This window comes from Hydrogenophaga sp. (genome assembly GCF_050250835.1).
In the GTDB taxonomy this organism is placed as follows: domain Bacteria; phylum Pseudomonadota; class Gammaproteobacteria; order Burkholderiales; family Burkholderiaceae_C; genus Hydrogenophaga.
Window position 1 is genome coordinate 56277 of sequence record NZ_JBFWNX010000016.1, and the last position, 48100, is coordinate 104376.

General features: G+C 66.1%; 46 protein-coding genes (1 of these 46 running past the window's edge). 24 read left to right on the plus strand and 22 right to left on the minus strand.

Annotated elements, in window-relative coordinates; all coding sequences use genetic code 11:
- From AB7F11_RS17740 to AB7F11_RS17755, 4 genes are all read right to left on the minus strand, one after another.
- Nucleotides 1-36, minus strand: the 5' end (the start) of a protein-coding gene (locus AB7F11_RS17740) for an amidohydrolase family protein (RefSeq protein ID WP_428289604.1). Its footprint begins 894 nt before the window's first position; the window shows 36 of its 930 coding nt (coding positions 1-36); its start codon is at nt 34-36; its stop codon lies beyond the left edge, outside the window.
- A 129-nt stretch (nt 37-165) separates the two neighbouring features.
- Entirely contained in the window at nt 166-849 is a 684-nt protein-coding gene (gene ligK / locus AB7F11_RS17745) for a 4-carboxy-4-hydroxy-2-oxoadipate aldolase/oxaloacetate decarboxylase (protein ID WP_428289603.1), read from the minus strand.
- A 1-nt stretch (nt 850) separates the two neighbouring features.
- Nucleotides 851-1885, minus strand: a complete 1035-nt coding sequence (locus AB7F11_RS17750; RefSeq protein ID WP_428289602.1) for an amidohydrolase family protein — start codon at nt 1883-1885, stop codon at nt 851-853.
- A gap of 20 nt (nt 1886-1905) precedes the next feature.
- Nucleotides 1906-2598, minus strand: coding sequence for a substrate-binding domain-containing protein (locus AB7F11_RS17755; protein ID WP_428289601.1), 693 nt, complete (start codon nt 2596-2598; stop codon nt 1906-1908).
- A gap of 127 nt (nt 2599-2725) precedes the next feature.
- Between AB7F11_RS17755 and AB7F11_RS17760 the strand changes: the two genes are divergently transcribed.
- Nucleotides 2726-3634 carry a LysR substrate-binding domain-containing protein gene (locus AB7F11_RS17760; protein WP_428289600.1) on the plus strand — a complete coding sequence of 303 codons (909 nt, stop codon included), beginning with the start codon at nt 2726-2728 and terminating at the stop codon, nt 3632-3634.
- Nucleotides 3635-3661: 27 nt separating this feature from the next.
- Here AB7F11_RS17760 and AB7F11_RS17765 read toward each other — a convergent pair whose 3' ends face one another.
- From AB7F11_RS17765 to AB7F11_RS17795, 7 genes are all read right to left on the minus strand, one after another.
- Complete coding sequence (locus tag AB7F11_RS17765; protein ID WP_428289599.1) at nt 3662-4645, minus strand: Bug family tripartite tricarboxylate transporter substrate binding protein; 984 nt, start codon at nt 4643-4645, stop codon at nt 3662-3664.
- Nucleotides 4642-5958 carry a TRAP transporter large permease gene (locus AB7F11_RS17770; RefSeq protein WP_428300163.1) on the minus strand — a complete coding sequence of 439 codons (1317 nt, stop codon included), beginning with the start codon at nt 5956-5958 and terminating at the stop codon, nt 4642-4644. Before AB7F11_RS17770 ends, AB7F11_RS17765 begins: the two co-directional genes overlap by 4 nt.
- On the minus strand, nt 5958-6482 hold the full coding sequence (locus tag AB7F11_RS17775; RefSeq protein ID WP_428289597.1) for a TRAP transporter small permease: 525 nt from the start codon (nt 6480-6482) through the stop codon (nt 5958-5960). The genes AB7F11_RS17770 and AB7F11_RS17775 overlap by 1 nt, the downstream gene beginning before the upstream one ends.
- A gap of 171 nt (nt 6483-6653) precedes the next feature.
- Nucleotides 6654-7694, minus strand: coding sequence for a TRAP transporter substrate-binding protein (locus AB7F11_RS17780; RefSeq protein WP_428289596.1), 1041 nt, complete (start codon nt 7692-7694; stop codon nt 6654-6656).
- A gap of 98 nt (nt 7695-7792) precedes the next feature.
- Nucleotides 7793-8776 carry a PDR/VanB family oxidoreductase gene (locus AB7F11_RS17785; RefSeq protein ID WP_428289595.1) on the minus strand — a complete coding sequence of 328 codons (984 nt, stop codon included), beginning with the start codon at nt 8774-8776 and terminating at the stop codon, nt 7793-7795.
- Nucleotides 8773-9540: a GntR family transcriptional regulator gene (locus AB7F11_RS17790; protein WP_428300796.1), complete on the minus strand. Its 768-nt coding sequence runs from the start codon at nt 9538-9540 to the stop codon at nt 8773-8775. Before AB7F11_RS17790 ends, AB7F11_RS17785 begins: the two co-directional genes overlap by 4 nt.
- Before the next feature lie 11 nt (nt 9541-9551).
- On the minus strand, nt 9552-10631 hold the full coding sequence (locus AB7F11_RS17795; protein ID WP_428300165.1) for a Rieske 2Fe-2S domain-containing protein: 1080 nt from the start codon (nt 10629-10631) through the stop codon (nt 9552-9554).
- A 143-nt stretch (nt 10632-10774) separates the two neighbouring features.
- Between AB7F11_RS17795 and AB7F11_RS17800 the strand changes: the two genes are divergently transcribed.
- Nucleotides 10775-11902: a 5-methyltetrahydropteroyltriglutamate--homocysteine S-methyltransferase gene (locus tag AB7F11_RS17800; protein ID WP_428290066.1), complete on the plus strand. Its 1128-nt coding sequence runs from the start codon at nt 10775-10777 to the stop codon at nt 11900-11902.
- 34 nt (nt 11903-11936) lie between these two features.
- Nucleotides 11937-12545, plus strand: coding sequence for a 2-hydroxychromene-2-carboxylate isomerase (locus AB7F11_RS17805; RefSeq protein WP_428290067.1), 609 nt, complete (start codon nt 11937-11939; stop codon nt 12543-12545).
- Nucleotides 12546-12551: 6 nt separating this feature from the next.
- Here AB7F11_RS17805 and AB7F11_RS17810 read toward each other — a convergent pair whose 3' ends face one another.
- Complete coding sequence (locus AB7F11_RS17810) at nt 12552-14390, minus strand: AMP-binding protein (protein ID WP_428290068.1); 1839 nt, start codon at nt 14388-14390, stop codon at nt 12552-12554.
- Between the two features lie 10 nt (nt 14391-14400).
- The gene (locus AB7F11_RS17815) at nt 14401-15270 is read right to left on the minus strand and encodes an amidohydrolase family protein (protein WP_428290069.1); all 870 of its coding nucleotides are present in this window, start codon (nt 15268-15270) and stop codon (nt 14401-14403) included.
- A 114-nt stretch (nt 15271-15384) separates the two neighbouring features.
- On the opposite strand from AB7F11_RS17815, the gene AB7F11_RS17820 reads away from it, so the two are divergent.
- From AB7F11_RS17820 to AB7F11_RS17875, 12 genes are all read left to right on the plus strand, one after another.
- Nucleotides 15385-16173 carry a crotonase/enoyl-CoA hydratase family protein gene (locus tag AB7F11_RS17820; protein WP_428290070.1) on the plus strand — a complete coding sequence of 263 codons (789 nt, stop codon included), beginning with the start codon at nt 15385-15387 and terminating at the stop codon, nt 16171-16173.
- A 4-nt stretch (nt 16174-16177) separates the two neighbouring features.
- Nucleotides 16178-18031, plus strand: coding sequence for a feruloyl-CoA synthase (locus AB7F11_RS17825; protein ID WP_428290071.1), 1854 nt, complete (start codon nt 16178-16180; stop codon nt 18029-18031).
- An 8-nt stretch (nt 18032-18039) separates the two neighbouring features.
- Complete coding sequence (locus AB7F11_RS17830) at nt 18040-19287, plus strand: thiolase family protein (protein ID WP_428290072.1); 1248 nt, start codon at nt 18040-18042, stop codon at nt 19285-19287.
- A gap of 16 nt (nt 19288-19303) precedes the next feature.
- Nucleotides 19304-20068 (plus strand): SDR family NAD(P)-dependent oxidoreductase, encoded by a 765-nt coding sequence (locus AB7F11_RS17835; protein ID WP_428290073.1) that lies wholly within the window; start codon nt 19304-19306, stop codon nt 20066-20068.
- Nucleotides 20065-20484, plus strand: a complete 420-nt coding sequence (locus tag AB7F11_RS17840) for an acyl-CoA thioesterase (RefSeq protein WP_428290074.1) — start codon at nt 20065-20067, stop codon at nt 20482-20484. The genes AB7F11_RS17835 and AB7F11_RS17840 overlap by 4 nt, the downstream gene beginning before the upstream one ends.
- A 55-nt stretch (nt 20485-20539) precedes the next feature.
- Nucleotides 20540-21673: an ABC transporter substrate-binding protein gene (locus AB7F11_RS17845; RefSeq protein WP_428290075.1), complete on the plus strand. Its 1134-nt coding sequence runs from the start codon at nt 20540-20542 to the stop codon at nt 21671-21673.
- Between the two features lie 165 nt (nt 21674-21838).
- On the plus strand, nt 21839-22879 hold the full coding sequence (locus tag AB7F11_RS17850; protein ID WP_428290076.1) for a branched-chain amino acid ABC transporter permease: 1041 nt from the start codon (nt 21839-21841) through the stop codon (nt 22877-22879).
- 1 nt (nt 22880) lies between these two features.
- Nucleotides 22881-24650 (plus strand): ABC transporter permease subunit, encoded by a 1770-nt coding sequence (locus AB7F11_RS17855; protein WP_428290077.1) that lies wholly within the window; start codon nt 22881-22883, stop codon nt 24648-24650.
- Between the two features lies 1 nt (nt 24651).
- Nucleotides 24652-25386: an ABC transporter ATP-binding protein gene (locus AB7F11_RS17860; protein WP_428290078.1), complete on the plus strand. Its 735-nt coding sequence runs from the start codon at nt 24652-24654 to the stop codon at nt 25384-25386.
- Nucleotides 25387-25417: 31 nt separating this feature from the next.
- Entirely contained in the window at nt 25418-27145 is a 1728-nt protein-coding gene (locus AB7F11_RS17865; RefSeq protein ID WP_428290079.1) for a tannase/feruloyl esterase family alpha/beta hydrolase, read from the plus strand.
- Nucleotides 27146-27149: 4 nt separating this feature from the next.
- Complete coding sequence (locus tag AB7F11_RS17870; RefSeq protein ID WP_428290080.1) at nt 27150-28850, plus strand: acyl-CoA dehydrogenase family protein; 1701 nt, start codon at nt 27150-27152, stop codon at nt 28848-28850.
- A 23-nt stretch (nt 28851-28873) separates the two neighbouring features.
- Nucleotides 28874-29425, plus strand: a complete 552-nt coding sequence (locus AB7F11_RS17875) for a MarR family winged helix-turn-helix transcriptional regulator (RefSeq protein ID WP_428290081.1) — start codon at nt 28874-28876, stop codon at nt 29423-29425.
- A gap of 13 nt (nt 29426-29438) precedes the next feature.
- On the opposite strand, the gene AB7F11_RS17880 is transcribed toward AB7F11_RS17875, so the two are convergent.
- Nucleotides 29439-30359, minus strand: coding sequence for a LysR family transcriptional regulator (locus tag AB7F11_RS17880; protein WP_428290082.1), 921 nt, complete (start codon nt 30357-30359; stop codon nt 29439-29441).
- Nucleotides 30360-30475: 116 nt separating this feature from the next.
- Between AB7F11_RS17880 and AB7F11_RS17885 the strand changes: the two genes are divergently transcribed.
- The 5 genes from AB7F11_RS17885 to dnaJ all read left to right on the plus strand — a co-directional run bounded on the left by AB7F11_RS17885 (nt 30476) and on the right by dnaJ (nt 35847).
- Nucleotides 30476-31402, plus strand: a complete 927-nt coding sequence (locus AB7F11_RS17885) for a sodium-dependent bicarbonate transport family permease (RefSeq protein WP_428290083.1) — start codon at nt 30476-30478, stop codon at nt 31400-31402.
- 132 nt (nt 31403-31534) lie between these two features.
- Nucleotides 31535-31876 (plus strand): winged helix-turn-helix transcriptional regulator, encoded by a 342-nt coding sequence (locus tag AB7F11_RS17890; protein WP_428290084.1) that lies wholly within the window; start codon nt 31535-31537, stop codon nt 31874-31876.
- Between the two features lie 178 nt (nt 31877-32054).
- Entirely contained in the window at nt 32055-32615 is a 561-nt protein-coding gene (gene grpE / locus AB7F11_RS17895; protein WP_428290085.1) for a nucleotide exchange factor GrpE, read from the plus strand.
- A gap of 89 nt (nt 32616-32704) precedes the next feature.
- Nucleotides 32705-34636 (plus strand): molecular chaperone DnaK, encoded by a 1932-nt coding sequence (gene dnaK / locus AB7F11_RS17900; protein WP_428290086.1) that lies wholly within the window; start codon nt 32705-32707, stop codon nt 34634-34636.
- Nucleotides 34637-34716: 80 nt separating this feature from the next.
- Nucleotides 34717-35847, plus strand: a complete 1131-nt coding sequence (dnaJ, locus tag AB7F11_RS17905; RefSeq protein WP_428290087.1) for a molecular chaperone DnaJ — start codon at nt 34717-34719, stop codon at nt 35845-35847.
- 40 nt (nt 35848-35887) lie between these two features.
- Here the strand turns inward: dnaJ and AB7F11_RS17910 are convergent, their stop codons facing one another.
- Nucleotides 35888-36400 carry a GrpB family protein gene (locus AB7F11_RS17910; RefSeq protein ID WP_428290088.1) on the minus strand — a complete coding sequence of 171 codons (513 nt, stop codon included), beginning with the start codon at nt 36398-36400 and terminating at the stop codon, nt 35888-35890.
- A gap of 68 nt (nt 36401-36468) precedes the next feature.
- Here AB7F11_RS17910 and AB7F11_RS17915 point away from each other — a divergent pair, with 68 nt between their 5' ends.
- The 3 genes from AB7F11_RS17915 (at nt 36469) to AB7F11_RS17925 (ending at nt 40395) form a co-directional block, all read left to right on the plus strand.
- Entirely contained in the window at nt 36469-37833 is a 1365-nt protein-coding gene (locus AB7F11_RS17915; protein WP_428290089.1) for an MBL fold metallo-hydrolase, read from the plus strand.
- 63 nt (nt 37834-37896) lie between these two features.
- The gene (locus tag AB7F11_RS17920; RefSeq protein ID WP_428300797.1) at nt 37897-39087 is read left to right on the plus strand and encodes a lytic murein transglycosylase; all 1191 of its coding nucleotides are present in this window, start codon (nt 37897-37899) and stop codon (nt 39085-39087) included.
- Between the two features lie 150 nt (nt 39088-39237).
- Nucleotides 39238-40395 carry an epoxide hydrolase family protein gene (locus tag AB7F11_RS17925; RefSeq protein WP_428290091.1) on the plus strand — a complete coding sequence of 386 codons (1158 nt, stop codon included), beginning with the start codon at nt 39238-39240 and terminating at the stop codon, nt 40393-40395.
- A 15-nt stretch (nt 40396-40410) separates the two neighbouring features.
- On the opposite strand, the gene AB7F11_RS17930 is transcribed toward AB7F11_RS17925, so the two are convergent.
- A complete protein-coding gene (locus tag AB7F11_RS17930) occupies nt 40411-40758 on the minus strand; it encodes a heavy metal-binding domain-containing protein (protein WP_428290092.1) in 348 nt (115 codons plus the stop codon).
- A gap of 79 nt (nt 40759-40837) precedes the next feature.
- Between AB7F11_RS17930 and AB7F11_RS17935 the strand changes: the two genes are divergently transcribed.
- The gene (locus tag AB7F11_RS17935) at nt 40838-41500 is read left to right on the plus strand and encodes a class I SAM-dependent methyltransferase (RefSeq protein ID WP_428290093.1); all 663 of its coding nucleotides are present in this window, start codon (nt 40838-40840) and stop codon (nt 41498-41500) included.
- 16 nt (nt 41501-41516) lie between these two features.
- On the opposite strand, the gene AB7F11_RS17940 is transcribed toward AB7F11_RS17935, so the two are convergent.
- The 6 genes from AB7F11_RS17940 to AB7F11_RS17965 all read right to left on the minus strand — a co-directional run bounded on the left by AB7F11_RS17940 (nt 41517) and on the right by AB7F11_RS17965 (nt 47744).
- Complete coding sequence (locus AB7F11_RS17940; protein ID WP_428290094.1) at nt 41517-43106, minus strand: DHA2 family efflux MFS transporter permease subunit; 1590 nt, start codon at nt 43104-43106, stop codon at nt 41517-41519.
- A gap of 19 nt (nt 43107-43125) precedes the next feature.
- Nucleotides 43126-44394, minus strand: coding sequence for an efflux RND transporter periplasmic adaptor subunit (locus tag AB7F11_RS17945; RefSeq protein WP_428290095.1), 1269 nt, complete (start codon nt 44392-44394; stop codon nt 43126-43128).
- Nucleotides 44395-44450: 56 nt separating this feature from the next.
- A complete protein-coding gene (locus AB7F11_RS17950; protein WP_428290096.1) occupies nt 44451-45857 on the minus strand; it encodes an efflux transporter outer membrane subunit in 1407 nt (468 codons plus the stop codon).
- Between the two features lie 105 nt (nt 45858-45962).
- Complete coding sequence (locus AB7F11_RS17955) at nt 45963-46445, minus strand: MarR family winged helix-turn-helix transcriptional regulator (RefSeq protein ID WP_428290097.1); 483 nt, start codon at nt 46443-46445, stop codon at nt 45963-45965.
- Between the two features lie 173 nt (nt 46446-46618).
- Complete coding sequence (locus AB7F11_RS17960; protein ID WP_428290098.1) at nt 46619-46789, minus strand: hypothetical protein; 171 nt, start codon at nt 46787-46789, stop codon at nt 46619-46621.
- 61 nt (nt 46790-46850) lie between these two features.
- Nucleotides 46851-47744 (minus strand): transglutaminase-like domain-containing protein, encoded by an 894-nt coding sequence (locus AB7F11_RS17965; protein WP_428290099.1) that lies wholly within the window; start codon nt 47742-47744, stop codon nt 46851-46853.
- Nucleotides 47745-48100 lie beyond the last annotated feature (356 nt).

The following is a 48100-nucleotide window of genomic DNA, read 5'->3' on the forward strand; positions in this document are numbered from 1 at the left end:
CCAGTCGAGCCAGCCAGGGGTCTTCTCGAATTTCATTCTTTGGTAGCTCCAGTTGCTCCGTTCGCCCTGAGCTTGTCGAAGGGCAGGCTCAGCTCGAACGGATGGTTGTTCTTCCGATCGTCCTGAGCTTGTCGAAGGGCAGGCTCAGCCGGAACAGGAATTGGATCAGTCGATGTATTTCAATCCAGCGGCCGCCAGCGGCTCTCGCATCTTGTACATGTCCAGCCCCAGCACGCCGCTGGCCAGCTTGGCGCGTTTCTCGCCTTCGAAGCTTTCACGCTTCTGCGCGGCTTCCAGCGTGGCGGCGGCGCGCGCGGCGGGCACGCACACCACGCCGTCGTCGTCGGCCACGATCACATCGCCGGGCGTGACCAGCATGCCGGCACACACGATGGGAATGTTCACCGAACCCAGCGTGGCCTTGATGGTGCCCTTGCTCGAGATGGCCTTGCTCCAAACCGGGAAGTTCATCTTCTGCAGTTCCTTGACGTCGCGCACGCCGCCGTCGATCACCAGGGCACGCGCACCGCGCGCCTGGAACGAGGTGGCCAGCAAGTCGCCAAAGAAACCGTCGGTGCATTCGGCGGTGACCGCGGCCACCACGATGTCGCCCGGCTGAATCTGCTCGGCCGCCACATGCATCATCCAGTTGTCGCCAGGCTGCAGCAGCACGGTGACGGCGGTGCCGCTAACCTGCTGGCCCGGATAGATCGGACGCATGTAAGGCTTGAGCAGACCCACGCGGCCCATGGCCTCGTGCACCGTGGCCGAGCCGAGCGCGGCCAGGCCGTCGGCGGCTGCGCGGTCGGCGCGGTTGATGTTGCGGTAGACAACGCCGAGTTCGTACATGTCAGATTCCTTTGGCTTTCAGGCGCGCATCGAGGCGCGGGAACACGCGGCGCACGTTGCCTTCATAGATCTGGTGCTTGTCGTCCGCACTCAGGATCTTCGAGGCTTCGATGTAGCGTCTGGTGTCGTCGTAGTAGTGGCCGGTGGTGGGGTCGATGCCGCGCACGGCACCAATCATCTCGCTGGCGAACAGCACGTTCTTCACCGGGATCACGGTATTGAGCAGGTCGATGCCAGGCTGGTGGTAGACGCAGGTGTCGAAGAAGATGTTGTTCATCACGTGATCGTCGAGCAACGGCTTTTTCATCTCCTGCGCCAGGCCCCGGAACCGCCCCCAGTGGTAGGGCACCGCGCCGCCGCCGTGCGGAATGAGGAACTTCAGCGTGGGGAAATCCTTGAACAGATCGCCCTGGATGCACTGCATGAAGGCGGTGGTGTCGGCGTTCAGGTAGTGCGCGCCGGTGGTGTGGAAGCAGGCGTTGCAGCTGGTGCTGACGTGAATCATGGCGGGCAGGTCGTGCTCCACCATCTTTTCGTAGATCGGGTACCAGTGCCGGTCGGTCAGCGGCGGGCTGTTCCAGTGACCGCCAGAAGGATCGGGGTTGAGGTTGATGCCGACAGCGCCATATTCCTTGACGCACTTCTCCAGCTCGGAAATGCAGGTCTTCGGGTCGACACCGGGCGACTGCGGCAGCATGGCCACGGGCACGAAGTTCTCGGGGAACAGGGTGGAGACGCGGTAGCAGAGTTCGTTGCAGATGGCGGCCCAGGTGCTGGAGACGCTGAAGTCGCCGATGTGGTGCGCCATGAAACTTGCGCGCGGCGAGAACAGCGTGAGGTCGCTGCCGCGCTCTTTCATCAGCTTGAGCTGGTTGGTCTCGATGGACTCGCGCAGTTCGTCGTCGCTGATCTTCAGGTCCGCCACTCTGGGCGCGCTGGCGGGGTCTTTGATGCCGGCGATCTGCTGGTTGCGCCAGTTCTCCAGTGCTTTGGGGGCCGTGGTGTAGTGACCGTGGCAATCAATGATGAGGCTCATGGGTGCTCCTGATGGATGTGTCAGCGCGCGGGTTCCATGCCCTGGCGCCGCTTGGCTTCGTCGGCGGCGGGCGAGACCATGAAGTCGAGCAGCGCCTGGACCTCATCGGCCCGGGCGGTGCCCACGGGAATGCCGGCTGAAAACGTGGTGACGATCTGGATGGCCGGTGGCAGCGCGCCAGCGACGGTGATGCCCTCGACGTGCAGCAGTTCGCTGAGCTGCTGGAATCCCAGCGCCACCTCGCCGCGCGCCACCAGCGTGCCTACCGGCACGCCCGGCGGCGCCTGCACCATGCGGCTGGCGATCTGATCGGCGATGCCCCAGCGCTCAAACAGCCGGGCCAATGCAACGCCGCTGGGGCCGGTGGAGCAGCTCAGGCTGCGAGCGGCCAGCACAGCGGCTCGAACCGATTCTTCCGAGGACAGGTCGGGCAGCGGATCGCCACTGCGCACCGCCACCGCCACGCCCGAACGCACGAGATCGACCCGGCTGCCTGCGCGCAGGTGTCCGGCGGCGATCAGCTTGTCGATCGCGTCCGAGGCCAGCACCACGAGGTCAAAGGCCTCACCGGCCTGCACCCGCCTGGCGGCATCCACCCCCCCGACCGACTCGATGGTGATCGGACCCTTCGAGCGCTGGCCATAGCCAGCCACCAGCTCGGCCAGCACCTGCCGGGTGGCCATGGACGAAATACCTTGGATGGGGAGGGACATGGCAAGAACTCTCGTAGCGACCGGCCATTGTGAACCGGCTAAGGTCACAAAAAAAGCCATTGCCGGGCTAGCAGCTAGAACAAATGAACATAACTATGATCCACTCAAACCGCCAACACGACATCCCATGGATCTCAAGCAACTCGAGTACTTCGTTCGCGTGGCCGAACTGGGCAGCTTCACGCGCGCAGCGATGGCTCTGCACGTGGCGCAACCAGCCCTGTCCCGGCAGGTGCGCCTGCTGGAAGTGGAGTTGCGCCAGAACCTGCTGGTGCGCAATGGCCGCGGCGCGGTGCCCACCGAGGCTGGCAAGCTGTTGCTGGCGCACGGCCGGGGCATCCTGCACCAGGTGGAGCGCGCACGCGAGGAGCTGGGCCGGGTGCGAGGTGCCCTGGCCGGGCGTGTGGCCATCGGTCTGCCGCCCAGTCTGGCCCGGGTGCTGGCGGTGCCGCTCACCCGCGCCTTCCGACATCAACTGCCGCAGGCCAGCCTGTCGATCACCGAAGGCCTGTCGGTGACCATGCAGGAGTGGCTGGTCACCGGTCGCCTGGACATTGCGGTGCTCTACAACGCACAGCCGGCGCCAGAGCTGGACATCCACCCGCTGTATGACGAGGACCTGATGCTGGTGGAGCCGCGCCCTCCCGGCCTGCCGGAGGACCCGCCGCCGCCGCCCGTTCCCCTGCGCGAGGTGGCCGCGCTTGCGCTGGTCATTCCCAGCCGACCCAACGCTGTCCGCATGCATGTGGAGGCCGAAATGGCCAACATCGGCTGTCGCCCCCGGGTGGCGCTGGAGATCGACGGGGTTTCAGCCATCCTGGATCTGGTGGCCGACGGCGCGGGCGCCGCCCTGCTCTCGCGCAACGCGGTGGCCAGCTCGATCCGGCCCTCGGCCTACCGCATGCGCCAGGTGACCGAGCCACCCTTGCGCACCCGCCTGTGCCTGGGCGTGAGCTCGCAGCGCCCGGCCACGCTGACGCAGAAGACCACCCTGGAACTCATCCGTCACACGCTGGAGAAGCTCAACACGCGCTGAACCGGCCGGCGGACAGCATGTTCCAGGTCACTGCTTCGGAATGCCTGCGCGCTCGATGACGCGGCTCCACCGCTGGATGTCGCTGGCCAACAGCGCCGACGCTTGCTCGGGCGTGGATGAGCGCGGGTCGATGTTGAGTTCGCGCAGCTTCTTCTGCACCTCGGCGTCTGCCAGGGAGGCGGCAATTTCGCGCTGAAGGCGGTCGATCACGGCTCGCGGCGTTTTCGCGGGCGCGGCCAGCGCGTTCCAGGACGATGCGATGAATCCGTTCACGCCGGCTTCCAGCGCAGTGGGCACCTCGGGCAGCACCAGGGATCGACGCTCGCCAGCCACCGCCAGCGCCTTGAGGGCTCCACCGCGAATCTGCGTGAGCACCGGCGCCAGAATCTCCACACCGACATCGACCTGACGCCCTCGCAGCGCACCGATGAGATTGGGTGTGCCGTTGAAGGGCACGATCTGGGCGTCGATGTCGGCGGTGCTCTTGAACAGCTCGGCAGCCAGATGCTGCGTGCTGCCGATGTTGATGCTGCCGATGTTGAGCTTGCCCGGGTTGGCGCGGGCAAATGCCAGCAGCTCGGCAAAGGTCTTGAAGGGCGCGTCGGGGTGCGCGACCACCGCGATATCGAAAAAACCCAGTGTCGAGATCGGGATGAAATCGCGAACGGTGTCGAAAGGCAGCGACTTGAACAGGCTGGCCGTGACCGCCGTGCCATTGGACATGAGAAACAGGCTGTACCCGTCCGGCTCGGCTCGAGCCACGCTCTCGGCGGCCACCACGCCACCCGCGCCGGGGCGGTTCTCGATCACCACCGTCTGGCCCAGGCGTTCGGCGAGCTTTGCGGCGACGATGCGCGCCGTGAGGTCGCCCACGCCGCCGGCCGAAAACGGCACCACGATGCGCAGGCCACGCACAGGGAACGGCACCTGGGCCAGGACGGTCCGGGTGCCGGCCACCAGCATCCCGGAAAAAAGGGCCGCGCCCAGCAGATCGCGCCGATGCAGGTTCATAGACGAAGGACGAAGAGCGTGATGGAAGGGAACGCCACGAGGATGGCGGTGCGAACCATGTCGCTTGCCACGAAGGGCAGGACGGCGCGGTAGGTCTGGGTGATGGGCACATCCTTGGCCATCGAATTGATGACAAACAGGTTCATGCCCACAGGTGGCGTGATCAAACCGACCTCCACCACGATCAAGACCAGAATGCCGAACCAGATGGCGAACTCCTCCGGCGACAGCCCGAAGTCCAGCACCGTGACGATGGGAAAGAACACCGGGATGGTGAGCAGGATCATGGAAAGTGAATCCATGAAACAGCCCAGCAGGATGTAGAGCACCAGTATGGCCACCAGCACCAGCCAGGGATTGAGCCCCGATCCGGCAACCATCTGTGCCGCCTCCTGCGGCAGCTGGGAAAGTGCGAGGAAGGTGTTGTACAGGCCAGCACCCAGCACGATCATGAAGATCATGCCGGTGGCAATGGCCGTGCCCATGATGGCGCCCATCAGGGTCTTGCGATTGAGGCCACCACCCATCCAGGCGGCGATCCCGGTACCGAAAGCACCCACAGCCGCGCCTTCGGTGGGCGTGAACAAGCCGGTGTAGATGCCACCCACGACGACCACAAAGATCGTCAGCACCGGCCACACCTTCACGGTCGCGACCCAGCGGTCCTTCATGGGCATGGGCGGCATGCTGCCGACGTCCTGCGGCTTGAGACGGGCGTAGACCGCAATCACGACCATGTAGCCCAGGGCGGCCAGAAGGCCTGGCACGAACGCGGCCAGGAACAGCTTGGCGATGTTCTGCTCGGTGAGGATGGCGTAGATCACCAGCACCACCGAGGGCGGAATCAGGATGCCCAGCGTGCCGCCGGCGGCCAGCGTGGCCGTGGAGATGCCACCGGCGTAGCCGGCCCGCTTCAGTTCGGGGAGGGCGACCTGGCCCATGGTGGCGGCGGTAGCCAGCGATGAGCCGCAGATGGCCCCGAAACCTGCACACGCGCCAACGGCGGCCATCGCCACACCACCCTTGCGGTGTCCGATCCAGGCCTCTGCGGCCTTGAAGAGCGCTTGCGACAGGCCTCCCAGCGCCGCGAACTGCCCCATCAGCAGGAACAAGGGAATCACCGACAGGTTGTAGTTCGAGAAGGTGCTGTAGCTGATCTGCTTGAGCTGGTTGAGGATGGGGTCTGCGCTGCCATAGATGACCCATGCCCCGCCGAGTCCACACACCAGCATCGCCAGGCCAATGGGGACGCGGATGAAAATCAGCAGCAGCATGATCGGGAACGACCAGGCCGCGAGTTCGATGCCGGACATCAGTGGCCTCCTTCGTTGGCTGCGACGTTCCAGCCTGCAGGCTCGGAAGCCAGTCCCAGTTCCGTCAACGTCTTGGCCAGGTAGCTCAGGCAGCCAATCACGGCACCGACCAGGCACAGGGCATAGGCCCACCAGATCGGCATCAGGAGAATGAATGTGGTCTCCAGGTACTCTTTCTTCTCCAGCATGCCTTCCCAGAGCTTCCATGTGAGCAAAAGCCAGAGCCCCAGCATGAGGAAGTCACTGGCCAGGACGACGGTTTTGCGCGCCCAGGCGGGCATGTGCATGTACAGCAGGTCCACCGTGGCATGGCCACCGCGCAGGTAGCACCATGGCAGGAAGAAGAAAACGGCAATGGCCGTGCCCACCTCGACGAGCTCGAAGTCTCCCGGCACAGGACCAAGACCCACGCCGATCAGGGCCCGGCCAGAGACGCTGGCCACGATCATCAGGGTGAGGGCGACCAGCACCAGGCCTCCTGTGACGGCGGACCACCAGGCCAGCCTGTAAACGAATCCAATCATTTCGCGTTCTTTCCAGAAAAACATCCAAGCATCGAATTGTCCATGATCGCTCACGCCTGCAGGCCGCAAAGCAAATGGCCGCCTTCTTCAGGAAGGCGGCCACCTGTTGCCTGGGGCCTGTTCACGCCACTTTTCCACCTGGAAAAATCGCGTGCACAGGCCCCAGTGCGATCAGCGTGCGTATTTTGCGATCAAGGCACGTGCTTCCGATACAAGTTTTGCACCGTCAATATTCTTGCCCTTCATTTCGTTGATCCAGTCGGTCTCCACCGTCGCGGCGGTGCGGCGCCAGCGCTGCGTCTCGGCGGCATCGAGCGCCACGATGTTGTTGCCGGCCTTTTCTGCAATGGCACGGCCCGCCTTGTCGCCCTCGTCCATGGCACGCCCGAACATCGCGGCGGTCTCGACGCCTGAGTTGGCGTCGATCACCTTTTTCAGATCGGCCGGCAGCTTGTCATAGGCACCCTTGTTCATCGAGAACGCAAAGGTCTGGGTGTACAGGCCCTGCTTGCCGGCGAACGTGGTGTGGTTCTTCACCAGTTCGCTCACCTTGAGGGCAGGCGTCACCTCCCAGGGAATCGTCGTGCCATCAATGACGCCCTTGGAAAGTGCCTCGGTCACCGCAGGCACCGGCATGCCCACAGGTGTGGCACCCAGCTTGGTGAGCATGTTGTTGATGACGCGCGAGCCACCCCGGATTTTCATGCCACGCAGGCTCTCCAGTCCTGTGACGGGCGTCTTGGTGTGGAACAGCCCAGGCCCGTGGGTATGCACCGCGATCAGCTTCACGTCCTTGAATTCATCGGCGGCGTATTTCTCCACGTATTCCTGGAACGCACGCGAAGACTCTTCAGCAGATCCACTCATGAATGGCAGCTCGAAGACCTCTGACTTGTTGAAGCGGCCAGGGGTGTAGCCCAGCACGGTCCAGGTGAAATCCACCACACCGTCTCGCGCCTGGTCGAACAACTGTGGAGGTGCACCGCCGAGCTGCATGGCATGAAACAGCTGCACCTTGATCCTGCCTCCGGATTCCGCTTCGACCTTCTGCGCCCAGGGGGTCAGTGCGCGCGCAGGAATGGTGGCCTGGGGCGGCAGCATCTGGTGCAGCCGCAGTGTGACCACCTGCTGGGCGGTGGCCTGTCCGGCCAGACCCGCGAGGGCGGCAGCGCTCAGCGCCAACAAGGTTCTGCGGCGATGGAAAATGCTCATGTGTGTCTCCAGTTCCTGATGGATGCTCCGGCTCGTGGGCGTGTGGGCGCGCCCCGATCCGGATGACTTGAAGAACGCCATGCCCACACGATGCCAGTTCAAGTGCACTCGGCGCGCCACGCGGTGTCGAGGGTGACGCGACCCACCACCCTGGACACGCAGGCGCAGATGCGCTTGTTCTCCCGCTTTTCGCGCTCGCTCAGGAACACGTCGCGGTGATCAATCTCGCCCTCGAGCGAGAGCACGTCCATGGCGCAAAGGCCACACTCGCCGCGCCTGCAATCGCTCATGACCTCGATGCCGGCAGCCTCCAGCACGTCCAGCAGAGGCTGGTCGGGCGGCACTTCAAGCCGGGCGGCGTGGCGCGGCAATTCCACGCGAAAACTCGCGCTGTGCAGGCGGCCGCCGCTGCCAAACGTCTCGAAACGCAAACTGGGCAAGGGCCGGCCTGCGGCCAGCCAGCGCGAACGCACCTCATCCAGCAGGCTTGCCGGACCACAGACATAGGCTTGGGCGCCCAGGGCCAGGGCGTCGATCTCGCCCGCCAGATCCAGTCGTTCGCCTCTGGACGACACGCAGGTGACCAGGCTCTCGCCCAGCAGTTCGCGCAAGGTCTCGCCATAGGCCAGCTCGCTGTCGCTGCGCGCGGCGTACAGCAGCCGCACGCGGTGCCCGGCGCGGGCCAGCGCCTGCGCCATGGACACCATGGGCGTGATGCCGATACCGCCAGCCACCAGCAAGGAGGCTGGCGCAGCAAATCCCAGCGGGAAATGGTTCTGCGGTGTGCCGGCCTCGATGGCATCGCCCACCGCCAGCTGCCACATGGCGCGCGAGCCCCCCAGGCCATCGTCGAGCCGCTTGACCGCGATACGGTAGCCCACCGCTTCCTCAGGCGCACCCACCAGAGAGTACTGGCGCGTGAACTCGCGCCCCTCGGCCTGCAGACGCAGCGGAAGATGCGCCCCGGGCGCCCAGCGCTCGGCTGCTCCCTCGACAGGCGCGATGACGAATTCGCGCACGGTGGGCGTGAGGTCGCGCAATTCGGCCACGCGTGCGGGATGCCAGGTGAGTGTGCTTTTCATCGTCTGCGAATGAGTTTGATGGCCGGCATGGCGCCAGGCGCATGCACTCGGGCCGGGCCATTGAGAACGTCGCGCAGGTTGCGCTGCGCCAGGCGCGAGTGCTCGCGCATGATGGCCTCGGCGCGCGCGCCTTCGCGCTGCTCGATGGCTTCAAGCACTTGCCGGTGTTGATCCTGTGCCACCACGAGCATGTCGCGCGCGCGGCTCGAGTGCGCCTGCACCACCACGAAACCCGAAGGCGAGGCAAACGGCAGGCTCAGCACCTTTTCCAGCTGGCGCGTGATGGTCGGGCTGTCGGCCATCTCCCAGACCAGACTGTGGAACCGACTGTTGAGCGCCACATAGGCGGAGAACCCCTCATCGTCGAGTGCCGGCGCCGCCAGCACGGTGTCGATGCGGTCAAGGCACTGGCGCGCCTCGGCCAGCACCACGCCCGGTGCTCCGCGCTCGGCCGCCAGTCGCGCAAGCAGCCCTTCGAGCGTGCCGCGCAGCTCGATCGCATCGGCGATGTCGCGCTCGGAAAAGGTTTGCACCACGTAGCCGCCATTGGGCAGCGTCTGCAACAGACCCTCTTGCTCCAGCCGCATCAACGCGGCGCGGATCGGCGTGCGCGAGACGCCCAGGCGTTCGACGATGGCGAGTTCGGCAATGCGCGAGCCACCCGGCAGCTCGCCCGACAGGATGAGTTCGCGCAACTGCAGGAGCGCGCGCACCTGGGCGCTTTCGGTGCCAGCGGTTTCGTTGACGGGCATGGACACGGCCATTTGCGACATCGTCAACCCGCCCTGCGAATGGGAATGATGGTGGGACTGGGGCGCTCCTGCTCCACCAGCTTGTCGATGAGCCGTCGCGCCCACATCGCGCCAGCGTCGATGTTGAGGTTGTAGAACCTGTGGTCCGGGTGTTCTTCGATCGCCTTCTGCTGCGCCTCCAGCACCAGTTCGTCTTCGCGGAAGATGCTGGCCACGCCTTCGCGCAACTGGTGCGTGAGGCGCTGCTCTTGCAGGCTGTAGTTGCGAGCGAAGGCCCAGAAGTACAGGCAGGTGTTGCCGGTCTCGGGCGTGATGGTGTTGAGCACGAAACCGTTCACGCCCTGGCTGCGGTCGCCCTGCGGCGCGCCTGAGCCGGCGGGCGCCACGCCCACGTCGATGGCCACGGTACAGGGGGCCTCGAAGCGGATGATCTGCCAGCGGTCCACCGGGCCGTTGTAGCCCCGCGCCTGCTGGATCTGGCCGGCCCAGAAAGGCGGAGCCTCGATGCCTTCCATCCAGCGCGTGACGGTGGCGGTGCGCTCCCCATGCGTGGCCACAAAAGGCGCCTCGGCCACGGCGCGGTTGCCGATGCTGCTGCCATGCACAAAGGTCTCGTGCGTGAGGTCCATGAGGTTGTCCACCACCAGCCGGTAATCGCACCTCACCCGGATCATCTTGCCGTCGGCCGCCCAGGCCGGGTCGTGGTTCCAGTGCAAGTCGGGCACCAGGGCCGGATCGGCCAGCGCCGGGTCGCCGGGCCAGACCCAGACGAAACGGTGTTTCTCCAGTACCGGGAAGGCCCGCACGCAGGCCGAAGGGTTGAGCGTTTCCTGGCTCGGCATGTGGGTGCAGCGGCCTTCGGCGTTGTAGACCAGCCCGTGGTAACCGCACACCACCTCGTCGCCTTCGAGCCGCCCCATGGAGAGCGGCAACAAACGGTGCCAGCAGGCATCTTCCAGGGCGGCCACGCTGCCGTCCAGCTGCCGGAAGAGCACCAGCTTCTGGTTGCAGATGGTGCGTGCCAGCAGGTTGCGGCTCACCTCCACGTCGTACGCGGCGGCGTACCAGGCATTGAGCGGGAAATGCGAAGGCGTGGTGTTCATGGGATACGCAATGTATACAGAAACTGGCAATTTTCAAGTTATTTTGACGTTTGTTGGGGTTTTCCATAGGTTTGTGTATTCTTCAAAGGCTGGCAAAGTACCTACTCACCCTTCATACGACGATCCTCAATCCGGACAACGCCATGACCTTGCGCCCCCGACCGCCCTTTCGCGCCGACCACGTTGGCAGCTTTCTACGACCGGCCTACCTGCTTGAAGCGCGCGAAAAGAAAGCCAGGGGAGACATCACGCCGGCGCAATTGCGTGAAGTGGAGGACCGCGCCATCACCGACATCGTGAAGTTCCAGGCCGACGTGGGGCTGCAGTCCATCACCGACGGTGAGTTCCGTCGCACCTATTTCCACATCGACTTCCTGGAGCAGCTCGGCGGCGTGAAGACCGACATCCCGGTGACCATCCGAAAACCCGATGGCAGCGAAGAACTGGCGCCGCCGGTGATCCGCGTGATCGACAAGGTGCGCCACGCCAAGGACATCCAGCTCGCGGACTTCCAGTACCTGAAGGCGCAGGTGGAGGCTCTGGGCTTGCCGGCGCTCACCCCCAAAGTCACCATCCCCTCGCCCACCATGCTGCACTTTCGCGGCGGGCGAGCAGGCATCAGCAAGGAGGCCTACCCGGAACTCGACCCGGTGTTCTACGACGACGTGGCCAAGGCCTACGGTGAGGAACTGCAGAGCCTGGCCGATGCCGGCTGCACCTACGTGCAGATGGACGACACCAACATGGCCTACCTGTGCGACGAGCGCATGAGAGAGGCGGCCCGCCAGCGCGGCGACGACCCCAACGAACTGCCGCATCGCTACGCAGGCTTCATCAACAAGGTGGTGGCACGCAAGCCAGCCGGCATGACGCTGGCCATGCACCTGTGCCGGGGCAACTTCAAGAGCACGCACGCGGCGGCCGGCAATTACGAACCGGTGGCCGAAGCGCTGCTCTCCGAAATGAAGCTCGACGCCTTCTTCCTGGAATACGACGACGACCGCAGTGGCGACTTCCGCCCGCTGCGTTACCTGAGCAAGGACAAGATCGTGGTGCTCGGCCTGGTGACCACCAAGTTTGGCCAGCTCGAGAGCAAGGACGACCTCAAGCGCCGCATCGACGAAGCGGCAAAGTACGCCCCCCTCGACCAGATGTGCCTGTCGCCACAATGCGGCTTCTCCAGCACCGTGCACGGCAACAACATTGCTGTGGAAGACCAGCGACGCAAGCTCGCGCTGGTGGTTGAAACGGCGCGCGAGGTGTGGGGTTGAAGGCGCCACCCCGAACGCACCTACCATGGCGGGCATGACCGCACCGCTGCACTTTTACTTCGACTTCATCTCGCCCTACGGTTTTTTTGCCTCGCAGCGCATCGAGGCGCTGGCCGCACGGCACGGGCGCGAAGTGCATTGGCACGCCATGCTGCTGGGCGTGTCGGTGCTCAAGGTGATGGGGCTCAAGCCGCTGATGGACACACCGCTCAAGGGCGACTACACAGGGCGCGACGTGTTGCGGACCGCCCGTGAAACGGGCATTTCCCTGGGGCGCCAGCCGCGCGATCCGGTGATGAATCCCCTTCCCTCGGCGCGCGCGTTCGCCTGGGTGCGGAAACACCATCCCGAGCAAGCCGCGGCCATGGCACATGCGATCTATGGCGCCTACTGGGGCGAGGGAAGGGACCTCTCCACACCGGAATCGCTCGTCGGCCTGAATTTGCCGGGCGGCCTGGCTGGCGAAACACTGGCACAGGCGGCAGCCGGCAACGAAGCCGCCACCCTGCTTCGCGCAGACGTGGACGAGGCGCTCTCAGCCGGCGTGTTTGGCTCTCCCACGGTGTTGGTGGACGGCGAGATGTTCTGGGGCTTCGACAAGCTTGACCAGCTTGACCGCTGGCTCGTTCGCGGCGGCTGGTGAGTGCCTTCAATCAAACCGGATCTCGATGTCCACGGCCATGGCCGAGATCCCCTGCCTCACCCGTTCGTGCAGGACGGTATCCATGGGGCCGGGCAGTTCGATCAGTGCGCGCTGGCGTCCGCCCTGCTCGAATGCTCGAATTTTTGCGCCCTTGCCGGGCGCCCAGTCGCGCAGCGCTTCCTGCAGTTTGATCTCGATGGCGCGCAGGCGGAGTTCTGGCTTGAACACCTTGCCGACCGCCGTGACCGGCAAAGCATCGACCAGCACCACGCGCCTGGGGACCGCTGGCCGTTCGTAGACGGTGGGAGCGACCGCCGCCAGCAATGCTTCGGCGGTGATCGGTGAGCCAGGCTTCAGCGTGACAAACGCGACCGGGATTTCACCGGCATAGGCATCCGGCTCGGCGACCACGGCACACAGAGCCACCGCGGGATGCGCAAGAAAGGCGTCCTCCACCAGCGCCGGGTCGATGTTGTGCGAGCCACGGATGATCACGTCTTTGGCGCGACCGGTGATGTGGATGCGACCCGCCTCGTCGATGTGGCCGAGGTCGCCGGAGACGATCCAGTCCTGCTCGAACATGCCGGCGTTTCGCGCCGCATCGGTGTAGCCCGGGCTCACATGCGGCCCGCGAAGCACCAGCACGCCGGTTTCGCCGGTTGCACAGCGCTCGGCCAGTTGCGCCTGGCCATTGCGCCATGGCACGGCATGCACCTCGGTATAGGGCAGGCGCAGGCCGGCCGAGCCGGGCGTGCGCGGGCCGCGCAGCGGCTCGATGCTCACCAGCCCGGCACACTCGGTCATGCCCAGGATGTTTCGCACCGGGATGCCGGTGGCGGTCTCGAAGCGTTGCGCCAGTTCGGCGGGCAGCGGCGAGCCACCGGTATAGGCAGCGCGCACGCTGCGCACATCGGCGTCGACGGGCACGCCCAGCAAGCTGGCCAGCACGGTGGGCACGCAGGCCAGGTGCGTCACGCGCTCGCGCTCGCAGAACTTCCAGTACGCCTGCACGAAGCCCGTGTTGCGCATGCCGGTGAGCGTGGGCAGCACCTGGCGTGCGCCGATCGCCAGCAGCGCAAGGCCATAGACGAAGGCACCGGCCACGTGGAACAGCGGAAAGCCGTTGATCTCCACCGCCTGCTCGTCCATGTCGTAGAAGGCGTGGGCGAACCACGCCGTGTGCGCTTCATTGCCCTGCGTGTGTTGCGCCAGCTTGGGCGCTCCGGTGGTGCCGCCGGTATGGAACAGCGCCACCACACGGTCGGGGTTCAGGTCGGGCTCGAAGGCGAGTTCATCCGAGAGCAGGGCCATCTGGTCCTGCAAGACCGGTACGCCGGGTTCGGCGTGCGCACCCACGCGAATCTGGATCAGGGGCAATGGATGGATCTGCACCACCTGCTCGGCCACGGGCCACACGGACAGTTCATCGTTCGGCCCCAGCGCCACGAGCACTTTGGCGTTGGCGGCCTTGAGCAGTGCGGCAATGTGTTCGGGCTGCAGCAGGTAGTTGATGGGGCAAACGCGGCCAGCGAGTTGCGCCCCCCAGATCACCGCGTGTGCCTCGGGCGTGTTGGGCGCGAGCACGGCCACGGCGTCGTCCGGCCCCAGGCCCATGGCGCGAAAAAGATTGGCGGCTCGATGGATGCCAGCGAGCAATGCGCGGTAGGTGGTGCGTCGTGGCGGTGTGTCCAGCCGCGCATCGGGCAGGAAGGTCAACGCCTCACGACCCGCAAATCGCAGGGCCGCCGCGCGGATCAGTGCGTACGGGCTGCGGTGCGGCGCCACCACCGCCCGCACCGTGCGCTCCAGGTGCTCGATGTCGGCCAGCGTGGAGAAGGCTTGCATGGTGCCAGGCTCACCGGGAATCCAGGCCGAGCAGGCGCACGGCGTTGCCCTTGAGGATGCCAGGCATCACCTCGGGCTTGAAGCCGGCAACTTCGAAATCCTTCATCCAGCGCTCGGGCGTGATCAGCGGGTAGTCGCTTCCAAAAAGAATGCGGTCCTTGAGCAGCGTGTTGGCGTACTGCACGAGTTGCTTGGGAAAGTACTTCGGGCTCCATCCCGAGAGGTCGATCCACACGTTGGGCTTGTGCGTGGCCACGCTCAGGGCCTCGTCCTGCCAGGGGAAGCTGGGGTGCGCCATGACGATCTGCATGTCCGGAAAGTCGATGGCCACGTCGTCGAGGTGCATGGGGTTGCTGTATTCAAGGCGCAGGCCACCGCCGCAACGCATGCCCGAGCCAATGCCGCTGTGGCCGGTGTGAAAGATGGTGGGCAGCTTGTGCGCATTGATCACTTCGTAGATCGGCCAGGCCATGCGGTCGTAGGGATGGTAGCCCTGCACCGTCGGGTGGAACTTGAAGCCCTTCACACCCTCTTCCCGGATCAGCCGTTCGGCCTCGCGCGCACCCATCTTGCCCTTGTGCGGATCAATGCTGGCGAAGGCGATCATCATGTCGCTGTTCTCGCGCGCGGCCTGCGCGATCTCTTCGTTGGGAATGCGCCGGCGGCCGAGTTGCGCCTCGCTGTCCACGGTGAACATCACCAGGCCGATCTTGCGCTCTCTGTAGTAGGCGATGGTCTCCGCGATGGTCGGCCGCCGGTTGCTGCCGAAGTACTTGTCGGCCGCCCGGTCGTACTCTTCGCCATAGCTGTCGAAAGGGTTGCGGCAACTCACTTCGGCGTGGGTGTGGATGTCGATCGCGATGAGGTTCTTGTGGTCCATGCTGGTCTCCGGAGCCCTAGGGAAAACACGGGGGTCTGTTTCTGACCGGCGCGCTTGATTTGGTTATTGTTTATAACAATAATGCCCGATCACTTCAAGCACGCAAACCCTTCCATGCCCATCCATTCCACCGACATCAGTCTGAGTTTGCAAGGCGGATCGTCCGAGATCGCTGTCATCACGCTCAACCGCCCCGCCAAGCGCAATGCACTCAATGATGGCCTGATCCTCGCGCTGCGCGACATCTTTCAGGGCATGCCGCATGGTGTGCGCGCGGCCGTGATCCACGGCGCCGGCGAGCACTTCTGTGCCGGGCTGGATCTTTCCGAGCTGAGCGAGCGCGATGCCGGCGAAGGCCTGCACCATTCGCGCATGTGGCATGCGGCACTGGACTGCGTTCAGTCGGGTCCGGTGCCGGTGGTGGCGGCGTTGCACGGCGCGGTGGTGGGCGGCGGTCTCGAACTGGCCAGCGCCTGCCACATCCGGGTGGCCGACGAGACGTCGTTCTTTGCGTTGCCCGAGGGTTCGCGCGGCATCTTCGTGGGTGGTGGTGGCTCGGTGCGCATTCCCCGCCTCATCGGCGCCGCACGCATGGCCGACATGATGTTCACCGGTCGCGTCTACAAGGCCGTCGATGCCGAACGCATCGGCCTCGCGCAATACCTCGTGCCGTCCGGCACCGCGCTGGACAAGGCCCTGGAGCTGGCCGCGCGCATTGCCGGCAACGCGCCGCTGACCAACTACGCGCTGATGCACGCGCTGCCACGCATCGCCGAACAACCCGCCGACCAGGGCTTCTTCACCGAAGCGCTGATGGCTGCGATCGTGCAGAACGCACCCGAGGCCAAGGCGCGCGTGCGCGACTTCCTGGAAGGCCGTGCTGCCAAAGTGAGCAAGGACTGATGCCATGACCGCAGCGAAGTACCGCCCACTCAGGTTCGGCGTCACGCAGGCCGTGCTGCGCGATGGCAACGAAGGCATCCACTACCTGGGCGCAGCCAAAGAACTGGGGCCGTTTCCCGATCGCATGACCGACCGCCTGATTCGCTGGGCGAAGGAGCGCCCCGACCAGACTTTGTTTGCCCGCCGCACAAAGAGCACCGACGGCAGCACCGGCGACTGGCGACACGTCACCTTCGCGCAGGCACTGGACGCGGCCCGGCGCATCGGCCAGGGCCTGCTGAACCGAGGCCTCTCGGCCGAACGCCCGGTGCTGATCCTGAGCGAGAACGACCTGGAGCACGCGCTGCTGGCACTGGGTTGCCTGTACGCCGGCATCGCCTACTGCCCCACCTCGCCGCCCTATTCGCTCATCAGCCAGGATTTCGACAAGCTGCACCACGTGGTGAAGACGCTCACCCCCGGCCTGGTGTTCGCCAGCGACGCGCACCGCTACGGTCGCGCCATGCTGGCCACGCTCCATGAAGGCGTTGAACTGGTCACGACCGAAGGCACCGTGCCCGGACGCGCCACCACCTCCTTCGCGGCGCTTCTGGCCACTGAACCCACCGCCGCCGTGGACGCGGCGCAGGCCGCGACCGGGCCCGACACCATCGCCAAGTTCCTGTTCACCTCGGGTTCCACCAAGATGCCCAAGGCCGTCATCAACACGCAGCGCATGTGGTGCGCCAACCAGCAGCAGATGAGCGAATCCATGCCGGTGCTGGCCGAGAGCCCGCTGGTGCTGGTGGACTGGCTGCCCTGGAACCACACCTTCGGTGGCAATCACAACTTCGGCATGGTGATCTACCACGGCGGCACACTCTACATCGACGATGGAAAGCCCACGCCGGCGCTGATGGGCGAGACGTTGCGCAACCTGCGCGAGATCGCGCCCACGGTGTACTTCAACGTGCCCACAGGCTTCGAGGCCATCGCCCATGCAATGAAGACCGACGCGGCGCTGCGCAAGAACCTGCTCTCGCGCGTGCGGATGTTCTTCTATGCCGGCGCCGCGCTGGCCCAACCGGTGTGGGACGCGCTGCACGCGGTGCAGGAACAGGAGATCGGTGAGCGCATCGTCATGGGCACCGGCCTGGGCATGACCGAGTCCAGCCCGTTCGGCATCTTCGTGACCAGCCCCGATGTGAAAGCGGGCGACCTTGGTCTGCCCACGCCGGGCCTGGAGCTCAAACTGGTCGACACCGATGGCAAGACGGAGGTGCGCTACAAGGGCCCGAACATCACGCCGGGTTACTGGCGCATGCCGGCGGAAACGGCCGAGTCGTTCGATGAAGAAGGCTTCTTCAAGACCGGCGACGCGGTGAAGTGGATCGACGAGACCGACATCCACCAGGGCCTGAAGTTCGACGGCCGCATCGCCGAAGACTTCAAGCTTGCCACCGGCACCTTCGTGAGCGTGGGCCCGCTGCGCGCAAAAATCATTGCAGCCGGTGCGCCCTACATCCAGGACGTGGTGCTCACCGGCCTGAACATGAAGGAAGTGGGCGCGATGGTGTTCCCCACCGGCGCGGTGCGCGCACTCAGCGGCCTGCCGGCCGACGCCCCGATGCACGACGTGCTCAACAGCGCACCGGTGCTCGCGCACTTCCAGCGAGTGGTCAACGAACTCGCCAAGACGGCGACCGGCAGCGCCAGTCGCATCGCCCGCCTGTGTCTGCTGGCCGACCCGCCCACCATCGACCGCGGCGAGATCACCGACAAAGGGTCGATCAACCAGCGCGCCGTGCTCACCCACCGCGCCGAAACCGTGGAGCACCTGCACGACGGAACGCTCCACGCCATCCTGAAACCTGAATAAGACACGACATGGCTTCCCGAGGATTCTTCAACGCCTTCGACGACGTCTGGCTGCTCGACGGCGTGCGCACGCCCATGGTGGACTACTGTGGCGCACTCGGCCACATTTCGCCCACCGATCTGGGCATCAAGGCGGCACGCGAAGCGCTGGCACGGGCAGGTGTGCCGGGCGAGCACATCGGCTCGGTGGTTGCGGGCAACATGGCTCCGGGTGATTTCGACCAGTTCTTCCTGCCGCGCCACATCGGCCTGTACGCCGGTGTGCCGGTGGAGGTGCCGGCGATCATGGCGCAGCGCATCTGTGGTACCGGCTTCGAACTGTTCCGCCAGGCGGGCGAACACATTCAGGGCGGCGCGTGCGACGCAGCGCTGGTGGTGGGCACCGAGAGCATGACGCGCAACCCGATCGCGGCCTTCGACCACCGCAACGGCTTCAAGCTGGGCTCGCCCGTGGGCTTCAAGGACTACATGTGGGAAGCGCTGAAAGACCCGGCAGCCGGCATCAACATGATCCAGACCGCCGAGAACCTGGCAAAAAAGTACGGCATCAGCCGCGAAGACGTGGACGCCTTCGCATCGGCCTCGTTCGCCAAGGCGGTGGCTGCGCAGGAAAGCGGATTCCTCGCAGGTGAGATCGCACCGGTGGTGAGCGAAAAATTCGAACTCGACGGCTACAAGCCGCGCGGCATCCGCCTGCAAGGCAAGCTGACCGAAGTGGCGACCGACACGCATCCGCGCATTTCGCCGGTGGAGGTGCTGGCGAAACTGAAAGCGGTGTTCGACGGCGGCGTGCAGACCGGTGGCAACAGCTCGGCGCTGGTGGATGCGGCGGCCGCCTGCGTGGTGAGTTCGGGCGCCTATGCCAAAGCGCAGGGCAAGCCGCCGCTGGCACGGGTCGTGGCCGCCGCGGCCGTGGGCGTGCCGCCCGAGATCATGGGCATCGGCCCCGCGCCGGCCATCCGCCTGCTGCTGGAGCGCACCGGCTTGAAGCTGGCCGACATCGGCCGGTTCGAAGTGAACGAAGCGCAGGGCGCGCAAACGCTGGCCGTGGCGCGCGAGCTGGGCATGGACCTGGACCGCCTCAACGTCAACGGCGGCGCCATTGCACTCGGCCATCCACTCGCCGCCACAGGCGTGCGCCTCACGCTCACGCTGGCGCGCGAACTGCAGCGCAGCGGCATTCGCTATGGCATCTCAAGCGCCTGTGTGGGCGGAGGCCAGGGCATGGCGCTGCTGATCGAAAACACATCGGCCTGAACAAGGAACACAAGCCATGAACATTCAAGGACACGCCGCTCTTGTCACCGGTGGCGGCTCGGGTCTCGGTGAAGCCACGGCGCGCGAACTGGCCCGCCTGGGTGCGAAGGTTGCCGTGCTTGACGTGAACCTGGGCAACGCCCAGCGCGTGGCCGCCGACATCGGCGGCGCCGCCTTCGCGTGCGACATCACCAACACCGAAAGCCTGCAGGCCGCCATCGACGGTGCAGCAGCCGTGCACGGCGCGGCCCGCATCCTGATGAACATCGCCGGCATCGGCAGCGCGAAACGTGTGGTGGGCAAGGACGGCAACGCCGCACCGCTGGAAGACTTTGCGAAAGTGATCAACGTCAACCTGATCGGCACCTACAACGCCAGTCGCCTGTTTGCCGCGGCCTGCGCGAAGCTGGAACCACTGGAGGACGGCGAGCGCGGCGTGATGATCTTCACCGCCAGCGTGGCCGCCTTCGATGGCCAGGTGGGCCAGCAGGCCTACAGCGCCTCCAAGGGCGGTCTGGTGGGCATGACGCTGCCCATGGCACGCGACCTGGCGCAGCACGGCATTCGCGTCTGCACCATCGCACCGGGGCTCTTCAGCACACCCTTGATGAAACAACTGCCCGAGCCGGTGCAGGCATCTCTCGCGGCCAGCATCCCGTTCCCGCCGCGCCTGGGCAAGCCTGAAGAGTTTGCCCAACTCGCCGCCCACATCGTCACCAACACGCACCTCAATGGCGAAGTGATCCGCCTCGACGGCGCCTTGCGCATGGCCCCGCGATGACCAAGACCGTGATCTTCGAGCTGGACGTGATGTTCGGCGACTGCGACCCCGCCGGCATCGTGTTCTTCCCCAACTTCTCCAAGTGGATGGACGCTTCTTCGCTGAACTTCTTCATGCAGTGCGGCGTGCCGCCCTGGCGCGAACTGGTGAAGACGCGCGGCATCGTCGGCACACCGCTGCTGGAGATCCACACGAAATTCATCCGCCCTGCCACCTATGGCGAACGCCTGCAGATCCACACCAGCGTGACCGAGTGGCGCGAGAAGGTGTTCATGCACAGGCACGTCGTGAAGCGCGGCGACGATCTCCTGTGCGAAGGCACCGAGACGCGCGCGTTCGTGATCCACCCGCCGGAGGCACCCGAACGCATCAAGGCGATCCCCGTGCCTGAAGACATCAAGGCCCTGTGTTCCTGAAACCCCTTTTCCTGCCCGTTCCGTTTCTCACCACCACCCAGAAGGAGACATCCCCGTGAAAATCGTCAAGACCCTCGTCGCCGCCGCCGTCACGGCGCTGGCCACCACCGCCGCGCTGGCCGACATCAACGTCGGCGTGAGCCTCTCGCTCACCGGCCCGGGCTCCGGCCTGGGCATTCCCATGCAGAACCAGCTCAAGCTGTTCCCGCAAACCATCGCAGGCGAGAAGGTGAACCTCATCATCCTCGACGACGCGAGCGATCCGGGCAAGGGCGCTGCCAACGCCCGCCGCTTCGTGACCGAAGACAAGGTCGATCTGATCATCGGCTCGTGCCTGACCCCGGTGGCGGCAGCCATGACCCCGGTGGTCACCGAAGCCAAGACGGTGCAGCTGGCCGCTTCGCCGGTGGGCGTGCCCCCGGGCGCCGATCACTGGATGTTCCGGCTGCCGCAGGGCAACGATGTGATGGCACACGCCATGGTCGAGCACATGAAGAAGCAGAACATCAAGACCATCGGCTTCCTGGGCTACACCGACGCCTACGGTGAGCTCTGGCTGAAGGCGATCACGCCGCTGGCCGAGAAAGCCGGCATGAAGGTGGTGGCCGTCGAGCGTTTTGCCCGCGCCGACACCAGCGTCACGCCGCAGGCCCTCAAGCTCAGCTCGGCCAACCCCGACGCCATCCTGGTGGTGGCTTCCGGCTCCGGCGCCGCGATGCCGCACAAGGCCATCGTGGAGCGTGGCTACAAAGGCAAGATCTACCAGACGCACGCGGCCGCCACGCCCGACCTGGTGCGCATCGGTGGCAAGGACGTGGAAGGTTCTTTCGTGGTCTCCGGTCCGGCCGTCATTGCCGAACAGTTGCCCGAGGCCCATCCGTCCAAGAAGCTGGCGGTGGACTTCGTCACCAACTACGAGAAGGCGATGGGCCCCGGCACGCGCAACCAGTTCGCCGGCCACAGCTACGACGCCGCCATTGCCCTGAACAAGGCCGTGCCAATGGCGCTGAAAAGCGGCAAGCCCGGCACGCCGGAGTTCCGCGCGGGTTTGCGTGACGCCTTCGAAACCATGGGCCGCACCGTGTTCTCGCACGGCGTGATGAACTGGACCAAGGATGACCACTGGGGCTACACCAATGAAACGGGTGTGATGCTCAAGGTCGTCGACGGCAAATTCAAAGTCGAGTGATTCCAAACCAACGATAGAAAGACGCACTCGTCCGTTTCGCCTGAGGCAACGCCAAACAGGGGCACCGAGGGTCCGGCTCCGCCGGCCCCAGGTGTCGCCCCCCTCCCGCCGAAGGCGAGAGAGGGGGGAGGCGCCGCAGGCGACGCGGGGGGTGTTAACAGTCCTATGGATTTCTCGATCGCCAGCATTTTGTTGCTGGACGGCTTGACCAACGGCGCGGTGTACGCGCTGCTGGGGCTGGCCATCGTCCTGGTGTTCACCGTCACCCGGATCATCTTCATTCCCCAGGGTGAGTTCGTCGCGTATGGCGCACTGACCCTGGCCATCTTTCAAACCGGCAAGGTGCCCGGTACCGTGTGGCTGCTGATGCTGCTGGCTGTCGTTGCGGCGTTGATGGAGCTGGCTGAGCGATGGCGCAATCAAAGCTCGGCATGGCCCGCGCTCAAGGCGGCCGGGCGCACGCTGGTGCTGCCGGTGCTGGTGTCGGGCGTGGCCATCTGGTCCGCGCCGCAGCAATTTCCGCTGTGGGTGCAGGCCGCGCTCAGCGTGGCGGTGGTCACGGTGTATGGGCCGCTGGTGTACCGCGTGGCCTACCAGTCGCTGGAGAGCGCCACCCCACTGGTGCTGCTGATCGTTTCGGTCGGCGTGCACTTCGCCATGACCGGGCTGGGCCTGCTGTTCTTCGGCGCCGAGGGTTTTCGCAACCCGGCATTCTGGGAGCAGCGCTTCACCATTGGCCCGGTGATGCTTTCGGGCCAGGCCATCATCACCTTTGCCGCCACCGTGGCACTGATCGTGATGCTCTGGCTGTACTTCGAGCGCACTCTGCGCGGCAAGGCGCTGCGTGCCATTGCCGTGAACCGCACTGGCGCACGCCTCATGGGCATCTCGTCGCAGGCATCGGGCCAGCTCACCATGACCATGGCGGCCTTCATCGGCGCGCTCTCCGGCCTGCTCATCGGCCCCACCACCACCGTGTTCTACGACTCCGGTTTCCTCATCGGCCTGAAAGGCTTCGTGGCTGCTGTGGCCGCTGGCCTGGCGAGCTATCCCGGCGCGCTCATCGCGGCACTGGGCGTGGGCGTGATCGAAGCCTTCGGTTCGTTCTGGGCCAGTGCCTTCAAGGAAGTGATTGTGTTCACCCTGATTCTCCCCGTCCTGCTGTTCAGATCCCTGCGCAGCAAGCATTCAGACGAGGACCACTGACATGCCGAAACTTCAAAACTTCGGCCTGCTGATCCTGGCCCTCGCGATTCCCCTGATCGCAGTGCTGCCGCTGCCCGATTTCTGGATCACGCAACTCAACTACATCGGCATGTACAGCATGACCGTGCTGGGTCTGATCCTGCTGACCGGCGTGGGGGGGCTCACCTCGTTCGGGCAGGCGGCCTTTGTCGGCATCGGCGCGTACACCACGGCGTGGCTCACGCTGAACCTCGGCATGTCCCCGTGGCTCACGCTGTTCATCGGCATGGGCCTCACCGCCGGCAGCGCGCTGCTGGTGGGCCTGATCACCTTGCGCATGTCGGGCCACTACCTGCCGCTCGCCACCATCGCCTGGGGGCTCTCGCTGTACTACCTCATGGGCAACCTCGATGCGCTGGGCAAGTACGACGGCCTGCTGGGCATCCAGAGCCTGTCCATTGGTGGCTTTGACATTGGCCAGGGCCGCGCATTCTTCGTGCTCACCTGGATCATCCTGCTGGCGTTCGTGGCCGCGATGCTGCATCTGCTCGATTCACGTGCGGGCCGCGCCATCCGTTCGCTCAAGAGCGGTTCCCAGATGGCCGAGGCGATGGGCATCAGCACCTTCCGCTACAAGGTCACCGTCTTCGTGCTGGCGGCTGTGCTCGCGTCGGTCGCTGGCTGGTTGCTCGCGCACTTCCAGCGCACGGTCAACCCTTCGGCCTTTGGCCTGAAGATGGGCATCGAGTACCTGTTCATGGCGGTGATCGGCGGCGTGGGCCATGTGTGGGGTGCCATCGTGGGTGCCGGGCTCATTCGAGTGCTCGAAGACCAGCTGCAGGTGTTGCTGCCCAGGCTCATCGGCACCAGTGGCAGCTATGAAGTGATCGTCTTCGGTATCGCGCTGGTGGTTGTGCTGAAGTACCTGCCCGATGGCCTGTGGTCGCTGGTCGGTCGGCACATGCCCAAGCCACCTCGAAAGGTGGACTGGCAGGACGCGGCTGCGCTTGCCGAGCGCACCAGGCCTGCCGCTGGTGAACTGGTGCTCGACGTGCAGAAGGCGCGCATGCAGTTCGGCGGCCTGGTGGCGGTGAACGACATCAGCTTCCAGATTCATTCGGGCCAGATCGTCGGCCTGATTGGCCCCAACGGCGCAGGCAAGTCCACCACCTTCAACCTCATCACCGGCGTGCTGCCGGCCACCAGCGGCGTGGTGCAGTTCCAGGGCGGCAACGTGGTCGGCAAAGCCTCGCGCGACATCGCACGGCTGGGCATGGCGCGCACCTTCCAGCACGTCAAGATGATTCCGGACATGACGGTGCTGGAAAACGTGGCGCTGGGCGCACACACGCGCGGCTTCAAGGGCGTGCTGCCCGCCATGCTGCGCGCCAACCGCGCGGAAGAGAAGCAGCTTTTCCGCGAAGCACAACGCCAGCTCGAACGCGTCGGCATGGGCGCCTACCTGCACGAACAGGCCGGCAACCTGGCCATGGGCCCGCAGCGCCTGATGGAGATTGCTCGCGCGCTCTGCGCCGATCCGACACTGCTGCTGCTGGACGAACCCGCCGCCGGCCTGCGTCATCAAGAAAAGCAGGCGCTGGCGGGCGTGCTCCGCCAGCTCAAGGGCGAGGGCATGAGCATCCTGCTGGTGGAACACGACATGGATCTGGTGATGCAGATCTGCGACCACCTGGTGGTGATGGAATTCGGCACGCTGCTCACGCAAGGTCCGCCAGCACAGGTGCAGCAGGACCCGAAGGTGCGTGCTGCCTACCTCGGCACGGAGCACTGAAATGACCACACCCATTCTTCGAGTCAGCGGCCTGCGCGCCGGCTACGGACGCGCCGAGGTTCTGCACGGCATCGACATCCAGGTTGCGCCCGGCGGTGTCATCACCGTCATCGGCCCCAACGGCGCGGGCAAGTCCACCTTGCTCAACACGCTCATGGGCATGCTGCCAGGACAGGGAACGATCGAGTTTCGTGGGCAGGAAATCTCCACACTCTCGCTGGAGGAGCGCGTGATGAACGGCATGGCGCTGGTGCCCGAGAAGCGGGAACTCTTCGGCACGATGCCGGTGGAAGACAACCTGCTGCTCGGCGGCTTTCGCCAGATGCGGCTGGGCAACGCGAAATGGCGCAGCCGTCTCGACGACGTCTACAGCATCTTCCCGCGCCTGCAGGAGCGCCGCGCACAGCTTGCCGGCACGCTTTCGGGTGGCGAACGCCAGATGCTGGCGGTGGGCCGTGCGCTCATGTCGGCGCCCGATCTGCTCATGCTCGACGAGCCCAGCCTGGGCCTGGCGCCGCTGATCGTGCGCGAGATCTTCGCCATCATCGAACGGCTGCGCCAGACCGGCGTGACCATTGTGCTGGTGGAGCAAAACGCGCGCGCCGCGCTGCAGGTGGCCGATCATGGCTACGTGCTGGAGATGGGTGAACTCAGCGCGCAGGGACCGGCGAGTGAACTGGCCAGCGACCCGCGCGTGATCGAAACCTACCTGGGCACTGCTCGCGAACGTGCCTGATTGCCTTCACGCCCCCCCAAGGAGACACACCATGAAGAAACCCGCATCCGTCACCCGCGTGGCCTGGCCTGCTGCGCTGGGCCTCGCGCTGGTGGCCTGCAGCACCACGCCTGTGGCCCCACCACCCGTTCCGCTCAAGGCGGCCGTGGGCGCCAGCTTGAACCAGTGCGACGCGCTGGCGAGCCAGTTCCGCTTCGACCAGACCGTCATTGATTCCGCCGTCAACGTGGCCGCCGGTGGCCTCATGCTGGCGGGCCAGCCGGTGGCGGCGCACTGCCTGGTGAAGGGACAGATGCACAAGCGCAAGGGCAGCGATGGCCGGGACTACGCCATCGGTTTCGAGATGCGCCTGCCGATGGCCTGGAACGGGCGCTTCTACTACCAGGGCAACGGCGGGCTCGATGGCGCCGTGCGTCCGGCCGAAGGCGTGCTGGGCGGCGGCCCCCTCACCGGCGCGCTGGTGCAGGGCTTTGCCGTCATCAGTTCCGACGCCGGCCACAGCGGCGCCCAGACCACCGTGTTCGGGCTGGAGCCGCAAGCGCGCCTGGACTACGGCTACCAGGCGGTGGCCAAGCTCACCCCCATGGCCAAGGCCCTGATCGCCAGCGCCTACGGCAAGGGCCCCGACCGTTCCTACATCGGGGGCTGCTCCAACGGCGGGCGCCATGCCATGGTGGCGGCGTCGCGCCTGGGCGAGCAGTACGACGGCTACCTCATCGGCGCGCCCGGCTACCGCCTGCCCAACGCCGCGCTGGCGCAACTCTGGGGCGCGCAGCGCTGGCTGCCGCAGGCCACGCCGGGTGCCACGGTGAAACACCCACTGAACCCCAACGCCAGCATCCCGGACCTCGGCAGCGCGCTGACCGCCGCCGAACGCCAGACCGTGGCGCGCGCCATCCTCAACCGCTGCGATGCGCTCGATGGCCTGAAAGATGGCCTGGTGCAGGCCACGCAAGCCTGCCAGGGCGCCTTCGACGTGGTGCGCGACGTGCCCACCTGCAGCGGTGCGCGCGATGGCAACTGCCTCACCGCGCCCCAAAAGGCCACGCTGGCCGACGTGCAGGCGGGCGGCAAGGCCGGCAACGCCCGGCCGATCTACAGCGCCTTCCCCTACGACGCCGGCATCGCAGGCAGCAACTGGGCCACCTGGAAGTTCGTCAACGCCGTGGCGCTCGATCCGCTGTCGGTGGGCACGGTGTTCACCGCACCACCGGCTGCACCCGTGAACTTCGCCAGCGCGAACATCGACTCGCTGCTGTCGGCCATCTCGGCCACCAGCGACACCTACCGCGAATCCGGCGTGTCGCTCATGGGCCCACCTGGCCACGACAAGCCAGACAACCTGCTTGCGCTGCGAGCGCGTGGCGCGAAGATGGTGCTGTACCACGGCGTGAGCGATGCCATCTTCTCGGCCGAAGACACGCGCCAGTGGGTCGAACGCGTGAACCGCTCGCAAGGCGGCAAGGCCAACGATTTCGCGCGTTACTTCCCGGTGCCGGGCATGAACCACTGCAGCGGCGGCCCGGCCACCGACCAGTTCGATCTGCTTGGCCCCCTGGTGAAGTGGGTGGAACAAGGCGTAGCGCCGCAAGCCGTGACGGCCAGCGCACGCGGCGCCGGCAACGCGGGCGGCGTGAACGCGGAGCTGCCCGCCGACTGGTCCGCCAACCGCACACGACCGCTGTGCGCCTACCCGAGCGTGGCGCACTACAACGGCAGCGGACCAGTGGAAAACGCATCCAGCTTCACGTGCCGCTGAAACGATGAACGCTTACCAGCCCCGGCCCGAGAGCCACTCCTTCATCTTGCTGCAGGTGTTGCGGGCACCCGAGGTGCTGGCCGAGCTCCCCTTGCTGGCCGAACATGCCGAACCGGCCCTGCTCACGCAGGTGATCGAGGAAGCCAGCAAGTTTGTGGGCGAGGTGCTCGCGCCGCTCAACCGCGAGGGTGATGAAGTGGGCGCGCAATGGAAGGCCGGCGCAGTGACCATGCCGCCGGGATTCCGGCAGGCCTACCAGGCGTTCTGGCAAGCCGGCTGGCCATCGCTGGCGTGCGCCGCTGAAGATGGTGGCCAGGGCCTGCCCACCGCGCTGGAAGCGGTGCTGCACGAAATGCTGAACGCCGCCAACCACGGCTGGACCATGGCACCGGGTTTGCTGCACGGGGCGTACGAGTGCCTGAAGCACCACGGCTCCGATGACATCAAGGCGCGTTACCTGGAGAAGCTGGCCACCGGCGAGTGGCTCGCCACCATGTGCCTCACCGAGCCGCACGCGGGCAGCGATCTCGGCCTGGTGCGCACGCGGGCCACGCCGCTGCCCGACGGCCGATTTGCCCTGAGCGGCACCAAGATCTTCATCTCCGGCGGCGAGCACGACCTCTCCGACAACATCGTCCATCTGGTGCTGGCGCGTTTGCCCGATGCACCACCCGGCCCCAAAGGGCTCTCGTTGTTCGTGGTGCCCAAGTTTCATGAAGACGGCAGCCGGAGTGCGGTTTACTGCGAGCGCATCGAAGAGAAGATGGGCATTCACGCCAGCCCCACCTGCGTGATGCGGTTCGAGGAAGCGGTGGCATCGCTCGTGGGCGAACCCGGCAAGGGCCTGAACGCGATGTTCGTGATGATGAACGCGGCTCGCCTGCTGGTCGGCCTGCAAGGTATCGGGCTGCTTGACGCCGCCTGGCAGAAGGCCAATGCCTACGCGCAGGAGCGGCGCCAGATGCGCGCGCCCGGCAGCGCGAGCAAGGCCGGCGAGGCAGACCACATCGCCCTTCACCCCGCCATGCAGCGCATCCTGCTGACGCAACGCGCCTGGATCGACACCGGCCGCGTGCTGGCCTACCGCACCGCGCTCGAACTCGACGTGCAGAAACACCACCCCGAGGCCGCCCGGCGCGAAAGTGCTGCCCGCTGGTGCAGCCTGGTCACGCCGGTGCTCAAGTCGGCCTGGACCGAGCAGGCCTTCAGCGGCGCGAGCGCCTGCCTGCAGGTCTTTGGCGGCCACGGCTACGTGCGCGAATGGGGCATCGAACAGCATGTGCGCGATGCGCGCGTGGCCATGATCTACGAGGGCACGAACGAAATCCAGGCCATCGACCTGCTCCTGCGCAAGACGTTGCCGGATGGCGCCACCGCCCTGCAGGCCCTGCTGGTCGAGCTGCACGGCGATCTGGATCGCGTGCCCGAGGCCGGCGCAGCGCGCGACGCGCTGCAAGCCTTGGGCGAATTCATTCGCACCGAACTGCTGCCACTGGCCAGCGCAGCCAGTGCGCCCGCGGACCGGGCACACTGGCTGGCCGACGACTTCCTGCGTGCCCTGGCCCTGGTGCTCATGGCCTGGGCCAGCGCCCGCATTGGCGCCACACCGGGCGCCAGCCAGGCGCCTGCGGCGTTCTGGCGCTTTGTCTGGCCCGAATTCGAGATGCGCCAGCGCATGATGAGAACCACGCTGGCCAGGGGCTGAGTCCGCCGCGATATGCTTTGACCATGCCCGAGACCTCCATCGCCAATGCCCTGCGCCGCCCGCGCGGCCCCCGCAAGAGCGCCGACGCCGATGCCGACGCCGCCGATTCAAACCCGACGCCGGGTTTGACGGGCGCCCAGGAGTCCGCCGATGTCGACACCAGTTACCTCGAATCCTTGCTGGGCTACAACGCTCGGCGCGCGGCGCTGGCGGTCATCGCCGTGTTCCTGCGCCGCATGGAACCCTACGGCATGCGCCCGGTGGATTTTTCCGTGCTGTCGGTGGTGGCGCACAACCCGGGCGTGACCTCGCGCCAGATTTGCGCTGCGCTCGACATCCTGCCGCCCAACCTGGTGGGCATGGTCAAGAGCCTGCACAAACGCGGCTTGATCCTGCGCAAACCCCATCCCACCGACCGGCGTGCGCAGGGCCTGCACCTCTCTGCCGAGGGCCAGCGCCTCTACCGCGACGCCCAGGCCACCGCCACGCAGCTTGAGCAGAACGTGGCTGGGCGGCTCAGCACCGAGGAGCTGCAGACGCTCATCGCGCTGCTGCGCAAGGTGTACCGCCGCTGAGCCCGGCACCTCGTCAGGGCCGCGGAAACAGCTCTCGGCGCGCGGCGTCGGTGATGGCCGCCACGACAGGGTTGGAGATTCGTCGTTCGATGGAGATCGCATAAAACTCCTCCACGAGATCGGGCGCTGAACCCAGTTGCACCACCTGGAACTGGGCCTCGATTTCATGCGCGAGAATGGCCGGCCCGGCAAACACGCCAAAGCCTTGACGGCCGAACGCCTTCGTCAGCGCACCGTCATCGAACTCGGCGACGACACTGGGCACCACGCCCCGATCATGCAGCCAGGCCTCCAGACGAGGGCGCAAAACCGAGTCAAAGTTCGGCATCAGCCATGGCAGGCCGATCAGGCTGGCGGGAAAACGGGAACGTGCCTGACGCAAGGTGAGCCCTTCTCGCCTGAGGAGCGCCGGGGATGCAAAAAAGCACACCCCTGTCCGGCCGAGCAAGTGGGTGAACGCCTTGACACTCAAGCCAGCGGGCATGGGTACGTCCGAGACCAGCAGATCGAGACGGTGAACCGCCAGCTCCGCCAGCAAGGCGGTGAGCTTGCCTTCGACGCAGATCAGGCGACTCCGATCGACCGGGGTCAGGGCCGGCTCCAGCACATGGCAGGCAATGGATTTTGGAACCGAATTGACGATGCCCACCCGGAAGCTGCCCTGCCCGGCCCCTTCCTGACCGGTCAGCAAGGCTTCCTGCAATGCGGTTCCCAGAGAAAAGATGTCGTCTGCAAATCTTTGAACCATGCGGCCAGCATCGGTCGGCTCCACGCCCCGACCGACCTTGCGAAGCAAAGGTTTGCCCAGGCGCTCTTCGAGCAACTTGATCTGGCTGCTCAGGGTCTGCGGGGTGAGATGGAGCTGCGCACTGGCTCGGGCGATGCTGCCCGTGCGCACCACGGTCCAGAAGTAGTGGAGATGCTTGTAGTTCATGGAAATAGATCGAATTATTCGATGTGTTTTAAGGCAAAAGCGAATTTTTTCCGAATCCGATCCTGGCTAAAGTGCCATCCTGCATCAGGCAACCCTGATTCAAGGAAATCATGTCCGTGGATGTCGTTGTTCTTTTCTTCGGACTCGGTCTGGTCGCGCGCCTGGCAGGCAGCGAACTCAAGGTCCCGCCAGCGCTGTACGAGACGCTCTCCATCTACCTCCTGCTGGCCATTGGCCTCAAGGGCGGCGTGGAGATCAGCCGTCAGCCGCTCCAGGACTTGCTGCCTCAGGTGGCCGCCTGCGTCGCGTTGAGCCTTGCCGTGCCCTTTGCGGTGGTGCCCCTGTTGCGTCGCCTGGGTTTTTCGGGCGTGGACAGCGCCAGCCTGGCGGCGCACTACGGCTCGGTCAGCGTCGTCACCTTCGCGGTCGCCACCAGTCACCTGCACCAGAAGGGCGTCACCTATGAAAGTCATGCGGCGCTCTGGGTCGCCCTGATGGAGGCCCCTGCCCTGCTGTCCGCCATTTTCCTCGCCAGGCGTGGCGGTGCCGGCCCCATCGACTGGCGCCACCTGTCCCGCGATGTTCTGGCGGGTCCCTCGGTCATGTTGCTGGCCGGCGGTCTGGTCATCGGCGCGTTCATGGGCGAGGCCGGGACCGCACCACTCAAGCCTGTGTTCGTTGACCCTTTCAAGGGCGTGCTGGCCCTGTTCATGCTGGAACTCGGGCTGGTGCTCGGCGAACGGCTGGCGGAGGTGCGTCGCTACGGGCTTCGCCTGCTGCTCCTTGGCACCAGCCTGCCCTTGCTGCTCGCCGTCGCCGGTGCGCTGGTGGGCAAGTCGCTTGACCTGAGCACCGGCGGCGTGGCGCTGATGGCCACCCTGGCCGCGAGCGCCAGCTACATTGCGGCGCCCACGGCCATGCGCATCGGACTTCCCCAGGCCAATGCGGGGCTGTCCATTGCTGCAGCGCTCGGGGTCACCTTTCCCTTCAACATCCTGGTCGGCATCCCGATCTATCTCTGGTTCGCGGGCTGGCTGGCCTGAATGCAATCCGGGTAAATCCGCATCATTGACGTTTGCGCCACATTGCTGCAGTGCACGCAGCTAGCAAACTGGTAGCACCCGGGTTTCCTGCCTATAGTGGATCGCACCACCCCGCGCCCCACGGAGCCGCCCATGACCGCCAAGGACAATGCCGCCGTGATCCAGCTTTTCGACCTGCTGGAATCGCGCTACGCCCTGCGCGTGATCTGGGCCCTGAGCGATGGCCACCCCCAGACCTTCCGGCTGCTCCAGGACAGCGTGGGCGGTGTCACGCCCAACACGCTGAACACCCGCCTGAAAGAACTGCGCGCCGCACGCCTGGTGGACCACAGCGGCACCGGCTACCGCCTCACTTCCCAGGGCACCGATCTGGCCCGTCGACTGGTTGAAGTCCAGCAGTTTGCGGGCAAGTGGTTGCAGCACCAGGCGCGTGTCGCCCCGTCCTCGGCGCACCCCCACTCCGTCGGGACATAAAATCACGCGCTGGGGTGGTCGCCACCCCGCCCCCTGGACACGCTGCCGCCCCCCTGCGCCCGTCGTCCCTTCCCCACCGGCGGCCCATCTGCCGCCCCATCCCTTGAAGACGGGCCCAATGGCCCCATCTGACGCCCACGGCCAGCCTGGCCATTGCTTTCACGATCATCACAGACCCATGAGCCAGACGCCCTTTCAACCCGACCAGCCCGATCCCAACGCACCTGTGAGCCCAGAAGAAAACCTGGCGGCCGAGGCCGCCAACGAGGCCGATGCCCTGACCCAGATGACCCAGGAAATCTCCACGCTCAAGGCGCAGAACGCCGATCTGGCCGACCAGTTCCTGCGTGCCAAGGCCGAGGCGGAGAACGCCCGCCGCCGTGCCGAAGAAGAGATCGCCAAGGCGCGCAAGTTCGCAGTGGAAAGCTTCGCCGACAGCCTGCTGGCCGTGGCCGACAGCCTCGAAGCGGGCCTGGCCATCGCCGATGCCAACCGCGATCAGCTGCGGGAAGGCACGGAAGCCACCCTCAAGCAGCTCAAAAGCGCGCTGGAACGCCACAAGGTGCTGGAAATCAACCCCGCCACCGCCGCGAAGTTCGACCCCCACCAGCACCAGGCCATCAGCATGGTGCCGGCCGAGCAGGAGGCCAACACCGTGGTGACCGTGCTGCAAAAGGGCTATCTGATCGCCGACCGCGTGCTGCGACCGGCCCTGGTGACCGTGGCCGCGCCGAAATGATGCCCCTCCGGGCTTGAAATACCCACTGGTTATCCACACCTTCCCCACATCCTTTTTCACACATTCACTTTTCCAGACGGAGCAACAACATGGGACGAATCATCGGCATTGACCTGGGCACCACCAACTCGTGCGTGTCCATCATGGAAGGCAACACCACCAAGGTGATCGAGAACGCGGAAGGTGCGCGCACCACGCCGTCGATCGTGGCCTACCAGGAAGATGGCGAGGTGCTCGTGGGCGCGTCGGCCAAGCGCCAGGCCGTGACCAACCCCAAGAACACCCTTTACGCCATCAAGCGCCTGATCGGCCGCAAGTTCACCGAGAAGGAAGTGCAGAAGGACATCAACCTGATGCCCTACAAGATCGTGGCCGCCGACAACGGCGACGCCTGGGTGGAAGTTCGCGGCAAGCAGATCTCGGCCCAGCAGGTCAGCGCCGACATTCTGCGCAAGATGAAGAAGACCGCCGAGGACTACCTGGGCGAGCCGGTGACCGAGGCCGTGATCACTGTCCCGGCCTATTTCAACGACGCACAGCGCCAGGCCACCAAGGACGCCGGCCGCATTGCCGGCCTGGAGGTCAAGCGCATCATCAACGAGCCCACCGCCGCAGCCCTGGCCTTTGGCCTGGACAAGCAGGAAAAGGGCGACCGCAAGATCGCGGTGTACGACCTGGGCGGCGGCACCTTTGACGTGTCCATCATCGAAATCGCCGACGTCGATGGCGAAAAGCAGTTCGAAGTGCTCTCCACCAACGGAGACACCTTCCTGGGCGGCGAAGACTTCGACCAGCGCATCATTGACCACATCATTGCCGAGTTCAAGAAAGAACAGGGCGTGGACCTGAGCAAGGACGTGCTGGCGTTGCAGCGCCTGAAGGAAGCTGCCGAGAAGGCCAAGATCGAACTCTCATCCTCCGCCGCAACCGACATCAACCTGCCCTACATCACCGCCGACGCCTCGGGCCCGAAGCACCTGAACATCAAGCTCACGCGCGCCAAGCTGGAGGCCCTGGTGGAAGAGCTGATCGAACGCACCATTGCACCTTGCCGCACGGCCATCAAGGACGCCGGCATCAGCGCTTCCGAGATCCACGACGTGATCCTGGTCGGTGGCATGACGCGCATGCCCAAGGTGCAGGAAAAGGTGAAGGAGTTCTTCGGCAAGGAGCCTCGCAAGGACGTCAATCCCGATGAAGCCGTGGCCGTGGGCGCCGCCATCCAGGGTCAGGTGCTCTCCGGTGACCGCAAGGACGTGCTGCTGCTCGACGTGACCCCGCTGAGCCTGGGCATCGAGACCATGGGCGGCGTCATGACCAAGATGATCCAGAAGAACACCACGATCCCGACCAAGTTCAGCCAGGTGTTCTCCACCGCCGAAGACAACCAGCCGGCCGTGACCATCAAGGTGTTCCAGGGCGAGCGCGAGATTGCAGCCGGCAACAAGCTGCTGGGCGAGTTCAACCTGGAAGGCATCCCCGCTTCTCCGCGCGGCATGCCGCAGATCGAGGTGACCTTCGACATCGACGCCAACGGCATCCTGCACGTGGGCGCCAAGGACAAGGGCACCGGCAAGGAAAACAAGATCACCATCAAGGCGAACTCCGGCCTCTCCGAAGCGGAGATCCAGCAGATGGTGAAGGACGCCGAGCTCAACGCCGCCGACGACAAGAAGAAGGTCGAACTGGTGCAGGCTCGCAACCAGGCCGAAGCCATGGTGCACAGCGTGAAAAAGTCGCTGAGCGAGCATGGCGACAAGCTCGAAGCCGCCGAGAAGGAAGCCATCGAGACCGCATTGAAGGATGTGGAAGAAGCGGCCAAAGGCGACGACAAGGAAGCCATCGAGAGCAAGACCGAGGCGTTGATGTCGGCCAGCCAGAAGCTGGGCGAGAAGGTGTACGCCGCATCGCAGGCCGAACAGGCCGCCGCCGCCGGCGCTTCCGAAGCGCAGGGTGGTGGCAGCAAGCCGGCCGACGACGATGTCGTCGATGCCGAAGTCAAGGAAGTGAAGAAGGGCTGATCGAGAGCCCACTTGCTGACCATCGCCGCGTCCGGGCAACCTGACGCGGCGTTCGTGTTTGAAAACTACCGAAACTGACCATGGCAAAACGCGATTTTTACGAAGTGCTGGGCGTGCCCAAGAACGCCTCGGACGAAGAAATCAAGAAGGCGTATCGCAAGCTGGCGATGAAGCACCACCCTGACCGCAACCAGGGTGATGCAGCCAAGGCCGCCGAAGAGAAATTCAAGGAGGCAAAGGAGGCCTATGAGATGCTCTCGGACGCGCAGAAGAAGGCGGCCTACGACCAGTACGGCCACGCCGGCGTGGACCCCAACATGCGCGGCCCGGGCGGGGCAGAAGGCTTCGGCGGCTTCTCCGAATCTTTCGGCGACATCTTTGGCGACATCTTCGGAGGCGCGCGCGGTCAGCGCGGCGGCAGGCAGGTCTATCGCGGCGCCGATCTCTCCTACGCCATGGAGATCTCCCTCGAAGAAGCCGCTGCCGGCAAGGAAACGCAGATCCGCATCCCCTCCTGGGACAACTGCGAGACCTGCAGCGGCACCGGCGCCAAACCCGGCACCAGCGTGAAGACCTGCACCACCTGCCACGGCCAGGGTTCGGTGCAGATGCGCCAGGGTTTCTTCAGTGTGCAGCAGACCTGCCCACACTGCCACGGCAGCGGCAAGATCATTCCCGAGCCCTGCACCACCTGCCACGGCCAGGGCAAGATCAAGAAGCAGAAGACGCTGGAGATCAAGATCCCCGCCGGCATCGACGACGGCCAGCGCATCCGCAGCACCGGCAACGGCGAGCCCGGACAGAACGGCGGCCCCTCGGGCGACCTCTACATCGAGGTGCGACTGCGCAAGCACGACATCTTCGAACGCGAGGGCGACGACCTGCATTGCCAGGTGCCTGTGAGCATGACGGTGGCGGCCCTCGGCGGCGAGATCGACGTGCCCACCCTTGCCGGAAAAGCCACCATCGACCTACCCGAAGGAACCCAGAGCGGCAAGACCTTCCGCCTGCGTGGCAAAGGCGTCAAGGGCGTGCGCAGCAGCTATCCCGGCGACCTGTACTGCCACGTGGCGGTGGAGACACCGATCAAGCTCACCGAGCACCAGCGCAAGCTGCTCAAGGAACTCGACGATTCGTTCAAGAAGGGCGGCCACAAGCACAGCCCGAACGACAAAGGATGGTTCGAGAAGGCCAAGTCGTTCTTCAGCTGAACCGCGCCACCTCTAGCCGGTCTGCGCACGGCTCAAAGGCTCAAGCTTCCCCCATCCTGGAGCGCCGCGCCTGAAGCACGGAGGCGATGAAGGGTGACTTGGCCTCGGTGTAGGCCTCGCGGTCCTCGGGATCGCGAGCGGCCAGCGCGAGCTTGAGGCGTTCGTATTCCCGAGCCAGTGGGCCGTTGCTGCGAAGTTCGTCCCGAAAGGCAAGCCGGTCGTGCCAGAGCGCGCTGCCCCATGGCACCAGGTGCAGGTGGTGGGTGCGAACGGCGGGGGAGGGTTTGCAGAACCAGTGCATCTGATCCGGTTTGTAGGGGAAGTGGCAGTAGCCAGCGGCGACAGCGGCGGCAATGGCGGGCCGGGCTGCCAGCAGATCCTGCACCGGCGCCATGAGGTCGATGACCGGCTTGGCGCCAAGCTCAGGCACGGCGGTGCTGCCGATGTGCTCGATGTCGGCGACCAGCCAGGGCGCAAGCGCCGACCGCAGCCTCGCCGCCTCCTGGGCGAAGCGTGCGGGCCACTCGGTGGAATACGGGACGATCTCGATCAAGATGTGCGAGCCGGACGACGGTGGATGTGGCACTGTATCGCGCTCTCACGCGGCGTAAGATCGCCCGCATGAGCGTTCACATCCGATTCCTCGGCGGCGCCGGCACCGTCACCGGCTCCAAGTACCTGGTGGAGCACGACGGTCAGAGCCTGCTGGTGGACTGCGGATTGTTCCAGGGCTACAAGCAGCTTCGCCTTCGCAACCGCGATCCCCTGCCGGTGATGCCCAACCACATCGGCGCCGTGCTGCTCACGCACGCCCACCTGGACCACAGCGGCTACCTGCCATTGCTGGCCAGAGAAGGCTTCCACGGCAAGGTGTGGGCCACACCCGCCACGCGCGACCTGGCTCAGATACTTCTGCCCGACAGCGGCCACATTCAGGAAGAAGACGCGGCCTACGCCAACCGCAAGGGGTTCTCGAAGCACGCACCCGCGCTGCCGCTCTACACCGAGGAAGACGCTCGCCGCAGCCTCAAGCTGTTTCACACCGTGCCCATGCACCAGGCCTTCGAGCCACTCAAAGGCTGGACGACCCGCTTCTCCGGCGCCGGCCACATCCTGGGCGCAGCCAGCGTGCTGCTGGAGGTGGGCGGGCGGCGCATCCTGTTCTCGGGCGACCTGGGCCGGCCGGACGATTCGATCATGCTCGCGCCGGAGGCGCCGCCGGCGGCCGATGTGGTGGTGTGCGAGTCCACGTATGGCGACCGCGACCATCCGGACGAGGACGTGCTGGCCGAACTCGGCCCCGCCCTGCAGCGCGTGTCCGCGCGCGGTGGCACCGCGGTGGTGCCGGTGTTCGCGGTGGGCCGAGCCCAGGCTTTGCTGCACGCCATCGCCCAGCTGAAAGCCAGCGGCCAGCTGCCGCACGCGCTCCCGGTGTTTCTGGACAGCCCCATGGCCATCCACAGCACCGAGCTGTTTGCGCGCCACCTGGGTGAACACCGGCTGAGCGCCGAGCAGTGCCGAGCGATGGGTCACGCGGTCAAGATGGTGCGCACGGCTGACGAGTCCAGGGCCATTGCGCGGCAGCACGGGCCGAAAGTGATCCTGGCCGCCAGCGGCATGGCCACCGGCGGTCGCGTGCTGCACCACCTGGTGCAGTACCTGGGCGATCACCGCAACATGGTGGTGCTCACGGGCTACCAGGCACCCGGCACGCGCGGTGCCACGCTGGCCAACGGCGGTACGCAACTGCGCATCCATGGACAGGACTTGCCGGTGCGCGTCGAGGTGGTGCAGCTCACCTCGGCGTCGGCCCACGCCGACGCGGGCCAGCTCATGGCGTGGCTGCGTTCCCTGCCCACGCCGCCACGCCGCGTGTTCGTGACACACGGCGACATGGAGGCGGCCGACCGCCTGCGCCACCGCATCGAGACCGAGCTGCGCTGGCAGGCGCTGGTGCCCGAGCACGGCAGCACCTGGGGTGTTTGAACACTGGAACAATTCCTCACATCGCCACGGCGAACCGCGCCGATGGATCCGACTCACAAGTTCATGACGCCACCACTCACCTTGCTCCTGGGCGCAGCCCTCCTCTCTTGCGCCGCGCGGGCGCAAACCCCCAACCCCGAATTCGACACCTGCCTGAACGGCCTGCGCGCCCCGGCGCGCGCCGCCGGCGTGCAGGACGCCACCTTCGTGCAACACACGCAAGGTCTCGTGCCCGACATGACCGTGATCGACAGACTGAACTTTCAGCCCGAGTTCCGCACCGCCATCTGGGACTACATGGCCGGGCTGGTGGACGAAGAGCGGGTCGAACAGGGCAAAGCGCTGATGGCGCAGCACGCCGAGACACTGGCCCGCGTGAACGAGCGCTTTGGTGTGGACCCGGCCACCGTGGTGGCGGTGTGGGGCGTGGAGAGCAACTTCGGCCAGAGCTTTGGCAAATCGCCGCTGGTGCAGTCGCTGGGCACACTGTCCTGCTTTGGTCGGCGTCAGGCGTACTTCCGGGGGGAGTTCTTTGCCACGCTGCGCATTCTTCAGGCAGGCCACATTGCACCTGAGCGACTGGTGGGCTCGTGGGCCGGTGCCTTCGGCCACACGCAGTTCATGCCCAGCACCTTCGAGCGGCTGGCGGTGGATTTCGACGGCGACGGCAAGGCCAACCTGATGGACAGCACCACCGATGCACTGGCCTCCACCGCCAATTTCCTGCAAAAAGCCGGTTGGCAAGCAGGGCAGCCCTGGGGCTTCGAGGTGAAACTGCCCGAGAATTTTTCGGCGGCGGGCGAAGGCCGGCGCTCGAAGCGCGCCATGAGCGAATGGACCGCACGGGGCGTGCTGCGTGTGGACGGCTCACCCTTGCCCGCGTCGGGCAGCGCCGGCCTGCTCACCCTGGCCGGCCCGCAAGGCCCGGCCTTTCTGGTGCTGCGAAATTTCGATGCGCTTTACAGCTACAACGCGGCTGAGAGCTACGGCCTGGCGATTGCGCACCTGTCTGACCGCCTGCGCGGCGGCACCCCTTTCGTCACGCCCTGGCCAACCGACGATCCCGGCATCTCGCGCGCTGAACGACGCGAATTGCAGACGCTGCTGATCCAGCGCGGGCACGACATCGGCATGGTGGACGGGATGCTGGGCGACAAAAGCCGTGCCGCCATCCGCGCCGAACAGGAACGCCTGGGGCAGGAGGCCAGCGGGCGTGCGGGGCAGAAGTTGCTCAAGGCGCTGCGAGGCGGCTGAAGCCGCGCGCCCTCTCGGGGTCTTCGACACAGGCGCGCAGCTCGCCCGCCGGCTGCAGAAAGTGCCCACTGCGGCCGGCCGCAGTGGGCACTTAAGATGTCAGACCATTGACATGCAGCCACCGCCCGCCTGAGCGCGGGCCCATCGAACATGAGCAACTCCAACGTACAGCCTTTTCACGTCGCGATCGAGCAGGCCGTCATCGACCGCATCTGGGGTCGGCTGGCCGATGCCCATTGGGCCGAGGCGCCGGACGACGACGACGACTGGACCTATGGCACGGACGCCCGCTGGCTGCGCTCTTTCGTCAGACACTGGCTTGAGCGCTACGACTGGCGAGCCGCGGAGCGGGCGCTCAACCAATGGCCGCAGTTCACGGCCGACGTGGAAGGCCAGCGCATCCACTTCTATCACGTGAAGGGATCGGCCTCACGGGCCCGTCCCCTGCTGCTCACACATGGCTGGCCGGGATCGGTGGTCGAATTTCTGGGCAGCATCGAACGGCTGGCCCATCCCGAGCGCTTCGGCGGCTCTTCAGAAGACGGCTTCGATCTGGTGATTCCTTCGCTGCCGGGCTATGGCTTTTCACAGCGCCCGGCCCGGCCCATCGGCCCGCGCACGGTGGCGCGCCTATGGCGCGGCCTGATGGTCGATGCGCTGGGCTATGCCACCTTCGCTGCTCAGGGTGGCGACTGGGGTGCCGCCGTCACCCACCTCCTCGGCATCGACCACGCCGACGTGACGAAGGCGATCCACCTCAACATGGTGCCGAGCTGGGCACTGCCGCCCGCCGAGAAGCCGGACGCCGCGGAAGCGGCTTTCCTGGCCCGCATCGCCAGCATGCGCGCCAGGGAAATGGGGTACCACCTCGTTCAGTCGACCAAGCCGCAGACGATCTCCCTCGCGCTCACCGATACGCCGCTGGGTTTTGCCGCCTGGGTCTGCGAGAAGTTCCGAACCTGGGGAGACACGAAAGGCAACATCGACAGCCGCTTCGACCGCGACACCCTCATCACCAACCTGATGCTCTACCTGGTGAACGACGCCGTGGGTCCGGCGATGTGGATGTACCGAGGTCGATGGGAGGAGATGGCGGCGGGTGGCGCAATGCCGCGCGTGGACATCCCCGTGGGCATCGCGCTGTTTCCGGCGGAGCTCATTCCCTATCCTCCGCGTGCTGTGGCAGAGCGCGGTTTCGCTGTCGCTCGCTGGACCGAAATGCCGGCTGGCGGCCATTTCGCCGCACTCGAGGAACCGGTCGCGTTCAGCGACGAGGTGCGCGCCTTCTTCGCCCAGATCGGCTACTGAATCCGGCCAGTTCCCTCAGCCCAGCCTGACCGCTGTGCCGCTGACGCAGACCATCATCATTCCGTTGGTCTCGCCGAGCACCTCGTAGTCGAAGTCGATGCCAATGACGCCGTCGGCACCCATTTCCTTTGCCGACTCGATGAGGTCTTCCATGGCCGCGTCGCGCGCGCCGGAGAGGGCGCGTTCGTACCCACCGGCACGCCCGCCCACCACGTCGCGAACGGAGGAAAACATGTCGCGGAAGATGTTGGCGCCGATGATGGCTTCACCGTGCACCACACCCAGCATCTGCGAGCGCTGAAGGCCTTCCAGCGTGGTGGTGCTGAGAAAGAAGCCGTCCTTGCCCTTGGAAAACCAACCCATGTGAACACTCCCGCTGACGCACCACCCGCCGGGTGCCAGGGCATGGTACCGTGGACCACATTCCCAACGAAAGCCTTCCATGCCAGGCTACCAAGTCCGGACCGAGACCTTGCAACTCGGCGGCGAAGACTGGCACATCCGTCGGCTCAGCGACGACCAGCAATACACCGACACCGACCACAGCGCGGCGGACCTGGGCCTGCCGCCGGCGGGCTGGGCGCACTTCGGGCAGGTGTGGCCCTCTTCACGCGTGCTGGCGCTGGCCATGCTCGCGCACCCGCTCGATGGCCTGCGCGTGCTGGAGATTGGCGCAGGTCTGGCCTTGGCCAGCCTGGTCATGCACCGGCGCGGCGCGGACGTGACGGTGAGCGACTGGCACCCACTCACGGAAGAATTCCTGCGCCACAACCTGGCGCTCAACGGCCTGGGACCGATGCCCTACCAGGCGGGCAACTGGGAAAGCACAGCTGCCACCGACAACCCGGCGCTGGGCCGGTTCGATCTCATCGTGGGCAGCGACCTGCTCTACGAACGCCAGCAGCCCGCCCAGCTGGCCGCGTTCATCTTTCGCCATGCGGCGCCCGCCGCGGTGGTCATCATCGTCGACCCCGACCGGGGCAATCGCGCCGCTTTCGGGCGCGACATGGCCGCCATGGGCTTCACGCTCGCCATGAGCTCGGCGCATCGGCAACTGGAGAACGGCGAAGCCTACAAGGGCCGCTTCCTGCGCTTCACGCGCTGATGCTGCGCGCGCCTGGTCAGTGCGCGCCCGCGTCCACCGCGGCGCCTGCCACCGGCCGTGTGACCCAGATCATGGCCACGAGCACGAAGAACAGCACCGCCGACAGGTAGAACAGATCCGTGACCGCAAGCGTGAACGCCTGCTGGTTGATCATTCGGTCGATGGAGGCCAATGCCTGTTCGCGGTTCATGCCGCCGCGCATGAGCTGGTCCAGCGTGGCCATGGCGGTGGCGTTGCCCGTGTGGATGGATTCCACCAGCTGGGCATGGTGCAGCGATGCGCGGCTCTCCCACAAGGTGGTGAACAGCGATGTGCCCACCGCACCCGCGGTGATGCGCACGAAGTTCGACAGGCCGGCGGCCGAAGGCGTCTGGTGCGGCGAGAGCCCCGAGAACACGATGGCCTGCAGTGGAATGAAGAAGAAGGCCATGGCCGCGCCCTGCAACAGCGTGGGAATGAGGATGGTCATGAAGTCGGCCTGGGTGTTGAAGTGTGAGCGCATCCACAGCACCGCACCGAAACCCAGGAAAGCGATGGTGGCAAGCTTGCGCGGGTCGATGCGGCTCACGTTCTTGCCCACCCAGGGCGACAGCACGATGGCCAGCAGACCCACCGGCGCCGTGGCGAGGCCTGCCCAAGTGGCCGTGTAGCCCATGTGCTGCTGCAGCCACAGTGGCAGCAGCACCACATTGCCGAAGAACAGCCCATAGGCGATGGAAAGTGCCAGCGTGCCGGCAACGAAGTTGCGGCGCGCGAACAGTCGGATCTCCACGATCGGGTGTTTTTCCGTCAGCTCCCAGGCCACGAAGAACATGAAGCTCACCGCCGAGACCACGGTGAGCAGGACGATTTCACCCGACTCGAACCAGTCCAGTTCCTTGCCCATGTCGATCATGACCTGCATGGTGCCGACGAACAGCACCAGCAAGCCCAGGCCCACCACGTCCAGCGGCACGCGGCGCGGGCCGGGGTCGCGGCTGCGGTAGATGGACCAGATCAGCGCGGCGGCGATCAGGCCCACAGGGATGTTGATGTAGAAGATCCAGGGCCACGAAATGTTGTCGGTGATCCAGCCGCCCAGCAGTGGGCCAGCCACCGGCGCCACCAGCACCGTCATGGCCCACATGGCCATGGCCGTGCCGGCCATGGCGCGGGGGTAGCTCGCCAGCAAGAGCGTTTGCGAGAGCGGGATCATGGGCCCGGCCACCAGGCCCTGCAACACGCGAAAGGCGATCAGCATGCCGATGTTGGGTGCCAGTCCACACAGCCAGGACGCCAGCACGAACAGCAGAACACTCATGGTGAACAGCCGCACCTGCCCGAAGCGCTGTGTGAGCCAGCCAGTGAGCGGCACCGAGATGGCGTTGGCCACAGCGAACGAGGTGATCACCCAGGTGCCTTGTGCCGGGCTTACGCCCATGTCGCCGGCAATGGCGGGAATCGACACGTTCGCAATCGAGGTGTCAAGCACGTTCATGAACGTGGCCAGAGACAGGGCGATCGTGCCCAGCACCAGCTGGCCGCCCTTGAGCGGCTCGAAGACCACCGGTGGCGCAGTTGAGGGTGCAGGTGACGCGCCGGGCGCCACAACGGCCGTGTTGCTCATGTCGGGAGGGCGTCCGGCTTCAGTGCGCCAGCGCCACCGAAGGCGCGACAGGCGCAGCGGCCGCCGGCTTGTTCAACACCGCTCGCACGGTCCCGCCGTGTTGCCCGATGATGGCGCGCACGCGGGCGTCCGCTTCTCGGTTGTCCTGGTCGAAAACTGCCGTCTGCACCGCCACCGGCGCACTCGACGCGTCGGCCAGCATGCGCCCATCGGTCTTGCTCACGTCCACGCGCGCTTCCATCGACAGGCCCAGGCGCAAGGGATGCTCCAGCAGCTGCTGCGCGTCCAGGCGCACACGCACAGGCACGCGCTGCACCACCTTGATCCAGTTGCCGGTGGCGTTCTGCGCCGGCAACAACGCAAAGGCCGCACCGGTGCCCGCGCCCAGCCCTTCGACGCTGCCCTGGTACACGATTTTCTTGCCATACACGTCGGCGGTGAGCTCCACCGGCTGGCCCAGCCGCAGGTTCCTGAGCTGGCTCTCCTTGAAGTTGGCCTCCACCCACACCTGATCGAGCGCGATCACCGAGAGCAACGGCGCGCCTGCCTGCAAGCGCTGGCCGAGTTGCACATTGCGCCGCGCCACATACCCATCCACAGGCGCCTGCAACTCGACCCGCTGCAAGGCCACATAGGCCTCGCGCACACGCGCGGAGGCGCGCAGCACGCTGGGGTGCTGGTCCACTGCGATGCCCTCGGTGAGCGCCTGGCTGGACGCCAGCTGCTCGCGCGCGGCCAACACCGCGGCGCGCGCCGCCTCAGCGCTGCTCTTCGCCGCCGCCAGCAGTGCCGTCGCGTGCTTGAACTCCTCCTGCCCCACCGCGCCGGTGGCCACCAGGGGCTGGCGGCGCGTCACGTCGTCCTGCAGCCGTTGCAGATCGCTCTGGGCGCGCGCCAGGTCCGCCTCGCGCAGCGCGATCTGAGCGCCCTGGGTGCGGTTGTTGGCATAGAGCGTGCGCACCTCGCGCACGGTCTGCGCGAGCTGGGCCTCGGCCTGCTCGAGCGCAATCTTTGCGTCGGTCGGGTCCAGACGCACCAGCCATTGCCCGGCCTTGACGTGGTCGGTGTCGTTGGCGTTGATGGCCACCACGGTGCCGGCCACCTGCGGCGTGATCTGCACCACGTTGCCCTGCACGTAGGCGTTGTCGGTGGTCTCGAAGTGGTTGAGCACCAGCGCCCAGTAAGTGCCGTAGGCCAGGCCGGCCAGCAGCACGCCAGCGGCGACGGCGGTCAGCGCCTTCCTGCGCGCAGGGTTGCCCTGGGCTGTTCTGTCGGAGTTGGCATTCATGAGGAGCTCCTGACTCGATGAGCGGAAAAGTTGAGAAAAAGAAAGGGCCGCCGGGTTCAGCGACCCACGCTGGCGTCGTCAAAGCCGCCGCCGAGGGCGCGCACCAGCGCCACTTGCACCGAGAGTTCGCGCGCCTTCAGGTCCACGCTCAGGCGCCGCTGGCTGAGCAGCGAGGTTTCGGCGCTGAGCACCGTGAGATACCCGCTGAGGCCGGCACGGTAGCGCTGGGTGGCGATGTCGTAGGCCGCCTCGGCCGCGTCGCCCGCCTGCGCCTGCTGCTCGCGCTGGCGCTGCACCGACTGGCGCGCGTCGAGCTGGTCGGCGGTCTCGCGCACAGCGTCGATCACGGCACCGTTGTAGCTCTCCACCGCCGCGTCGAGATCGGCCGTCTTCGCGCGCAACTGGGCGCGCAGACGGCCCGCATCGAAGATCGGCAGGTGAATCGCAGGGCCCACGCCGTACTGCTGGCTGCCCGATTCCATCAGGCGGTCAAGCCCGATGCTGGACAGGCCCATGAACGCCGTGAGGCTCACATTGGGATAGAACTGGGCCTTGGCCGAGTCCACGCCCTTCGTGGCCGCTTCCATGCGCCAGCGCGCCGCGCTCACGTCGGGCCGGCGACCCAGCAGGTCGGCCGGCAGCGCGGCGGGCAATGCCAGGATCTTGATGGCCCGCAGATCGGGTTCCAGTTGGTCGTAGCTCGACGAGGGCAGCGCCGCCAGCGCGGCCAGCGCGTGCCGCGTCATCGCAATCTGCTCGTCGAGCTGTTCGATCTGCAAGCGCGCCTCGGGCAAGGCACCTTCACCCTGCTTGAGTTCGACGCGTGTGTCCAGCCCGGCATCGACGCGCTGGCGGATCAGCACCAGCATCTGGTCGCGCTGGGCCAGCGCATGCCGGGCCACCTCGCGCTGGGCCAGCAAGCGGCCCAGTTGCACATAGGTCTGTGCCACCTGGCTGGCCAGCACGTTGCGCGCCGCCTGCCACTCGGCAACCGCAGCGCGTTCGCTGCCCACGGCCGCTTCGATGGCCGCACGGTGCCGGCCGAAGAAGTCCATCTCCCAGCTGCCAGCAAGCTGCGCGTTGGCCAGGGTGCGCATGGAGCCGCCCAGCGGCGCGGGGTAGATGCTGTTGGCACTGAAGCGCTGGCGTGTGGCGTCCGCGCTGGCGTTGACCTGCGGTCCCTCCATGGCCTGTTCACTGGCGGTGGCTGCCTGTGCGCGGCGCAGGCGGGCTTCGGCCACCTTCAGCGAAGGTTGTGCCTGCAAGGCCTGTTCGATCACAGCACTCAGGCCGGCGTCGCCCCAATCGCGCCACCAGTTGGCCTGCACCATCTCCATGGGCGCAGCGTCTGCGGCCGCTGGAAGACCGGCCGCCCGGGGCGACAGCACCTGGGCGCCTGAGCCGATTCCGGCGCTGCTGGCGCAGCCCGCCAGCGCCAGCACCACGCTGAAGGAAAGGGCCATCCCCCAGGGTCGGCGGAGGCGAAGAACGTCGGGTACTTGATCAGGCTTCATTTGCTCAGGCAGGCAATTGGGCGACAAAAGATTGGGGCAGATGACGCACCCCTCTCATCCCGCTTCCCGCAACGCGTCGCCCGTGTCGGCCATTCGCTGGAGGTAGCCCATGAGAGACTGCCACTCCGATCTGGAAAAGCCCGCCAGATGCTGGTTGAGCACGTCGGCGAGCACCTCGGGGACGTGCTCCATCGCGGCCTTGCCCGCTGGGGTGAGTTCCACCCGCACGACGCGGCGGTCTTCGGTGCATCGCTCGCGCTTGCACAGGCCCTTCTTTTCCAGGCGGTCGAGCAGGCGAGTCATGGCGCCGGCGTCGATGTGTGCCCAGCGCGCCAGTTCCACGACGGTGGACTGGCCGTGCATGCGCAGTCGCATCATCGGGCCCCATTGCGCCGAGGTCAGGTCGTGCAGGTCCAGGCGCTTGTCGACCTGGTGGACGATGGACAGCAACACCCGCTTGAGCAGGTAGCCCACGCTCTCATCAGGGGTGTAGGTGCCGGCGTCGTAGAAACGGACCGGGGCGGGAGCACGTGCCATGTGGGTGGAGGTGATTCGGGAAAGACGTGAATATACATGCCTAGGCAGTATTTATTCAGGCAATAAAAATGACCCCGCCGTCGCCGCGGGATACCGAGCCCAGCGATCGCCCATGCAAAAGGCCCGCACTTGCGGGCCTTTTTGCGAGAACGGCCGTTGCCGGCCAGCGGTTGTCAGCCGCCCTTCTTCGAGCGCTTGCCCGGGTTCTTTTTGCTTCGCGTGGCCACGCCGCGCTCCAGGCTCACGCGCTGGCCGCGGCCCGGCGTGGCCAGCGACACGCCGGGGACGGGCGTGGGGCGGGGGGTGCGCTTGCGGTCGGCTTCGGTGACGATTTTGTTGCCCATGACAGGATCCTGAGAGAGTTGGAAAAACCCGTATTAGGCCACAAGGCCCCGGGCGTGGGCCTCAGCCGGTGGCGACCAGGCTCCAGCCCAGGCTCGAATCGGTGGACAGCGCCTCGGTGCGGTGCACCGGCTTTTGCCAGGCCCTGGCGGCGTCGGTCTGGGCCGAAATGTCGATGCGCGGGGCATTCGCCTGCACGCTGCCGAAGATGGTGGCAAAGGAAACGTCGGCCGCGTCGCGCCCGGTGCCGATGCGCAGAAACCCCATGGGCATGGCCGTGCCGGACGGATCGAAGATGTACCAGCGGTGGCCCAGGTAGGCCTCGACATAGGCGTGGAAGTCGGTCGGCCCCAGGGCTGGGTCCGCGCCGTAGTCGACGGCGGTGGTGAAACGCGCCGGGATGTTCAGGGCGCGGCAGAAGGCGATCATGAGGTGCGCGAAGTCGCGGCACACACCCTTGTGGTCGTTGAGCGTGTCCAGCGCCGAGGTCATGGAGTTGCTGGTGTTGGATTCGAACTTCACCTGGCTCTGCACCCACTTCTGGATCGCCTGCACCCGCCGATAGCCCTGCGGCAGATGGCCGAAGAGCTGCGTGGCCATGCCGGTCACACAGTCGGACTGGCAGTAGCGGCTGGGGTAGATGTAGACCAGTGCTTCAGGTGGCAACTGGGCCACCGGCGTCTCGAACACGGCATCGGGCTCGGCCACGTGGTGGACCACGTCGAGCGTGGCGCGGTAACGCAGTTGCAACGGACCCGGTGAAGCCGTCAGGCGCAGCAGGCGCGTGCGGGTGGGCACATCGGTGTGCATGGACACGGGCACAGGCTGGCTGACCTGCAACTCCTCCCACACCACGGTCTGCTGGGGCGCGTGCGCGGCCTGCACGTTGAAGATGAAGTCGGCGCCGGGGGGATGGACGGCGTAGTCGAGATCAATGGCGAGGTGAATGCGAACCATGGGGTCACCGTGAAGAAGATAAAAGCTGGCCGGTCAGCCAGGCGGCCGCGCAGAGGCGCGGAAGAATCGGTGAACTCCAGAAAACCGTCGGTTCATCTTACGCGCGCAAACCCCTGGCGTCTTTGCGCTGAACCAATCATTCATTTATGTGGCCCCCACGCTCCGCCGCTGCGCGGGTCGCTGCCCCCCGAGGGGGCTGGGCCTGCCTTGGGGGCGGCCCGGCGGCTGGCCCTGGCCCCCACGCTCCGCCGCTGCGCGGGTCGCTGCCCCCCGAGGGGGCTGGGCCTGCCTTGGGGCGGCCCGGCGGCTGGCCCCTGGCCCCCACGCTCCGCCGCTGCGCGGGTCGCTGCCCCCCG

Excerpts from the sequence above, each read along its gene's own strand:
- AB7F11_RS17780 (WP_428289596.1), bottom strand. The coding sequence starts at position 7,694 with ATGAGCATTTTCCATCGCCGCAGAACCTTGTTGGCGCTGAGCGCTGCC.
- AB7F11_RS17835 (WP_428290073.1), top strand. The coding sequence starts at position 19,304 with ATGAACATTCAAGGACACGCCGCTCTTGTCACCGGTGGCGGCTCGGGT.
- AB7F11_RS17785 (WP_428289595.1), bottom strand. The coding sequence starts at position 8,776 with ATGAAAAGCACACTCACCTGGCATCCCGCACGCGTGGCCGAATTGCGC.
- AB7F11_RS17860 (WP_428290078.1), top strand. The coding sequence starts at position 24,652 with ATGACCACACCCATTCTTCGAGTCAGCGGCCTGCGCGCCGGCTACGGA.
- AB7F11_RS17855 (WP_428290077.1), top strand. The coding sequence starts at position 22,881 with ATGCCGAAACTTCAAAACTTCGGCCTGCTGATCCTGGCCCTCGCGATT.
- AB7F11_RS17920 (WP_428300797.1), top strand. The coding sequence starts at position 37,897 with ATGACGCCACCACTCACCTTGCTCCTGGGCGCAGCCCTCCTCTCTTGC.
- AB7F11_RS17925 (WP_428290091.1), top strand. The coding sequence starts at position 39,238 with ATGAGCAACTCCAACGTACAGCCTTTTCACGTCGCGATCGAGCAGGCC.
- AB7F11_RS17795 (WP_428300165.1), bottom strand. The coding sequence starts at position 10,631 with ATGAACACCACGCCTTCGCATTTCCCGCTCAATGCCTGGTACGCCGCC.
- AB7F11_RS17850 (WP_428290076.1), top strand. The coding sequence starts at position 21,839 with ATGGATTTCTCGATCGCCAGCATTTTGTTGCTGGACGGCTTGACCAAC.
- AB7F11_RS17750 (WP_428289602.1), bottom strand. The coding sequence starts at position 1,885 with ATGAGCCTCATCATTGATTGCCACGGTCACTACACCACGGCCCCCAAA.
- AB7F11_RS17815 (WP_428290069.1), bottom strand. The coding sequence starts at position 15,270 with ATGGACCACAAGAACCTCATCGCGATCGACATCCACACCCACGCCGAA.
- AB7F11_RS17810 (WP_428290068.1), bottom strand. The coding sequence starts at position 14,390 with ATGCAAGCCTTCTCCACGCTGGCCGACATCGAGCACCTGGAGCGCACG.
- AB7F11_RS17960 (WP_428290098.1), bottom strand. The coding sequence starts at position 46,789 with ATGGGCAACAAAATCGTCACCGAAGCCGACCGCAAGCGCACCCCCCGC.
- AB7F11_RS17965 (WP_428290099.1), bottom strand. The coding sequence starts at position 47,744 with ATGGTTCGCATTCACCTCGCCATTGATCTCGACTACGCCGTCCATCCC.
- dnaK (WP_428290086.1), top strand. The coding sequence starts at position 32,705 with ATGGGACGAATCATCGGCATTGACCTGGGCACCACCAACTCGTGCGTG.
- AB7F11_RS17770 (WP_428300163.1), bottom strand. The coding sequence starts at position 5,958 with ATGTCCGGCATCGAACTCGCGGCCTGGTCGTTCCCGATCATGCTGCTG.
- grpE (WP_428290085.1), top strand. The coding sequence starts at position 32,055 with ATGAGCCAGACGCCCTTTCAACCCGACCAGCCCGATCCCAACGCACCT.
- AB7F11_RS17945 (WP_428290095.1), bottom strand. The coding sequence starts at position 44,394 with ATGAATGCCAACTCCGACAGAACAGCCCAGGGCAACCCTGCGCGCAGG.
- AB7F11_RS17865 (WP_428290079.1), top strand. The coding sequence starts at position 25,418 with ATGAAGAAACCCGCATCCGTCACCCGCGTGGCCTGGCCTGCTGCGCTG.
- AB7F11_RS17775 (WP_428289597.1), bottom strand. The coding sequence starts at position 6,482 with ATGATTGGATTCGTTTACAGGCTGGCCTGGTGGTCCGCCGTCACAGGA.
- AB7F11_RS17930 (WP_428290092.1), bottom strand. The coding sequence starts at position 40,758 with ATGGGTTGGTTTTCCAAGGGCAAGGACGGCTTCTTTCTCAGCACCACC.
- AB7F11_RS17875 (WP_428290081.1), top strand. The coding sequence starts at position 28,874 with ATGCCCGAGACCTCCATCGCCAATGCCCTGCGCCGCCCGCGCGGCCCC.
- AB7F11_RS17790 (WP_428300796.1), bottom strand. The coding sequence starts at position 9,540 with ATGGCCGTGTCCATGCCCGTCAACGAAACCGCTGGCACCGAAAGCGCC.
- ligK (WP_428289603.1), bottom strand. The coding sequence starts at position 849 with ATGTACGAACTCGGCGTTGTCTACCGCAACATCAACCGCGCCGACCGC.
- AB7F11_RS17805 (WP_428290067.1), top strand. The coding sequence starts at position 11,937 with ATGACCGCACCGCTGCACTTTTACTTCGACTTCATCTCGCCCTACGGT.
- AB7F11_RS17935 (WP_428290093.1), top strand. The coding sequence starts at position 40,838 with ATGCCAGGCTACCAAGTCCGGACCGAGACCTTGCAACTCGGCGGCGAA.
- AB7F11_RS17870 (WP_428290080.1), top strand. The coding sequence starts at position 27,150 with ATGAACGCTTACCAGCCCCGGCCCGAGAGCCACTCCTTCATCTTGCTG.
- AB7F11_RS17890 (WP_428290084.1), top strand. The coding sequence starts at position 31,535 with ATGACCGCCAAGGACAATGCCGCCGTGATCCAGCTTTTCGACCTGCTG.
- AB7F11_RS17825 (WP_428290071.1), top strand. The coding sequence starts at position 16,178 with ATGACCGCAGCGAAGTACCGCCCACTCAGGTTCGGCGTCACGCAGGCC.
- AB7F11_RS17760 (WP_428289600.1), top strand. The coding sequence starts at position 2,726 with ATGGATCTCAAGCAACTCGAGTACTTCGTTCGCGTGGCCGAACTGGGC.
- AB7F11_RS17755 (WP_428289601.1), bottom strand. The coding sequence starts at position 2,598 with ATGTCCCTCCCCATCCAAGGTATTTCGTCCATGGCCACCCGGCAGGTG.
- AB7F11_RS17915 (WP_428290089.1), top strand. The coding sequence starts at position 36,469 with ATGAGCGTTCACATCCGATTCCTCGGCGGCGCCGGCACCGTCACCGGC.
- AB7F11_RS17820 (WP_428290070.1), top strand. The coding sequence starts at position 15,385 with ATGCCCATCCATTCCACCGACATCAGTCTGAGTTTGCAAGGCGGATCG.
- AB7F11_RS17880 (WP_428290082.1), bottom strand. The coding sequence starts at position 30,359 with ATGAACTACAAGCATCTCCACTACTTCTGGACCGTGGTGCGCACGGGC.
- AB7F11_RS17840 (WP_428290074.1), top strand. The coding sequence starts at position 20,065 with ATGACCAAGACCGTGATCTTCGAGCTGGACGTGATGTTCGGCGACTGC.
- AB7F11_RS17830 (WP_428290072.1), top strand. The coding sequence starts at position 18,040 with ATGGCTTCCCGAGGATTCTTCAACGCCTTCGACGACGTCTGGCTGCTC.
- dnaJ (WP_428290087.1), top strand. The coding sequence starts at position 34,717 with ATGGCAAAACGCGATTTTTACGAAGTGCTGGGCGTGCCCAAGAACGCC.
- AB7F11_RS17955 (WP_428290097.1), bottom strand. The coding sequence starts at position 46,445 with ATGGCACGTGCTCCCGCCCCGGTCCGTTTCTACGACGCCGGCACCTAC.
- AB7F11_RS17950 (WP_428290096.1), bottom strand. The coding sequence starts at position 45,857 with ATGGCCCTTTCCTTCAGCGTGGTGCTGGCGCTGGCGGGCTGCGCCAGC.
- AB7F11_RS17800 (WP_428290066.1), top strand. The coding sequence starts at position 10,775 with ATGACCTTGCGCCCCCGACCGCCCTTTCGCGCCGACCACGTTGGCAGC.
- AB7F11_RS17940 (WP_428290094.1), bottom strand. The coding sequence starts at position 43,106 with ATGAGCAACACGGCCGTTGTGGCGCCCGGCGCGTCACCTGCACCCTCA.
- AB7F11_RS17765 (WP_428289599.1), bottom strand. The coding sequence starts at position 4,645 with ATGAACCTGCATCGGCGCGATCTGCTGGGCGCGGCCCTTTTTTCCGGG.